The sequence below is a fragment of the Enterobacter sp. 725m/11 genome (assembly GCF_011683705.1).
GTDB lineage: Bacteria > Pseudomonadota > Gammaproteobacteria > Enterobacterales > Enterobacteriaceae > Enterobacter > Enterobacter bugandensis.
Map to the genome: position 1 here is coordinate 1 of NZ_JAAQOK010000002.1, position 57671 is coordinate 57671.

Consider the following 57671-nt stretch of genomic DNA (forward strand, 5'->3'; position numbering starts at 1 on the left):
TCCGTCGTCGGCAGCGTCAGATGTGTATAAGAGACAGATACCCAACGTATACAGAGATCCCTATCATCATTTTGCTTGTATTAAATCATTACAATGTTTTTTAAATGGAATTTCAATTATGTTAAAAAAAACGTTATTAGCTTCAGCTGTAGCTTTGTTTGCAGTAGGTTCTTTTTCAGCAATCGCAGATACGGATCTCGGTTTAATCACCTTTGATGGTGCGGTAACAGACACAACATGTAATATTTCCACCTCTAATGGTGAATCACAAAGCAATATTACTATTACCTTACCCGTCGTTAAAAAATCTGAAGTTGAATCCACAACTATTGATACTGGCGTCGGTTCCAAAAACTTTGAACTGCTGCTCACCAATTGCCCTGAGACATTAAAGAATGCCTCTGCAAGCTTCATGTCAAAAAATATGGGCGCTATTGCGAACGGTACTATTGAACCCGATGCTAACGTACAAGGCTCTGCAACCAACGTTGCACTTGCCCTGTTTAACAATGCCCCAACCGTTTCATCTCGTATTATGGTAGGCCAGCCTGACAATAATACGCAGAAAACAGATCTGAAAGCCGGCTCCGGTAAACTGTTCTACCGTGTTGCTTATGTCCCTGGCTCCAACTGGGTGAAAGATACTAGCCCTGTGCAGTCAGGTAAAGTTAGCGCCAACGCTTACTTCACCATGAGCTACGAATAATTTTATTCGTCCTGTTAATGTGCCCAGCCGGGCACATTTTTTCGTATTATTTGAGAGTAGACATGTACTTACTGAATATTAAGAGCGGATTAAAAGCCCTGCTGCTGGCCTCGGTGAGCGTTTTTGCTCTTAACGCCAGTGCAGATATTGTGATTTCCGGCACCCGTGTCATTTATCCAGAATCGGCAAAAGACGTAACGGTGTCTATGGATAACCGTGGCACCAGACCTTTACTGGTACAAACCTGGCTCGATGACGGAAGAGATACCACCAATCCTCAAGAGCTGAAACTTCCCTTTATTGTCACGCCTCCTGTATCGCGTGTAGAACCGCAAAAAGGGCAAACGGTCAGAATCACCTGGCTTGGTCAGTCATTGCCAAAAGATAAAGAATCCCTGTTCTGGTTTAACGTTCTGGAAGTTCCGCCAAAGGCAAAGGAAAGCGATACGCAAAGCATGCTTCAGCTGGCATTCCGTACCCGCATAAAACTCTTTTTCCGGCCTACAGGTTTGAAAGGAGAACCGACAGATGCGGCTAAAAATCTTAAATGGACTGAAACCCGGCAAGGTCAAAATATCGTTTTAAGTGCGAAGAATGATTCACCTTATTATGTATCACTGGCGGGGGCAACGCTTATTGCTGGTGCTAAAAGCTACGATATTGAAACGCATTATATTGAGCCATTCTCAAGCCAGACTATGAACGTAAAAAATCATAACACCTTGGGGTATAACAAAATCACCTGGCAAGCCATCAATGATTTCGGTGGAATTGATAAGTATGAATCCATACAGAATTGATTATTTATCCGCCTCGTATCATTCGGAATAACTATAATTAGCTTAACTCTGGGACAGAGTACATCATGCGGTTTAAACGTTCACTACTATGTTTATCGATAAGTGCGGTATTGCCGTTTTGTGCATTTGCTGCTGAAAATAATAAAGAAGAAGACGTGCAGTTTAACGATCAGTTTCTTTATAACACCGGTACATCAATTGATGTCAGCCGTTTTTCAAAAGGCAACCCTGTTCTTGCCGGGACGTATAAGGTGAAGGTGGTTATTAACGGAAAACCTTCCATTACCACGGATCTTGTGTTTAAAGAGAATGGTACACCGCGCGCCACGCCCTGCATCACGCGTAAACTGCTCACCCAGACAAATGTAGCAACCGAGCAACTTAAACCAGCAGGGGATGATTCCGAAGATACGTGCATCTCTGTGTCAGACACCTATCCCGGCTCACGTGTGGCTTACGATCCTTCCACACAGGAGTTGGACCTTTCTATTCCTCAGGCTTTCGTCATTCAGCGCCCGGCGGGATTTGTCGATCCTTCACTTTGGGAAGACGGGATCCCGGCGGCGATGCTCTCCTGGGATCTTAACGGCTGGCACGCGGACACGTCTGATTACAGCACCGATACGGCCTACGCAGGGTTGCGCTATGGAGCAAACCTGGGCCCGTGGCGGCTCCGGGCACGAGGTAATCTGAACTGGGATCGGGATTCCGGTACTCATTACGCCAGCCAGGACATTTATCTCCAGCGTGATATCACGCCGCTGAAAGCACAGTTTATCGCGGGAGATTCCTACACCCGTGGAGATGCTTTCGATTCCATTAGTCTGCGCGGGGCGCGTTTATATAACGATGATCGTATGCTTCCTAATGGCATATCGACTTATGCGCCGGTGATTCGGGGTGTGGCAAACAGCAACGCCAAAGTCACGATCGCCCAGAGCGGAAACACGATTTACGAAACCTCCGTCCCGCCGGGGCCCTTTGAAATCTCAGATCTCAGTACGACGGGTTATGGCAGCGATCTTATCGTCACTGTAGAAGAAGCGGATGGCAGCAAACGTTCCTTCTCGGTCGCGTATTCCTCGGTCGCGCAAATGCTGCGCCCGGGCTACTCCCGATGGGATGTCGGCGTGGGTGAACTGCGTGATGATAACCTACGTGACAAGCCAAAGGTAGGTTACGCCACGGGCTATTATGGATTAACCAATACCTTCACAGGTTATGCGGGTCTGGAGTACACCGATAGCGATTTTTACGCCGCATTGGTGGGTTTGGCTATGAACACCCGCATTGGCGCATTCGCCTTTGACGTCACGCATTCTGATGCCCGGATCGACGGCTTACGGCATCTTAAGGGTGAGAGTTATCGTATCTCCTACAGCAAACTCATGGAAGCCACGAATACCTCTTTCAACGTAGCGGCATACTGGTTTTCGACATCTGACTATCTCAGCCTGAGCGATGCAGCTTCCTTGACCAACGAGATCAAATATCGTGACAGGGAGCTTAACCCTGACCGTGATAACAGCGATGTGTACCAGACTTTCCAGCGCATGAAGAACCAGATCCAGGTGAACATCAGCCAGCCGTTGGCCTTTAACGACCTTGATTTGGGATCGCTGTATGTCAACTCCACCTGGCAGGACTACTGGAATGAAAGCAGCTCATCAGCGCAGTACTCGGTTGGCCACAGTCAATCGTTAAGCTGGGGAAGTTACAGCCTCTCCGTGCAGCGCACCTACAACGAGTTCGGGGAAAAGGATGATAGTGTCTATCTGAGCCTCACAATTCCTTTCGACACGCTGATGGGTAACGGCAAGCGTGCAGGCGGGTTCTCATCCCTCACCACGGGCATCGGCAGCGATCTAAAAGGCGGTGGAAGTTTTAACGCCAGCGCCAACGGCAACACCGAAGATAACCGGTTCAGTTACAGCATCACCGAAAGCACCACGCGTAACGACGATACATTAAATCAGCTAAGCGGTTACGGGAGTTATAACGGCCCGCATGGACCGGTGAGTCTTTCCGTCTCCGCATCCGATGACGATAGCCGACAATATTCCGCCAGCTATAGCGGCGGGATGATTCTGCACTCTGGTGGCATAACACTCGCCCCTGGCAGCATTAGCGAAAGCGATACGCTTGCGCTGATTAAAGCTGAGGGAGCAGAAGGTGCCCGAGTCTCCATCGGTAACGGTGAAATTGGCTCTTCAGGCTATGCCCTTATGCCCTATCTGTCTGCCTACCGTGAAAACAACGTCGGTCTTGATATCAGCGATATGCGCTCTGACGTTGAAGTGAAAAATACCCGTTCCACTACTGTCCCTCGTAGCGGTGCCGTTGTGCTGGTTAATTTTGAGACCGATCAAGGGCGTTCAGTGTTAATGGAACTGACGCGTGACGACGGAGGGTTTATTCCGCTTGGTGCCGATGTTCAAACTGAGCAAGGCGTATCCGTAGGTAGCGTAGGCCAGGCCGGGCAAGCCTGGATTCGCGGAATTGAAGATAAAGGGTTGTTAAAAATCGTCTGGGGAAGTGAGTCCGGCACATCCTGTACTGTCCCCTATCAGATTCCGCCCAATGCGAAAAAGATTGGACCAACAACGCTGCTGACAGGCCAGACCTGCCGCATCACAGTATTATAAAAGGAGTTAGAGCATGCTTTTTAAACCTGGGAAAAAAACAGGATTATGGGTATTAAGTTCGAGTCTGATGGCGCTGTCGCTCGGAACATACGCCGATAATCTCGATATTACCTTTACCGCTAATATCCGTGACACCACCTGCGATATGAAAATTGAAGGTGGCAGCGGTGATGGCTCCAGCAACGTTATTCCCATTGGCACCGACGGCAAGGTGCGCCTGGATTACATCATCCTCAAAAATGCCAAAGCAACAACAAATTTTAAACTCAAAATGGTCTCATGCCCTTCGAGTCTGACAAAGCTGAACACGACCATTAGTGGTAGTGCCAGCCCACTGAATACGGCAATTAAAAATTCACTCTCCGGTGAGGGCAGCGCAGAAAATATTGGCGTGGCGATTTCCCGCACCGCCACTCCGGATGCCCCTTTTGTCATTAATTCATTTACTGATACTCAGCGCCTCGTCTGGTCGAGCGGAGAAATAAGTGCTGGCGAAGTTCAACTCCTGGCGACGCTGGTGGAAACTGCAAGCGGGCAAGGCATGACCGGCAACTTTAGCGGTATCGCTACGTTTAATTTCACCTATGAATAACTGGCGCAATACGGAGCGTTAATATGAAAAAGAAAATGACATCACTGATGTTTGCGATGACTGCCATCCTGCCTTCCGTTTGTTTGAGCGCCATTACGGGTACGACGAGCGTTCAGGCCACCTTTACGTCCACCATTGAAGCCGGAACCTGTAATGCCGAGATTCAGGATGCGAGCGGGGCTCCCATTAGCATTTTGCCGTTTGGCGATGTATTTAAGTCCGATCTGGTGAGCCAGAACCGAACAGGGGCATTCAAAATCGCGTTCACTAACTGTGCCGGGGTCAAAAATGCCTCCGTTCAAGCCACGCCGGGTGCTGGCGGGTCCTGTACTGGCAATGCCAAAAATGGGAACTCATATGCAGCCGGGCATAACGTTGGTTTTGAAATCTGGAAAGGTTCTGTCGACTCAGGTTCCCTGCTGAACTGCGCCACGGCCCCAACTTCTATCGTCAACCTGTCTAACGGGGCGGGAAAATTTGAAATGGATGCGCGCATCGTTATTGCTAAAGATAAAACCATTTCTGACGTGACCACTGGTTCGGTCAGCGCCCCTGTGACTTTTATCGTGACCTATCAATAATGTTTATTAAGACTGATAGCTTAAACAGGATGTTCCACTCCCGCTTAAACTTTAGAAGTGCGACGTTATGGCTCGCCTGCTGTCTGGGGTTTCCCGCAGCAGGTTTTGCCTCGAGCCTGGAGATGGATATGACGGCAAACATCATCAACAATACGTGTCAGGTAAGTATTCCGAATGATGGCAAAGTTATTTTACCGATCGTTGGCAAAGGTTGGTTTTATAACTCCGACGGCAGCCCACGGCTACAACCCGGTGACGCAGCTGGGGGAACTCGCTTCGAAATTCAGCTGAAAAGCTGTGCGGAAAGTGAATCTGGACTGGCAAAAACCCTGCATTTTGAGTTTAAACCTCAAAGTGGGATAGTTATCGGAAGCTCTCAACAGGTGTTCGCCAATGAAATTCCCGCCTCCGGGGGAGGAGCAGAGAACGTCGGCGTTGTGATTTTCTCAGAAAAAGACAATACCAATGTGGTCAATGCGTCAGGAACGTCAGATGTTATTTTTGATGTATCTAACCAAACCGAAAGCCAGTATTTAACAAATTATAATTTCTATGCCCGTTATCAAGACACAGGGATTGTCAGCGCGGGGAAAGTTACCACAAGCGTGCTGGTCAGCGTTACTTACAATTAAAATATACCAAGCATCGGATATAAGGAATTTTTGAATGTGTTATATAGCAGGAGCCGGAACAAGTCATTTCTTCATAAAAGGTGCAGGCCTTGCTTTGTCAATTCTTGCAATAAGTTTCTCTGCATCAGCGTATGAATGTAAATTTAATGGATACAGTGTTCAGCCTATTTCGGATGTCAAAGGTGCAAAGCCCAAGATCGTTCCCCTGGAGAGCGTCAGCGCGCCAACAAAAATAAGCGGCCTTATTGATTTGCAGGTAACTCCGGGCCTCTACTCCTGGTGCACAATGGGTAATGATGGCGAGCGCGTCTATCAGAAAACGGACAGTACACTGGTCGTCGGTGGCGTGGACGGTAAAGCACTCTTTAAAACTAACGTAACGGGGATCGCCTATACGCTGGCCATGTACCCGACCAACAACGCTTTTAATGCCTTTTTTCCTTCGACTACAGGAAGTTATGTAGAAACGGCCAATCATGAAAATAATTCAGATCTGGTTAAAGCAGTATGGTGGTATGCCCGTATGGAATTTTATCAATTACCCTCATATGCTGGCGTGCCCGCAAGCGTCACACAGATTGGTCCAGTGGCCGGGAATATTGGCAACATTGTCGTAGGTAACCCCTGGAGCTCAGATGAAAGTGACCATCCACGTCCGTTAATCACGATACCCGATATGGCCTTCAATGTTCCTGTTGAAAAACCGACCTGCACTCTTACGGCTCCTAAAACCGTAGATCTGGGGGAATATGATGTTTCCGATGTCGAGAACGATAACACGCTAAAAGTCTCTGCTACCGTGTCAGGGAATTGCACCAACACACGCAAAATTACGATGAAGTTGACCACCAGCAAGACAACCGGGACTGATGGCTCTTTACTCGCGAACACCGCATCGTCGAATGCGGCAAAAGGCGTGGGCGTGTTGCTGAAGTGGCCGGACAACAGCCTGGCGGTGCCTAATTCAACTAACAACTATGCGACAAAAGGGAACACTATCATCCCGTCATTTAGCGAGTCTCTCACGGCTCAGTTGGTTAAATCTGGTACAGAAAAAGTCACTTCAGGAACGTTCAGCGCCATCGGCACGTTGCAGATCACCTACGAATAGCTTATCCCTGCGGCTGATTGCTGATCAGCCGCGACATCGTCTCCAGCGAATCCGTTCTTAAGATATAGAGTCGTTTCAGTAAGAACGGATTATCCCCCGGCTTCACCTTCCCCTTCACCGTGGTCACGGCCAGATGGAAACCGGCATCATTCGCCGCCTTGATCGCCTTATTGTCATAGCCGCCAAACGGATAAGAAAGGTAGAGCACACGCGGGTTGAACTGTGACAGCGCGCGACGAGAGCGCTCAAAATCAAACAGGATCACGTGATAGCTGCGGCTCAGTAAGATCGGGTGTTTATACCCGTCCACGCGGTGCAGGAAGTGAGTGTGCGACTGAATGTCGAACACATCCTGAATGCCCTTAATTTCCTGAACGCTCATAAACTGCAGCGATTTCGGATCCCACTTCTGCGGATGGCCTTTAATACGTGACGAAATGATAAACGCCGTCGCGTTGAAGCCATACTCTTTCAGCACAGGATACGCGTAGCGGCTCACCGACTTCAGGCCGTCGTCAAAGGTAATCACCACCGCCTTCGCGGGCAGGTTCATCTTGTTGCGCACGTAGCCTTCCAACTGATACATCGTCAGCGTGGTGTACCCCTGGTCGCGAAGCCAGGTCATCTGGTTGCTGAACGCGCGCACGCTGGTGGTGGTGGAGGTATGACGAAAACGGGTGTTCTCCTCATCGCGCAGGATATGGTGATAGGTCAGAACCGGAATGCCGTTATCTTCCTGCGCGTCCAGGCTGCTTATCCACGCCAGGCGGTTGCCGATGCGGATCTGATACCAGGTCTGGTTCAGGCGGTCTTTGAGTTTATTTAGAATGGGATAACGCAAGTTGGCGCTCAGGGTACCAAAGGGCGCGCTTCCGCTGCTGGGCGCGTTATAGACGGGCGTATCTTTCCAGGTGATGAGGTTCTGGTTACTGAGCGGCTTGTTCAGGTCGCCCAGGCTGTCCTCAACGCGTTGCTTACCCTGCACTTTCTCAAGGTGGTCTTTATCAATAAAGCCGGTACCGAACCCGAAGCGAAATTCGTAATAATCCGCCGCCGCGGGAAAGACCGCGATGATCTGCCCTGCGCGAATATTGCCCACATTAACCACGGAGTTACCTACCTGAGCCCAGATGGCAGCATCCTCAGTGGTTTGCATATATTGAGCAGGAAGCCCTTGCTGACTTATCAGGCTGGCAGACGCCCCGCCGGAAACCAGCAGCAAAAGGAGAAAGAACACGCGCATGAACATAGGATATAAATCGACACGGGAAATCAGTCGCCATTGTAGCAAAAGCGACATCAATACCAATGTTTAATGCTTATACAGATCGTGAAGCAGAACGAAAGGCGGGTTTTTCTGCTGCTGGTGCCACAGGCTGCTCACCTCCGGCTGGCCCTCCGCCACGATAGCGTGCCGAAACTCTGCGCTGCTCAATGAGGCGCGAAGCGGATAGAGGGCTTCGAGTAAAGGCAGGCTGATACCGGAGATCACTTCACAGTTATCATGCTTGTGGCTCAGCAAAGCGGCCGCGCGGTAAGGCGCCGCGCCGGATTTATCGGTAAGAAAAATCACCCCATCACCGGTATCCGTTTCATGCAGGGCATCGCACATCATCCGGCTGAGCATGTTGGTGCTCAACCCGCGCCAGTAGTTAACCACCCGGCATTGCGCCAGCGGGCCAAATTTGGCCTCAAGCGTATCCAGCATGTCCTGCGCTCGTTCATCGTGGCAGGTGATAACCCATCCCAGCATAACTCTCTCCTTAGCAGGCAAGTAGTTTAGCGGAGTGAAGGTTTGCTTACGGTGATAACCGTCAAAGAAAGTGCCCGGCAACCAGAGCGTCGCCGGGCAGGGGTTAACTACGCAGACCGCGCCCGCGCTGGATCAGATACCAGCACAGCAGGTAGAAGGCGATGATGAACACCACCAGCACCGCCACAGTGGTAAACAGCGGAACATCGGTAATGCCGAGGAAGCCAAAGCGGAAGCCGCTGATCATGTAGACGATCGGGTTCAGATGCGACAGCGCCTGCCAGAACGGCGGCAGCAGCGTCAGGGAGTAGAACACCCCGCCGAGATAGGTCAGCGGCGTCAGCACAAAGGTCGGGATCAGGCTGATGTCGTCAAACGTTTTAGCGAACACCGCATTCAGCAGACCGGCCAGCGAGAACAGAATTGCCGTCAGCAGCAGAGTCAGCGCCACGAACAGCCACGAGTGTACCTGGAACGGCACGAAGAACAGCGAAATCGCCGTCACCAGGATGCCCACGCACAGCCCGCGCGCCACGCCGCCGCCCACGTAACCGGCTATGATGACGTGCGTTGGCACCGGCGCCACCAGCAACTCTTCAATATTACGCTGGAACTTAGCGCTAAAGAACGACGAGGCCACGTTTGCGTAGGCGTTGGTGATCACCGCCATCATAATCAGGCCCGGCACGATAAACTGCATATAGGTAAAACCGTGCATCTCACCAATGCGGGAACCAATCAGGTTGCCGAATATGATGAAATAGAGCGTCATGGTGATGACCGGCGGTACCAGGGTTTGCACCCAGATACGCATAAAGCGGTTTATCTCTTTCGCCCAGATACTTTTCAGCGCGACCCAATAAAGATGCGTCATGCCTTGTCTCCTTGTTTATCCTGCACCAGAGAGACAAACAGCTCTTCCAGTCGGTTCGCTTTGTTACGCATACTTAAAACCTGAATCCCCTGCGCGCTCAGCTGGGAGAACACGCTGTTGATCCCCTGCTCGCGCAGCACTTCCACTTCCAGCGTTGAGGTATCAACCAGGCGATACTGGTACCCTTCAAGCTTCGGTAGCGGGCTTTTTGCCGCCAGATCGAGAATAAACGTTTCGGATTTCAGCTTGGAGAGCAGATCCTTCATCGAGGTGTTCTCCACCAGCTCGCCGTGCTGAATGATGCCGATGTTGCGGCACAGCATCTCTGCTTCTTCAAGGTAGTGGGTGGTCAAAATGATGGTGGTGCCTTTGTCGTTAAGATCCTTTAGGAAACCCCACATAGAACGACGCAGTTCGATATCCACGCCTGCGGTGGGTTCATCAAGGATCAGCAGCTTCGGCTCGTGCATCAGCGCGCGGGCAATCATCAGGCGGCGCTTCATCCCCCCGGACAACATCCGCGCACGTTCATTACGCTTTTCCCACAGATCGAGCTGTTTCAGGTACTTTTCGCTACGCTCAAGCGCCTCTTTACGCTCAACGCCGTAATAACCCGCCTGGTTAACGACAATCTGCTGCACCGTCTCAAACGGGTTGAAGTTGAACTCCTGCGGTACCAGCCCCAGTTGGCGCTTGGCGTTTACCACATCTTTTTGCAGGTCGTAACCAAAGACGCTCACCCGTCCGGACGTTTTATTCACCAGCGAGCTGATGATCCCGATGGTGGTGGATTTCCCCGCCCCGTTCGGCCCCAGAAGCGCGTAAAAATCCCCGGCCTCTACTTTTAGATCTATCCCGCGTAGCGCCTGAACGCCACCCGGATAGGTTTTTTTAAGCTGCTCAAGCTCCAGTGCAATTGCCATGAATTTAACTTACCTTCAGTTCTTACACACGTTGTGTGGTTTCATTAAAAGTCGGGTTACCCTATAGTAGCGCAACGCAATTACTTGGTTACAGGTCGCTAACCTCCATGAACGACATAGATACACTCATTAGCAACAATGCACTATGGTCAAAAATGCTGGTGGAGGAAGACCCCGGATTTTTTGGAAAACTCGCACAAGCCCAGAACCCGCGCTTTCTCTGGATTGGCTGTTCAGACAGCCGCGTACCTGCCGAGCGCCTGACCGGCCTTGAGCCCGGCGAACTGTTTGTTCACCGCAACGTCGCCAACCTGGTGATTCATACCGATCTCAACTGCCTTTCCGTGGTTCAGTATGCCGTTGACGTCCTGGAAGTCGAGCACATCATTATTTGCGGCCACTACGGCTGCGGCGGCGTGCAGGCGGCGGTTGAAAACCCGGAACTGGGTTTAATTGATAACTGGCTGCTGCACATCCGCGATATCTGGTTCAAACATAGTTCACTGCTCGGCGAAATGCCGCAGGAGCGACGCATGGACACGCTGTGCGAGCTGAACGTGATGGAGCAGGTATATAACCTTGGGCATTCGACCATCATGCAGTCGGCGTGGAAACGCGGGCAGAAGGTATCAATCCACGGCTGGGCGTACGGTATTCACGATGGCCTGCTGCGCAATCTGGAAGTCACCGCCACCAATCGCGAAACGCTGGAGCAGCGTTACCGTTCGGGGATTGCCAACCTCAAGCTTAAGCATGTGAACCATAAATAAAGCCGGGGGTTTTCGCCCTCTCCCCGTGGGAGAGGGTCGGAGTGAGGGCATCAGCCTGCAATTACTCGTCCAGCAATACCACTTTCCCAACATACGGCAGATGACGATAACGCTGCGCGTAATCAATGCCGTAACCCACCACGAACTCGTCCGGGATGGAGAAACCGACAAACTCCACCGGCACCTGCACTTCACGACGCTCCGGTTTATCCAGCAGCGTACAAATCGCCAGCGATTTCGGCTCGCGCAGGCTCAGGATCTCGCGCACCTTTGAAAGGGTGTTGCCGGAGTCGATAATGTCCTCAACGATCAACACATCTTTGCCACGAATATCTTCATCCAGATCTTTCAGGATTTTCACATCACGGGTTGTGGACATGCCGCTGCCGTAGCTGGAAGCGGTCATAAAATCGACCTCGTGCGGTACCTGCACTTCACGGCACAGGTCTGCCATGAACATGAAAGAACCGCGCAGCAGACCAACCAGCACCATTTCGCTGCCGCTGTCCTTGTAATGCTCGGTGATTTGACGACCCAGTTCGGCGATACGCGCTTTGATCTCGGCTTCCGGGATCATCACTTCAACAGTATGTTTCATATTACTAACCAAATGATTTTGATGAAAATCTTTCAATGCGGATGAATCTTGCTCCGGCATCGATACGCAAGCCAGCCATTATATCAGTAAATGGATAAGCCTGGCGTATGAGTTATAAAAAGCAAATATTGTGATTCCGATCACACTTGTTAACACCTATAATTAGTTGCTAGCAAATTATTAACAAAAACTGACGAGTACACTTTCTATGGCTGAAACAAACACTAAACAGCCGCGTCTACTGGTGACACTAACAGCGCTATTCGCCGCCTTCTGCGGCCTGTACCTGTTAATCGGTGGCGTCTGGCTGGTCGCGATCGGCGGCTCCTGGTACTACCCGATTGCGGGCCTGGTTATGCTTGGCGTAACCGTCCTGCTCTGGCGTAGAAAACAATCCGCACTGTGGCTGTATGCCGCCCTCCTTCTTGCCACCATGATCTGGGGCGTCTGGGAAGTCGGTTTCGATTTCTGGGCCCTGACGCCGCGCAGCGACATCCTGGTCTTCTTCGGTATCTGGCTGATCCTGCCGTTTGTCTGGCGCCGCCTGATTGTCCCTTCCAGCGGTGCCGTTGCAGCCCTGCTGGTGGCGCTGTTAATCAGCGGCGGCATTCTCACCTGGGCTGGCTTTAACGACCCGCAGGAGATCAACGGTACGCTGAACACGGAGTCCACGCCTGCGGCAGCTATCTCGCAGGTCGCTGACGGTGACTGGCCTGCTTATGGCCGTAACCAGGAAGGTCAACGTTACTCCCCGCTGAAGCAGATCAACGCGGACAACGTTAAGAACCTGAAGGAAGCCTGGGTATTCCGTACCGGCGACCTGAAAATGCCGAACGATCCGGGTGAACTGACCAATGAAGTGACGCCAATTAAAGTCGGCGATATGCTCTACCTGTGTACGGCGCACCAGCGTCTGTTCGCGCTCGATGCGGCTACCGGTAAAGAGAAATGGCACTTTGATCCACAGCTGAACTCCAACCCGTCCTTCCAGCACGTGACCTGCCGCGGCGTTTCTTACCACGAAGCGCGCGCCGATAATGCCAGCCCGGAAGTCATTGCCGATTGTCCTCGCCGCATTATGCTGCCGGTGAACGATGGCCGTCTGTTTGCCATCAACGCTGAGACCGGCAAGCTGTGCGAAACCTTCGCCAACAAAGGCATTCTGAACCTGCAGACCAACATGCCGGACACCACGCCGGGTCTGTATGAGCCAACCTCCCCGCCAATCATCACCGATAAAACCATCGTGATTGCCGGTTCGGTAACGGATAACTTCTCTACGCGTGAAACCTCCGGCGTTATCCGTGGTTTCGACGTGAACACCGGTAAACTGCTGTGGGCTTTCGACCCGGGCGCGAAAGATCCAAACGCGATCCCGTCTGACGAGCACACCTTTACCTTCAACTCGCCGAACTCCTGGGCACCAGCCGCGTATGACGCGAAGCTGGACCTGGTCTACCTGCCGATGGGCGTATCAACGCCGGATATCTGGGGCGGTAACCGCACGCCGGAGCAGGAACGTTATGCGAGCGCTATCCTGGCGCTGAACGCAACCACCGGTAAGCTGGCGTGGAGCTATCAGACCGTTCACCACGATCTGTGGGATATGGATATGCCGTCCCAGCCGACGCTGGCGGACATTACCGTTAACGGTAAAACCGTGCCGGTCATTTACGCTCCGGCTAAAACCGGCAACATCTTCGTGCTGGATCGCAGCAACGGTAAGCTGGTTGTGCCTGCCCCGGAAAAACCGGTTCCGCAGGGTGCGGCCAAAGGCGATTACGTCAGCAAAACCCAGCCGTTCTCTGACCTGAGCTTCCGTCCGAAGAAAGACCTCAGCGGTGCAGACATGTGGGGTGCCACCATGTTTGACCAGCTGGTGTGCCGCGTGATGTTCCATCAGCTGCGCTATGAAGGCATCTTCACGCCGCCGTCTGAGCAGGGCACGCTGGTCTTCCCGGGCAACCTGGGAATGTTTGAGTGGGGCGGTATTTCCGTCGACCCTAACCGTCAGGTGGCGATTGCCAACCCAATGGCGCTGCCGTTCGTTTCCCGTCTGATCCCACGCGGTCCGGGTAACCCGATGGAGCAGCCGAAAGACGCGAAAGGCAGCGGGACCGAAGCCGGTATCCAGCCGCAGTATGGCGTACCGTTTGGCGTTACCCTGAACCCGTTCCTGTCTCCGTTTGGTCTGCCGTGTAAACAGCCTGCCTGGGGTTACATCTCCGGTCTGGATCTGAAAACCAACCAGATCGTCTGGAAAAAACGTATTGGTACCCCACAGGACAGCATGCCGTTCCCGATGCCGGTTCCGGTGCCGTTCAATATGGGTATGCCAATGCTGGGTGGTCCAATCTCCACCGCTGGTAACGTGCTGTTCATCGCGGCAACCGCAGATAACTACCTGCGCGCGTATAACATGACCAACGGTGAAAAACTGTGGCAAGGCCGTCTGCCGGCCGGTGGACAGGCAACGCCGATGACCTATGAAGTGAATGGCAAGCAGTACGTTGTCATTTCTGCGGGTGGTCACGGTTCGTTTGGTACGAAGATGGGCGACTATATTGTCGCGTATGCATTGCCGGACGAAGGCAAATAAAAGCAAAACGGCAACGAAAGTTGCCGTTTTTAGCAATGCAGGCCGGGTAAGGCGAAGCCGCCACCCGGCTTTTTTTATACGGTAAAACCGAGCATCATCCCCGTATCTTCATGCTCCAGCAGATGACAGTGCGCCATATAGGCAAACTCTTCAGGCGCTTCGTGGTCGAACTTCACCAGCACCTCGCTGACGCCTCCTTCCACTCTCACTGTATCTTTCCAGCCTGCTCGATGCGCTTCCGGCGCTTTACCGTTCTCAGACAGAATACGGAACTGCGTGCCGTGGATATGGAACGGGTGCAGCATCATGTCCCCTTCACCTGAAACCACCCAGCGCTCAAACTGCCCCTTCGTGGCGGCAAACATCGGTGTGTTCATATCGAACGCTTTGCCGTTGATCTTGTTGGCGTTGTGGAAATCGAACCCGTGACCGCCGTGATCCATACCGCCCATTTTGCCGTGGTCCATATTCATATGGCCCATCATCTGGCCGTGGTGCATTCCCGCCATGGCCTGATTGCCATACTTTTTCATCAGCGCCTGCATGCCCATCATGTCGAGCATCGGGTCCATGGAGAGCTGAAGCTTACGCTGCGTGAGCCCATCCAGCGACGGGAGAGCTGGCAGCGTGGCTAAGGTGTCCGGCAGCGTACCGGAGGCCGTGACCTGTAGCGGCTGAATGCGCAACACCGGGTGTGGTTTATCAAACGGCGCGACGGTCATCCCCATCTGGCTGACAGGCAGCGTTACCAGGTCAAACGGCTTGCCGTCGCTGATGTCCACCAGCACTTCGAAGCGTTCGCCCATCAGCATCGGCAGCTCGCTCACTTTTACCGGTTCCGGCAGCAGGCCGCCGTCGCTTGCCACCACGTAAAGCGCGCGCTTATCGCTGGTGGCGAAGTTCAGCGAGCGGGCGTTACAGCCGTTAAGCAAGCGCAGGCGCAGCCAGCCTTTCGGGGCGGCGTGCTGCGGATAGATCGCACCGTTGGCCAGCAGCGTATCGCCAAACCAGCCGACCGCCGCGCTCATCACGTCCAGCTGGTAGTCAATCTGCCCGTCCGCGCTGAATTTTTTGTCCTGCACAATCACCGGCACATCGTCGATACCCCACTGTTTTGGCAGGCGCAGGAGACGGCTTTCGTCATCCTCAATCAACACCAGTCCGGCCAGCCCCATTGCCACCTGATGGCCCGTTTTGCCATGCTGATGCGGGTGGAACCAGCAGGTTGCCGCCCGCTGGTCAGGGGTAAAGGTTACGCTGCGTTTATCCCCAGGCTTGATAACGCCCTGGGGACCACCATCCACTTCGCCCGGGACTTCCAGCCCGTGCCAGTGCAGCGTGGTCTCCTCGGCAAGCGTATTATGGATATCCACCGTCACCGCTTTCCCTTTGCGTAACTGAAGCGCCGGGCCGAGCAGATTGCCGTTGTAGCCCCAGGTTGTGGCGCTGTGCCCACCGAAGGAGGTTTTACCGGCCTGAACAACGAGCTGAATACGGCTACGGGCGTCTGCGGTCAGTAAGTCAGGAATGGGTAAGGCAGGCCTTTCAGCCGCAAAAACCGCGCGGCTCCAGAGTGGTAATGCGCTGGCAACCCCCAGCACAGCGGAATATTTTAAAAAATCACGACGTTGCATGTTCATTTCCTTATTTCCAGCAGGCGATCTTTTGAGCATAAACCCTCCCCTTACCGGAAGGTCAAGTAAAGCGGCAATAATAAAGATCGTCGCACTGGCATCAAGTGTGCTAACGTTAATTTTCCGTGAAGAAGTGGTAGAAGCAATGAAGACGTTTTTCAGGACAATTTTGTTCGGAAGCCTGATGGCAATGTGTGCGAACAGCTATGCGCTCAGTGAAAATGAAGCGGAAGATATGGCCGATTTAACGGCGGTTTTTGTATTCCTGAAAAATGATTGTGGCTACCAGAATTTACCCAACGGGCAAATTCGCCGCGCGCTGGTCTTTTTCGCCCAGCAGAACCAGTGGGATCTCAGCAACTACGACAGCTTTGACATGAAGGCGCTCGGTGAAGACAGCTACCGTGACTTGAGCGGTATTGGCATTCCCACGGCTAAAAAATGCAAAGCGCTGGCCCGCGATTCGCTCAGCCTGCTCGCCTACGTGAAATAACCTTCCCGACGCCCCCTGTTCAACCTATACCCGTGCAACCACGGTTATAGTTAGCTATCATGTTTCGCTCATTTTTTGTGAGCGTTACGGATGTTAACAAAGGAGGAGTCCGCGTATGGCCGACCACACGTTGTGGCATGAAACACTGCATGACCAGTTTGGTCAGTACTTTGCCGTTGATAACGTGCTCTATCATGAGAAAACGGATCACCAGGATCTGATCATCTTCGAAAACGCCGCCTTTGGCCGCGTGATGGCCCTGGATGGCGTAGTGCAAACGACCGAGCGCGACGAGTTTATTTATCATGAGATGATGACCCACGTTCCGCTGCTGGCCCACGGACACGCGAAGCATGTTCTGATTATCGGCGGCGGCGACGGCGCAATGCTGCGCGAGGTTTCACGTCATCGTTCCATTGAAACCATCACCATGGTTGAGATCGATGCGGGCGTGGTCTCTTTCTGCCGCCAGTACCTGCCCAACCATAATGCTGGCAGCTATGACGATCCGCGCTTTAATCTGGTTATCGACGACGGCGTTAACTTTGTTAACCAGACCACGCAGACCTTCGACGTGATTATCTCTGACTGTACCGACCCCATCGGCCCTGGCGCGTCGCTGTTTACCTCCTCGTTCTACGAAGGCTGCAAGCGCTGCCTGAACCCGGGCGGGATCTTCGTCGCACAAAACGGTGTCTGCTTCCTGCAGCAGGACGAAGCGCTCGACAGCCATCGCAAGCTCAGCACCTATTTCGGTGACGTCAGCTTCTATCAGGCGGCAATTCCGACGTACTACGGCGGGATCATGACCTTTGCATGGGCAACGGATAACGACGTGCTGCGTCATCTCTCTACCGAAATTATCCAGGCCCGCTTCCATCAGGCCGGGCTCACGTGCCGCTACTACAATCCGGCTATTCATACCGCAGCGTTTGCTCTGCCGCAGTACCTGCAAGACGCATTATCCACTAAGGGGGTGAGCTAATTGAAAAAGCTTAAACTACATGGCTTTAACAACCTGACTAAAAGCCTGAGTTTTTGTATTTACGATATCTGCTATGCCAAAACAGCGGAAGAACGCGATGGTTACATCGCCTATATCGATGAACTCTACAACGCCAACCGTCTGACCGAGATCCTGTCAGAAACCTGCTCGATCATCGGTGCCAATATTCTGAACATCGCCCGACAGGATTATGAGCCCCAGGGTGCCAGCGTCACCATTCTGGTCAGCGAAGAGCCGGTCGACCCGCAGCTTATCGACAAAACTGAACACCCGGGTCCGCTGCCGGAAGTGGTCGTCGCCCACCTCGACAAAAGCCATATCTGCGTTCACACCTACCCGGAAAGCCACCCGGAAGGCGGGCTGTGCACGTTCCGCGCGGATATTGAAGTGTCGACCTGTGGCGTGATTTCCCCGCTGAACGCGCTGAACTATTTAATCCACCAGCTGGAATCGGACATCGTCACGATTGATTATCGCGTGCGCGGTTTTACCCGTGATATCAACGGCATGAAGCACTTCATCGACCACGAGATCAACTCCATTCAGAACTTTATGTCCGAGGACATGAAATCGCTGTATGACATGATGGACGTGAACGTGTACCAGGAAAACATCTTCCATACCAAGATGATGCTTAAGGAATTCGACCTTAAGCACTACATGTTCCACACGAAGCCGGAAGATTTAAGTGAAGAAGAGCGCAAGGTCATCACCGACCTGCTCTGGAAAGAGATGCGCGAAATCTACTACGGCCGCAATATTCCGGCCGTGTAAGTGTTGCCCGGAGCAAGGATGCTTCGGGGAGTTACTTCTGTTTCATAAACTCACGGTAGGCATTCACTACCTGCAGGAAGTCTTCCACGCCGCACAGCGACAGGCTCTCTTCGTCGTAGTAGCTCATCCCCTCTTCCATCTCATCCCCTGAAAACTCAAGCTGGTTGGCGCGCACCATCACCTCTTCGCCGTCCATCCACAGGGTGTACTCATGCCCGGCGCGTTGCCAGGAGCGTTCACTGCCTTTCACCGTATTTGCCGCCTGTTCGACTTCATCAAGAAGGGCGAGATTTTCTTTCACCTCTTCGTTAAACCAGTGTCCAACGGCTTCGTGCCCCATCGACATGCGCACTTTCACCACACCGGTGATGTCGCGCAAAAATTCGTAATCCATAGCGTTTTCCTCAGCAAAGCCATTAGGGTAATTATCGCAGCAGAGGGAAAGAAAAAAAGCGGGAGAGGTGGGAGGAATGAAAATAAAAAGGTGAGAGCAAGACCCTGCGGCCTGATGCCCTCACCCCGTCCCTCTCCCACGGGAGAGGGTGCAAACACTAAAAACCGTCTCGTAGAGACGGTTTTGCTGTTTATACTGCCGTCTGGAAGATCACCCCGTCAGCCTTCTCGGTGTACTGAGAAAGCTGGTCGAAGTTCAGATAGCGATAGGTATCCACCGCCGTCTTATCCACCTGCGCCACGAAGGTCTGGTACTCCTCCGGCGTTGGCAGTTTGCCAATCAGCGCCGCAACCGCCGCCAGCTCCGCAGAAGCCAGGTAGACGTTCGCACCAGTACCTAAACGGTTCGGGAAGTTACGGGTAGAGGTGGAAACCACCGTCGCACCGTCGGCCACGCGTGCCTGGTTACCCATACACAGGGAGCAGCCAGGGATTTCGATACGCGCCCCGCTCTTACCGAACACGCTGTAGTAACCCTCTTCGGTCAACTGAGCCGCGTCCATACGGGTTGGCGGTGCCACCCACAGGCGGGTCGGCAGCTGGCCTTTGTGGGTATCCAGCAGCTTACCGGCGGCGCGGAAGTGGCCGATGTTGGTCATACAGGAGCCGATGAACACTTCGTCGATCTTATCACCCTGCACGTCAGAGAGCAGACGCGCATCGTCCGGATCGTTCGGCGCACACAGGATTGGCTCTTTAATATCCGCCAGATCGATGTCGATCACCGCCGCGTACTCTGCGTCTGCGTCAGCTTCCAGCAGCTGCGGATCCGCCAGCCATTTCTCCATGCCCTGAATACGACGCTCCAGCGTACGACGATCGCCGTAGCCTTCTGCAATCATCCACTTCAGCAGCACGATGTTGGAGGTCAGATACTCAATGATCGGCTCTTTGTTCAGCTTGATGGTACAGCCAGCCGCAGAACGCTCGGCGGATGCATCGGTCAGCTCGAACGCCTGCTCAACTTTCAGATCCGGCAGACCTTCAATTTCCAGAATGCGGCCAGAGAAGATGTTTTTCTTGCCTTTCTTCTCAACGGTCAGCAGGCCCTGTTTGATGGCATACAGCGGGATCGCGTGAACCAGGTCGCGCAGGGTGATGCCCGGCTGCATTTTGCCCTTGAAGCGCACCAGCACAGATTCAGGCATGTCCAGCGGCATTACGCCGGTCGCTGCAGCAAACGCCACCAGGCCGGAGCCCGCCGGGAAGGAGATACCGATTGGGAAACGGGTATGGGAGTCACCGCCGGTACCCACGGTATCCGGCAGCAGCATACGGTTCAGCCAGGAGTGGATGACGCCGTCACCCGGACGCAGAGAAACACCGCCGCGGTTCATGATGAAGTCTGGCAGCGTGTGGTGCGTGGTCACGTCAACCGGCTTCGGATAGGCCGCCGTGTGGCAGAAGGACTGCATCACCAGGTCAGAAGAGAAGCCCAGGCACGCCAGGTCTTTCAGTTCGTCACGGGTCATTGGGCCAGTGGTGTCCTGAGAGCCCACGGAGGTCATCTTCGGCTCGCAGTATGCGCCAGGGCGAATACCGGCTACGCCGCACGCGCGACCCACCATTTTCTGTGCCAGCGAGAAGCCGCGGTTGCTTTCTGCCACGTCTTTCGCGTGACGGAAAACGTCGGAGTGCGGCAGACCCAGCGCTTCACGCGCTTTGGTGGTCAGGCCGCGCCCGATGATCAGCGGAATACGGCCACCGGCACGCACTTCGTCAATCAGCACGTCGGTTTTCAGTTCGAAGCTTGCCAGCAGCTCGTTGGTTTCATGGTTGCGCACTTCGCCTTTATACGGGTAGACGTCAATCACGTCGCCCATGTTCAGGTTAGAAACATCCACTTCGATCGGCAGCGCGCCCGCATCTTCCATGGTGTTGAAGAAGATTGGCGCAATTTTGCCACCGAGGCACAGGCCGCCGCCGCGCTTGTTCGGTACGTGCGGAATGTCGTCGCCCATGAACCACAGTACGGAGTTGGTGGCGGACTTACGGGAAGAGCCGGTACCCACAACGTCACCGACGTAGGCCAGCGGGAAACCTTTCTTCTGCAGCGCTTCGATCTGTTTGATCGGGCCCACCACGCCCGGCTGATCTGGCTCAATGCCTTCACGGGCGTTTTTCAGCATCGCCAGGGCGTGCAGCGGGATATCTGGACGAGACCACGCGTCCGGTGCCGGAGACAGGTCATCGGTGTTGGTTTCACCGGTCACCTTAAAGACGGTCACGGTAATTTTTTCCGCCAGCGCAGGGCGGTTCAGGAACCATTCGGCATCGGCCCAGGACTGCATCACCTGCTTCGCATAGACGTTGCCCGCTTTGGCTTTTTCTTCTACGTCGTAGAAGTTATCGAACATCAGCAGCGTGGAAGAGAGCGCTTTAGCGGCAATCGGTGCCAGCTTGTCGTTATCCAGCGCGTCAATCAGCGGATGAATGTTGTAACCACCCTGCATGGTGCCGAGCAGTTCAATGGCTTTTTCAGGAGTAACCAGTGGGGAGGTGGCTTCGCCTTTGGCGATAGCAGCAAGGAATCCGGCTTTTACGTAGGCAGCTTCATCTACGCCAGGCGGTACGCGGTTGATCAACAGATCTAACAGGAATTCTTCTTCGCCCTTAGGCGGGTTCTTCAGCAGCTCGACGAGCGCGGCCATTTGGGTTGCATCTAAAGGTTTGGGTACAATTCCCTCGGCGGCACGTTCTGCTACGTGCTTACGGTATTCTTCTAGCACGACGGTTCTCCTCGCTCTCATTGTCATATGCGGCGGGCGTTCTCTTCACGCTCCTGTGAGACAGCAGTTTGTAGGGTAAATGCCCGATACCGCGTCGGGCAGCATAGCAGGATTTCTGCACAGTGTTAATCCGTTTACAAAAAAGCAACATTAAAAAGTTTGCTGAATCGTTAAGCATGGTGTAGCGGGGAGGAGAGGTGAATTTTGGGGACAAAAAAACCGCCTGATAGCGGTTATTTTGTTGCCTTGCGGTGGTAGCACACCGGGTTGGCAGATTTGCGGCAATGCACTCGGCATGAATAATGCTCCTGAGTATGCAGATCCGCAAGCACATGTTTTGTGTTTACGAGCCGCCATCCAGTTTCGAATGTAAAAGGATGAAACTGCATTTCACCTCTTTTCAGTCCATTTCGGCTGTAATACTGTTGCCCCCGGCCTGCTTCGCTGGTGTAGCAACCAGTCACCGGGCCCGGAAGCAGTTCCGTAACCTACGCGGCAATGTACTCATTTGCCTGGTTCTGCCTTTTCCGGTGAAGAAGGAACCCGCGTAGCCTGTACAGGAACGCACGCAATGGAGATGCGAATCACTGCGCTGATCGTTGCGATCGGTTTACTGCTTATCGCACTGCACGGTGGCTGGAACATATCCGACATCACGGTGCTGTTTGTCGTCAACCTCGGCAACTAGCTGCTGGCCGCTCGTAAGAGCGGCCTTCTGAATTCCCGGCGCCTTTTCCCGCATCGCATATAATTGTGTAATAAATACTCACACTCTTTATCCGGACGTACCGGACGCTTCCCAATAAAAGTCAAAACAGTAAAAGACGGGTGAATAATACTCACGCCAACCGTAACGCCTCACGGCACAGCGCCTGTCTCGTTGGAGTCATTTTATGAAGTTGCCCTTTAAGCCACATCTGCTTGTCCTTCTGTGCAGTGCCGGGCTGTTTGCCGCCTCAGGCGTCATGTTTGTCAAAAGTCGTGCAACGGAACCCGTTGCGCCAGCCCCCGTCGCGCAACCACCGTCAGCGCCTACCGCAGCCCAGCCGGCCCCTGTCGTCGCGCCAACCTACACTGCCGCGCAAATCGATCAGTGGGTTGCCCCCATCGCGCTCTACCCGGATGCTCTGCTGTCACAAATCTTGATGGCCTCGACCTACCCGGCCAACGTGATTCAAGCGGCGCAGTGGTCCAAAGACAACCCCAAAATGGAAGGGGACGCCGCGATTCAGGCCGTTGCCAGCCAGCCCTGGGATCCCAGCGTAAAATCCCTGGTCGCGTTTCCTCAGCTTATGTCGCTGATGGGAGAGAATCCGCCGTGGGTACAAAATCTGGGGGATACGTTTCTCGCGCAGCCGAAAGATGTGATGGATTCGGTGCAACGGTTGCGCCTGCTGGCGCAGAAGACCGGCGCCTTGCAATCTACGCCTCAGCAGACGGTCACCACGGTAACGAAACCCGCACCGGCAAAAACCAGCACCACCGAGTCAACGTCAACCACCACGTCCGCACCGGCCCCGACGGTGATCAAAATTGAATCTGCCGACCCGCAGGTGGTTTACGTCCCCACCTATAATCCCAATACGGTTTACGGGACCTGGCCTAATACCGCCTATCCGCCAACCTATCTCCCGCCGTCACCCGGGGAGCAGTTTGGCAACAGCTTCGTCAACGGCTTAGGTTTCAGCCTGGGTGTCGCCACAACTTATGCCATCTTCAGCAATATCGACTGGGATGATGACGATGACTGGGACCATCATCATGACGGTGACTGGGATAATCACGGCGGCTACAACCGCAACGGTGATAACAACATCAATATTAACGTTGAGAACTTCAATAAAATCAGCGGACAACGTCTGACGGACGCCAACCGTACCTGGCAGCACAACCCGGCCTATCGGGAAGGTGTCCCCTACCCGACAAACCAGCTCAACACGCGTTTCCACTCCACCAACACGGCCACGGGGCTTAGTGCAACGCAACAACCGGTTAATCGCGATAGCCAGCGTCAGGCGGCGCTGAGCCAGATGGAGAAATCGACAGGTAAAACCTTCCCACAGACTGCTCGCCCGGGCACGAAAGCGGCGCAGCGACAGGCCTCAAGTGAACAGCTGAAACAGATTTCTCAGCGCAATAACTACCGTGGCTATGACACCAAACCGCAGACGGCGAAGCGGGCCACCACGCAGCAGCGAGAAAACCGCCAGACCACCGCGCAGAGACAAGAGAAACGGGTTCAGCCCTCTCAGCAACGTCCCTTCCAGCAGCGAAACAGTCAGCTCCGGGCCAATGCACTGAGCGGCAACGACAGCCGTTCCGCCAACTGGCAGGCGCAGCAGCAGCGTGGGGCGCAAAGCAGACACCTCGCCGCTCGTCAGCAGCAGCTACGCCCGGCAGCGGCTGGACGTGCTGAACACCGTGAATTCCGTCATCGCTAAGGGAGCCGACATGAAACGTAAATTACTCAGTGGAATGGTGTTGTTCATGGTCTCGGCGACCGTCATGGCGCAGCAATCCTTCAGCTCACCAGAACAGGCTACCAATGCGCTGGAAAGCGCCATCCGCGATCAAAACGAAAGCGCGATGAGCAACCTGCTCGGTGAGAACTGGCGCGACTTCCTGCCCCCTGAAGGCGTTGATCCTGACGCAGTCGATCGCTTTCTGCGCGACTGGAAAGTCCGTCATAACACCATTGTCGAAGGCGATAAAGCGCATCTGGTTGTCGGAGACAGCGGCTGGCAACTTCCCATTCCGGTGATCAAAACCGCCTCCGGCTGGCAGTTTGACATCAAAGAAGGCGCCGAGGAGATCCTGACCCGCGAAATTGGGCGCAACGAACTCGCCGCCATTGAAGCTCTGCATGCCTACGTGGATGCGCAGCAAAGCTATTTTGCGATGAACCAGAAATACGCGGAGAAGATTGTCAGCTCTGAAGGGAAGAAGGACGGTCTGTACTGGCCCGTCTCGCCCGGCGAAGCGCCAAGCCCGCTCGGTCCGGCGTTCAGTCCGAAAGAGCCGGGTGCGGGCTACCATGGCTATCGCTTCCGCATCCTGCCGGATAAAAATAGCTTTGCCATGGTTGCCTGGCCTGTCAGCTATGGTCAGACAGGCGTCATGAGCTTTGTGATAAACCAGGACGACAAGGTGTACCAGTCCGATCTCGGCAGCGATTCGGAGCAGAAGGCCCGGGCGCTGACCTCATACGCACCTGATAACACCTGGCAGCCTGTAGCCCCCTGAACGCCGCGCATAAAAAAAGCGGCCTCAGGCCGCTTTTTTTCATCTGAAGAAACTTATTTCTTCTTCGCTTTCGCGTTTGGCAGGTCAGTAATGCTACCTTCAAACACTTCAGCCGCCAGGCCCACGGACTCGTGCAGCGTCGGGTGCGCGTGGATGGTCAGCGCGATGTCTTCCGCGTCACAGCCCATTTCGATAGCCAGACCGATTTCACCCAGCAGCTCACCGCCGTTGGTACCGACAATCGCACCACCGATTACGCGGTGAGTCTCTTTGTCGAAGATCAGCTTGGTCATACCGTCTGCGCAGTCGGAAGCGATAGCACGGCCAGAAGCAGCCCACGGGAAGGTGGCGGTTTCGTAGCTGATGCCTTTCTCTTTCGCTTCTTTCTCGGTCAGACCGACCCATGCAACTTCTGGCTCGGTGTACGCGATAGATGGGATCACTTTCGGATCGAAGTAGTGCTTCATGCCGGCGATAACTTCAGCGGCAACGTGACCTTCGTGAACGCCTTTGTGCGCCAGCATTGGCTGACCGACGATGTCGCCGATAGCAAAGATGTGCGGCACGTTAGTACGCAGCTGTTTGTCAACGCGGATGAAGCCACGGTCGTCCACTTCCACGCCAGCTTTGCCCGCGTCGAGGTTTTTACCGTTCGGTACACGACCGATAGCCACCAGCACGGCGTCGTAACGCTGTGGTTCGGATGGGGCTTTTTTGCCTTCCATGGAAACGTAAATACCGTCTTCTTTCGCTTCAACGGCAGTCACTTTGGTTTCCAGCATCAGGTTAAACTTCTTGCTGATGCGCTTGGTGAAGACTTTAACGATGTCTTTGTCAGCAGCCGGGATAACCTGGTCGAACATTTCAACCACGTCAATGTCTGAACCCAGCGCATGGTACACGGTACCCATTTCCAGACCGATGATACCGCCGCCCATAACCAGCAGACGCTTAGGAACGGTTTTCAGCTCCAGGGCATCGGTGGAATCCCACACGCGTGGATCTTCATGTGGAATGAATGGCAGTTCGATTGGGCGAGAGCCTGCCGCGATGATCGCATTGTCGAAGTTGATAACGGTTTTGCCGTTTTCGCCTTCCACTTCCAGGGTGTTCGCACCGGTGAATTTACCCAGACCGTTAACCACTTTGACCTTACGGCCTTTCGCCATACCCGCCAGACCGCCGGTCAGCTGAGTGATAACTTTCTCTTTCCAGGTACGAATTTTGTCGATATCGGTTTTTGGCTCGCCGAAGACGATACCGTGTTCAGCCAGCGCTTTGGCTTCTTCGATAACCTTCGCTACGTGCAGCAGCGCTTTAGAAGGGATACAGCCGACGTTCAGACAAACACCGCCGAGGGTGCTGTAACGTTCTACGATGACGGTTTCCAGACCTAAATCCGCTGCACGAAATGCTGCGGAGTAACCTGCCGGGCCTGCCCCAAGTACTACGACCTGAGTTTTGATTTCTGTGCTCATCATGACCTCTTAGTTTATACCCGTCGTCCACCGGGTCGTTCTATCCGCCCGCAGTTTACAAAATTGTTAACAATTTTGAAACAACAAACGGCTCACGAATTGTCGCTTTCACCAATAACCTCATAAACACCATGAGATTATCAGAAAAAAGCCGGCCGACTGGCCGGCTTTTCGATTACATCACCAGGCGGCGAATGTCGCTCAGCATGTTGTTGATGATGGTGATGAAACGCGCACCATCAGCCCCGTCGATCACGCGGTGGTCGAAGGACAGAGAGATTGGCATCATCAGACGCGGCACGAACTCTTTGCCATTCCACACCGGCTCCATCGCGGACTTGGACACACCGAGGATAGCTACTTCCGGCGCGTTCACAATCGGCGCGAAGTGGGTGGTACCCAGGCCGCCGATGCTGGAGATAGTGAAGCAGCCGCCCTGCATTTCGCCGGCAGTCAGCTTACCATCACGCGCTTTCTTGGAGATGGTGGTCAGTTCACGAGACAGCTCGGTAATGCTCTTCTTGTTCACGTCCTTGAAGACCGGAACAACCAGACCATTTGGCGTATCTACCGCAACACCGATGTTGATGTATTTCTTCAGCGTCAGCTTCTGGCCGTCTTCGGACAGGGAGCTGTTGAAGCGTGGCATCTGCTCCAGAGCAGCGGCAACGGCTTTCATGATGAAGACCACTGGGGTGAATTTCACGTCCAGCTTACGCTTCTCGGCTTCGGCGTTCTGCTGTTTACGGAACGCTTCCAGATCGGTGATATCGGTTTTGTCGAAGTGGGTAACGTGCGGGATCATCACCCAGTTACGGCTCAGGTTCGCACCAGAGATTTTCTGGATACGGCCCAGCTCCACTTCTTCGATTTCGCCGAACTTGCTGAAGTCCACTTTCGGCCATGGCAGCATGCCCGGGATACCGCCGCCAGCGGCTGCAGCTGGTGCAGCTTCGGCGCGTTTCACCGCGTCTTTCACGTAGGCCTGAACGTCTTCGCGCAGGATACGACCCTTACGGCCGGTCCCTTTCACTTTCGCCAGGTTCACACCGAATTCGCGCGCCAGGCGACGAATCAGCGGGGTGGCGTGGACGTAAGCGTCGTTTTCAGCGAACTCTGATTTTTCTGCTTTTGCAGCAGGGGCAGCGGCTGGTTTAGCAGCCTGAGCCGGTGCAGCAGCCGGTGCTGGAGCAGCCGCGGCAGCAGGAGCTGCGGCAGGCGCAGCGCCTTCCACTTCGAAGACCATGATCAGGGAGCCGGTAGACACTTTGTCGCCGGTGCTGATTTTGATCTCTTTAACGGTACCGGCGAACGGCGCAGGCACTTCCATGGAAGCCTTGTCGCCTTCAACGGTGATCAGTGACTGTTCAGCGGCAACTTTATCGCCCACTTTTACCATCACTTCGGTGACTTCAACTTCGTCACCGCCGATGTCCGGTACGTTAACGTCTTTCGCGCCGCCAGCAGCGGCTGGTGCTGCGGCCGGAGCCGGAGCAGCGGCCTGTGCAGGCGCGGCAGCAGGTGCAGCACCCGCCACTTCGAAGACCATGATAAGCGACCCGGTAGACACTTTATCGCCGGTGTTGATCTTGATCTCTTTTACGGTACCGGCGAATGGCGCTGGTACTTCCATAGAGGCTTTGTCGCCTTCTACGGTGATCAGTGACTGCTCGGCCGCAACGGTATCGCCCACTTTCACCAGGATTTCAGTGACTTCAACTTCGTCACCGCCGATGTCAGGCACGTTCACTTCTTTCGCTGCCGCGGCAGCTGCTGGAGCAGCGGCGGCCGGAGCGGCTTCTTTCTTCTCTTCCTGCGCAGGTGCAGCAGCTGCTGCACCGTCGGCGGAATCGAAAATCATGATCAGTTTGCCAGTCTCGGTTTTATCGCCAACGGAGACTTTGATCTCTTTAACGATGCCAGCCTGAGGAGACGGGACTTCCATAGAGGCTTTGTCGCCTTCTACGGTGATCAGCGACTGTTCAGCTTCAACTTTGTCGCCCACTTTGACCAGGATCTCGGTGATTTCAACTTCATCAGCCCCGATGTCCGGTACATTGATTTCGATAGCCATTATTCTTTTACCTCTTACGCCAGACGCGGGTTAACTTTTTCTGCATCGATGTTGAATTTGGTAATTGCGTCCGCAACCACTTTCTTATCGATTTCGCCACGTTTAGCCAGTTCGCCCAGTGCTGCTACAACCACGTAAGAAGCATCTACTTCGAAGTGGTGACGCAGGTTTTCGCGGCTGTCAGAACGACCGAAGCCGTCAGTACCCAGAACGCGATAATCATCAGCTGGAACGTATGTACGAACCTGCTCAGCGAACAGTTTCATATAGTCAGTGGACGCCACCGCTGGCGCGTCGTTCATCACCTGAGCGATGTACGGAACGCGTGGGGTTTCCATTGGGTGCAGCATGTTCCAGCGCTCACAATCCTGGCCATCACGCGCCAGTTCGGTGAAGGAAGTCACAGAGTACACGTCGGAACCCACGCCGTAGTCTTTCGCCAGGATCTGCGCTGCTTCACGAACGTGACGCAGGATAGAACCGGAGCCCAGCAGCTGAACTTTACCTTTGCTACCTTCAATGGTTTCGAGTTTGTAGATACCTTTACGGATACCTTCCTCGGCACCTGCTGGCATTGCCGGCATGTGGTAGTTTTCGTTCAGGGTGGTGATGTAGTAGTAAATGTTCTCCTGCGCTTCACCGTACATGCGCTGCAGACCGTCATGCATGATGACAGCAACTTCGTACGCGTAAGACGGGTCGTAAGAGATACAGTTAGGAATAGTCAGAGACTGAATGTGGCTGTGGCCATCTTCGTGCTGCAGACCTTCACCGTTCAGAGTCGTACGTCCAGAAGTACCACCGATCAGGAAGCCGCGAGCCTGCTGGTCGCCTGCCTGCCAGCACAGGTCACCAATACGCTGGAACCCGAACATGGAGTAGTAAATGTAGAACGGAATCATCGGCAGGTTGTTGGTGCTGTATGAAGTCGCAGCAGCCAGCCAGGATGCGCCTGCGCCCAGCTCGTTGATACCTTCCTGCAGAATCTGACCTTTCTCGTCTTCTTTGTAGTATGCAACCTGCTCACGGTCCTGCGGGGTGTACTGCTGGCCGTTAGGGCTGTAGATACCGATCTGACGGAACAGACCTTCCATACCGAAAGTACGCGCTTCGTCGGCGATGATTGGCACCAGACGATCTTTGATCGACTTGTTCTTCAGCATCACGTTCAGGGCACGAACGAAAGCGATAGTGGTAGAGATCTCTTTGTTCTGCTCTTCCAGCAGCTGAGAGAAGTCTTCCAGCGCTGGCAGTTCCAGCTTCTCGGTGAAGTTAGGCTGACGAGCTGGCAGGTAGCCTTTCAGCGCCTGACGACGTTCGTGCAGGTACTTGTGCTCTTCAGAGCCTTCCGGGAAGGTGATGTAAGACAGGTTTTCTACCTGCTCATCGGTCACTGGAACGTTGAAACGGTCGCGGATATAGCGCACGCCGTCCATGTTCATTTTCTTAACCTGGTGAGCGATGTTTTTACCTTCTGCGGTATCACCCATGCCGTAACCTTTGATGGTGTGGGCCAGGATTACAGTCGCTTTACCTTTGGTTTCACGCGCTTTTTTCAGTGCAGCGTAAATTTTCTTCGGATCGTGACCACCTCGGTTCAGGGCCCAGATCTGCTCATCAGTCCAGTCGGCAACCAGCGCTGCAGTTTCTGGATATTTGCCGAAGAAGTGCTCACGCACGTAGGCACCGTCTTTGGATTTGAAGGTCTGATAATCGCCGTCAACGGTTTCGTTCATCAGCTGGATCAGTTTACCGCTGGTGTCTTTACGCAGCAGTTCGTCCCAACGGGAACCCCACATGACTTTGATCACGTTCCAGCCAGCACCTGCGAAGATGCCTTCCAGTTCGTTGATGATCTTGCCGTTACCGGTTACCGGACCATCCAGACGCTGCAGGTTACAGTTGATGATGAAGCACAGGTTGTCCAGCTTCTCACGGGTTGCGATGGTGATCGCACCTTTAGATTCTGGCTCATCCATTTCGCCGTCGCCCAGGAAGGCGTAAACGGTCTGCTCAGAGGTGTCTTTCAGACCACGGTGTTCCAGATACTTCAGGAATTTAGCCTGGTAGATCGCACCGATTGGGCCCAGACCCATAGATACGGTCGGGAACTGCCAGAATTCAGGCATCAGTTTAGGGTGCGGATAAGAAGACAGACCTTTACCGTGAACTTCCTGACGGAAGTTGTTCATCTGCTCTTCAGTCAGACGACCTTCCAGGAATGCACGTGCATAGATGCCCGGAGAGATGTGGCCCTGGAAGTACACCAGATCGCCGCCGTCTTTCTCGTTCGCTGCACGGAAGAAGTGGTTGAAGCACACTTCGTAAACGGTCGCAGAAGACTGGAAGGACGCCATGTGGCCACCCAGTTCCAGGTCTTTCTTGGACGCGCGCAGAACGGTCATGATGGCGTTCCAGCGGATTGCAGAACGGATACGACGTTCCAGATCCAGATTGCCCGGGTATTCCGGTTCGTCTTCAACGGCAATCGTGTTTACGTAGTTGCTAGCCCCTGCACCTGAAGCAACCTTCACGCCGCCTTTGCGAGCTTCAGAAAGCAGCTGATCAATCAGATACTGAGCGCGCTCAACACCTTCTTCACGGATGACCGATTCGATCGCCTGTAGCCAGTCGCGAGTTTCGATCGGATCCACGTCATTTTGGAGACGTTCTGACATGGGGGTATTCCTTATCTATCTAATACGTTGATTTGTCTGGAACCTGTCCCATTGTGCTCTTGGGCAAGAACACAATAAGACAGGTTCTGCGTTTAGTTGCCGCGCTCTAAAAGTACCTGGCGCTTAATCCTTTCGTTGCTGTATGCGGCGTAATGAACGTTCGCGACGCGATTGTTCACGGCTGCGGTCCAGCAAGATTTCCTCAATGAAAGCCAGGTGACGGTGCGACGCTTCGCGCGCCTGCTCCGGCTCCCCGGCCATTATCGCCTCGAATACTCGGGTGCGATGGTTGCTTACCAGCGGGAGCATCTCCCGACGGGCATACAACAATTCAAAATTCTGACGAACGTTCTGGGCCAGCATCGGCTCCATGCAGCGTAGCAGATGGAGGAGCACCACGTTGTGTGCCGCTTCGGTGACGGCGATTTGATACTGGACAACGGCGCTGGACTCGGCGTCTAAATCGCCGGACTGCTGTGCCCGTTCAATGGCCTGATGCAGTTCGCGGATACGCACGCGATCTTCATCAGTGCTGCGAAGGGCGGCATAATAGGCCGCAATACCTTCAAGCGCGTGACGGGTCTCAAGCAGGTCAAACTGGGATTCTGGGTGGTCAGAGAGAAGTTCTACCAGCGGATCGCTGAAGCTCTGCCACAGGCTGTTTTGCACAAAGGTTCCGCCGCCCTGGCGACGAAGCAGCAAGCCCTTTGCTTCGAGGCGTTGAATCGCCTCACGCAGAGAGGGACGTGAAACGTCGAACTGTTTTGCCAGCTCGCGTTCTGGCGGAAGTTTCTCACCCGGGCGCAGAGTCCCTTCGAGGATTAAAAACTCCAGCTGCTGCTCAATCACATCAGATAGTTTTGGTTGGCGAATTTTGCTGTAGGCCATATTCCCTGTCTTACGCCTTTTTGCCCGGAGTCAATTGGTCTTACCAATTTCTAGTTCGTATCGCTAAAGTAACAAAGTATTCACCTTCTGTCCATATTGGTTTTGATTGAAATCAGTAAACCCTGCACATTTTAACAACCTTACAGAAATAACGTTTCAGAAATGTAACTTTGCACAAATGAGTTGATTACTCCCAAAGAGGGAGTTTTAACCATAATGAAACGAGGGTTTTTGCAATCTGAAGCGATTCAACATGGCAAATAATGAAAATTCGCCCACTTAAGAAGCATTTCTATTCTATAGGTTGGGTTAGGAAGAATAAGCGGGCCGATTTACAAATGCTTTCTTTTTATTCAAGTCGTCAGCATCCCTTCATAAAGCAGGTGCATTCGCAGGCGCTTACCACTATTCTGGCGCTTACGGAAGTCATCTCCGCTTTTTTCGGTTTGTTTAACCGTAAAGAAATAAATACAGAATATGGACTTTCATAATTACACACGCACAGCGTGAACATAACAACCACACACGAGGTTTCAAATGGAAGCTCAACAGCACGGCGATCAGCTAAAGCGCGGACTTAAAAACCGCCATATACAGCTCATCGCACTGGGCGGTGCGATTGGTACCGGCCTGTTTCTGGGCAGCGCATCCGTTATCCAGTCAGCCGGTCCGGGTATTATTTTGGGTTATGCGATTGCGGGTTTCATTGCTTTTCTGATCATGCGCCAGCTTGGCGAAATGGTCGTTGAAGAGCCGGTCGCAGGCTCGTTCAGCCACTTTGCCTATAAATACTGGGGCAGCTTTGCGGGCTTCGCCTCCGGCTGGAACTACTGGGTGCTGTACGTTCTGGTTGCTATGGCCGAGCTGACCGCCGTCGGGAAGTACATTCAGTTCTGGTATCCGGAGATCCCCACCTGGGCGTCTGCTGCAGCCTTCTTCGTGATTATCAACGCCATTAACCTGACCAACGTAAAAGTATTCGGCGAGATGGAGTTCTGGTTTGCCATTATCAAAGTCATTGCCGTTGTGGCGATGATCATCTTCGGTGGCTGGCTGCTGTTCAGCGGCAACGGCGGCCCGCAGGCTACCGTGCGTAACCTCTGGGAACAGGGCGGCTTCCTGCCTCACGGCATGACCGGTCTGGTGATGATGATGGCGATCATCATGTTCTCCTTCGGCGGCCTGGAGCTGGTGGGTATTACCGCCGCCGAAGCCGATAACCCGGAGCAAAGCATTCCGAAAGCCACAAATCAGGTTATCTACCGTATTCTGATCTTCTATGTGGGCTCACTGGCCGTGCTGCTCTCCCTGTTGCCGTGGACGCGCGTGACCGCTGACACCAGCCCGTTTGTTCTCATCTTCCACGAGCTGGGCGATACCTTTGTCGCCAACGCCCTGAACATCGTGGTGCTGACCGCAGCGCTCTCCGTTTACAACAGCTGCGTATACTGCAACAGCCGTATGCTGTTCGGCCTGGCCCAGCAGGGCAACGCGCCGAAGATGCTGCTCAACGTGGATAAACGCGGCGTGCCGGTGAATACCATCATTGTTTCAGCCATCGTGACCGCGCTGTGCGTGCTGATTAACTACATGGCACCGGAATCGGCGTTTGGCCTGCTGATGGCGCTGGTAGTCTCCGCTCTGGTTATCAACTGGGCGATGATCAGCCTGGCGCACATGAAGTTCCGCCGCGCGAAACAGCAGCAGGGCGTCACCACGCGCTTCCCTGCCCTGCTCTATCCGCTGGGTAACTGGATTTGCCTGCTGTTTATGGCGGCCGTGCTGGTGATCATGCTGATCACGCCGGGCATGGCGATTTCCGTCTACCTGATCCCGGTCTGGATTGCGATCCTTGGCGTTGGCTATCTCTTCAGCCAGAAAAGCCGTAATGCCATGAAGGCGCACTAAACCTCTCGCCGCGGCACCTGTTTTTGAGGGTGCCGCGCGTTGTTACCTCCTTCACACTTTCACGCCAACAGCACATTTATCCATATCACCGCCCTGATACTGCAACGCATATATTCCTTTGCCAGCGAATAATTCTCCCCATACCGTAAACCGGAGAGCTGTCGATGGATAACAACAAACTGTCAGTAAAAGAAAAGATCGGCTATGGGATGGGCGACGCGGGATGCAACATCATCTTCGGCGCCATCATGCTGTTTGTTAACTATTTCTATACGGATATTTTTGGCCTGGCGCCTGCGCTGGTCGGCGTGCTGCTGCTGTCCGTCCGCGTGATTGACGCCGTAACGGACCCGATTATGGGGGCGATTGCCGACCGTACCCGCAGTAAATATGGCCGGTTTCGTCCATGGCTGCTGTGGATTGCGTTCCCCTACGCGCTGTTCAGCATTCTGATGTTCACCACCCCGGAGTGGAGCTATAACAGCAAAGTTATCTATGCGTTTGTCACCTACTTCCTGCTCTCGTTAACCTATACGGCCATCAACATCCCTTACTGCTCGTTAGGTGGAGTGATCACCAACGATCCAAAAGAGCGCGTGGCCTGCCAGTCATATCGCTTCGTGCTGGTCGGCATCGCCACGCTGCTGCTCTCCTTAACGCTGCTACCGATGGCCGACTGGTTTGGCGGGGATAACAAAGCCAAAGGCTACCAGATGGCGATGACCGTCCTGGCGCTGATTGGTACCTGTATGTTCCTGTTCTGCTTCGCCACCGTGCGCGAGCGCGTGCGTCCGGCAGTGCAGACCAACGACGAGCTGAAAAACGACCTGAAAGACGTGTGGAAAAACGACCAGTGGGTGCGCATTTTGCTGCTCACGCTGTGCAACGTCTGCCCGGGCTTTATCCGCATGGCTGCGACCATGTATTACGTCACCTGGGTGATGGGCCAGAGCACCCACTTCGCCACGCTGTTTATCAGCCTGGGCGTTGTCGGCATGATGCTTGGCAGCGTGCTGGCGAAAGTGCTGACCGACCGCTGGTGTAAGCTGAAGGTCTTCTTCTGGACCAATATCGTGCTGGCGGCATTCTCCTGCGCCTTCTATTTCTTCGACCCGAAAGCCACCGTTACCATCGTTGTGCTCTATTTCCTGCTTAACATCCTGCACCAGATCCCGTCTCCGCTGCACTGGTCGCTGATGGCCGACGTGGACGACTACGGCGAGTGGAAAACCGGGAAACGCATCACCGGGATCAGTTTCTCGGGTAACATCTTCTTCCTGAAACTGGGCCTGGCGATTGCCGGTGCGATGGTCGGCTTCCTGCTCTCCTGGTACGGTTATGACGCGGGCGCAAAAGCGCAAAGCGCGGATGCCATTAACGGGATCGTGCTGCTCTTTACCGTCATTCCGGGCATTGGATACTTAATTACCGCTGGGGTGGTACGTCTGCTGAAAGTGGACCGTGAGACCATGAAGCAGATCCAGTCCGATCTGGAAAAACGCCGCAACAATTACCGCGAGCTGAATGACTATCAGGAACTCAAAGCCGCTGAGACTAAATAAGGAAAGCCGCATGCATAACTGGCCAAACCCGTTTATCGAACAACGCGCCGACCCGTACATTTTACGCCATGAGGGACAGTACTATTTTATTGCCTCCGTGCCGCAGTACGACAGGCTGGCGATCCGCCGCGCAGACTCGCTGGAAGGACTACGCGACGCTGAAGAGGTGGTGGTCTGGCGCAAACCCGAGACCGGCCCGATGAGCCAGCTAATCTGGGCGCCAGAACTGCACCACGTTGACGGCAAGTGGTACATCTATTTTGCCGCGACGCACACCCAGGCGCTCGACGCGCTCGGGATGTTCCAGCACCGCATGTTTGCGATTGAGTGTGTGGACCGCGATCCGCTCAGCGGTACCTGGATCGAGAAAGGGCAAATCAACACCCCGTTCGACACCTTCGCCCTGGACGCCACCACCTTTGTTCATCAGGGCAAACGCTGGTACCTGTGGGCGCAAAAAGCCCCGGATATTTCCGGTAACTCTAACCTCTATCTGTGCGAAATGGAGAACCCGTGGACGCTGAAAGGCGAGCCGGTGATGCTCAGCAAGCCAGAATACGACTGGGAATGCCGTGGTTTCTGGGTCAACGAAGGTCCGGCGGTGCTGGTTCACGGCGATAAGCTGTTTATCAGCTACTCCGCCAGCGCCACCGATGAGAACTACTGCATGGGATTACTGTGGATAGACCTGAACGCAGATCCGCAAAACCCGGCAAACTGGCACAAATCCCCTCGCCCGGTTTTCGTCACCAGCTACGAGAACCGCCAGTACGGGCCAGGCCACAACAGCTTTACGCAAACGCCGGAAGGGGAAGATGTATTGGTATACCACGCAAGAATTTACACCGAAATTGAAGGCGATCCGCTTTACGATCCGAACCGTCATACCCGCCTGAAGCTTGTCCGCTGGGACGAAAACGGGATGCCTGATTTCGGCATCCCGCCTGCGGATACGTTATAGCCTCTGCGGCGCGCTGGGTTACACCAGCGTGCCGTAAATCGTCAGCAGCGCCACAATCACCACCACCACAAACGAGGTTTTCTTCGCCATGGAGACGGCGGCTTTTGGCGTTTCGATCTTGTCGGTATGCGGTTCGCGCGCCAGCGAGAACTGCGCCAGGCGCGTCAACACCTGGTACTGGGACGTATGGCGGTCCCCAAGAGAAGCGAACCATGCGGGCAGCGCTTTTTCACCGTGCCCAATTAAGGCGTACACCACGCCCACCAGACGCACCGGGAGCCAGTCGAGCACGTGCAGGATGGCATCAATGCCGGACAGCAAACGCTCATGCGGCGTCAGATAACGGGCAAGCCAGGTCTGCCAGGCGCGCAGGAACGAATAGCCCATCAGCAGTACCGGCCCCCACGGGCCGCCCACCACAAACCAGAACAGCGGAGCAAGGTAGTAGCGGAAGTTAATCCACAGCAGCGCGTTTTGCAGCTCGAGCATGAACTCGCGCTCGTCGCAGTCCGGCGGCACGCCGTGGATCATCGTCAGCTCGCTCGCCATCGCGCCGCGCGCGTGGGCATCGTCACGGGAGGCGGCTTTCAGGTAGGCGTGATAGTGCAAACGCACCTTGCCCGCACCAATGCACAGCACGCCGAGCAGGATCCACACCACCAGCAGCGGCACGTTGAAAAAGAGTCCGTACAGCGAGCGCAGCAGCAGGAAGGTAATAAGCATGACGCCCGCCATCATCAGCAGCGTGCGCAGCATGGAAAAGTGCTTGATGCGGCGGAATAACACCTCCAGCCGGTGATCCAGTTGCCAGTGCTCGCCGAGCTTGAACAGGCGTTCAGCGATGATAACCAGCAGCATGGTAAACAACGTCATGGTATCTCCTTATTCTGACGACGCGGCAAGCATGGCGCGAAACCGCGGCCAGTCAAATGCCGGGCCGGGATCGGTTTTTCTCGCCGGAGCGATATCGCTGTGCCCGGTAATATTGTCGGCGATTGCCGGGTAGAGTCCGATAAGCGTGTGGGTAATAGCAACCAGCTGCTGATACTGGGCATCGGTGTAGGGGGTAGTATCCGTGCCTTCCAGCTCAATCCCAATCGAGAAATCGTTGCACCGTTCGCGCCCGTGATACATCGATACCCCGGCATGCCAGGCGCGCTTATCAAAAGGAACATACTGAACCACCTCACCATCACGCCGAATCAGGCAGTGAGCCGACACGCGCAGATGCGCAATCTCAGCGAAGAAGGGATGAGCATTGGGATCTATCGTTCCCGTGAATAACGCATCGATCCACGGGCCGCCAAACTCACCCGGCGGGAGGCTAATATTATGAACCACCAGCAGTGTGGGCTTTTCATCCTCCGGGCGGCAGTCGTGGTGCGGCGAGGGCACATGCCGCGCATCCACCAGCCATCCGTTTTCTAACAACATGCTGGAACTCCTTCTGTATGGTGCAATGACTCGGTTCAGAGTAGCATGTTTCAATATTATGATTCGTTACCAATTTGGAGTTTTATCATGCCGCCTCGCCGCTACAACCCCGACCACCGACGTGAAGCGCTTCTGGAACGTATTAATATGGATATTCCGGCAAGCGTCGCCCATGCGTTGAAAGAAGACCTGGGGGGTGACGTTAACGCCGATAAAGATATTACCGCACAATTGTTGCCAAAAGAGACACGCTCGCACGCGGTCATTATCACCCGTGAGGAGGGCGTTTTCTGCGGCAAGCGTTGGGTTGAAGAGGTCTTTACTCAGCTGGCGGGTGACGATGTACAGGTGACATGGCACGTTGATGATGGTGATGCAGTGACCGCCAATCAGCCGCTGTTCGAGCTGGACGGTCCTTCCCGCGTATTACTGACCGGCGAGCGTACCGCGCTCAATTTTGTCCAAACGCTCTCTGGCGTCGCCAGTGAAGTGCGCCGCTACGTTGACCTGCTGGCCGGCACCCGTACCCAGCTGCTTGATACCCGCAAAACGCTGCCGGGCCTGCGCACTGCGCTGAAGTACGCGGTGCTCTGCGGCGGCGGCGCAAACCATCGTCTGGGCTTATCCGATGCTTTCCTGATTAAAGAGAACCACATTATCGCTTCTGGCTCCGTGCGTCAGGCGGTGGAAAAGGCCTTCTGGCTGCATCCGGATGTGCCGGTTGAGGTGGAAGTTGAAAGCCTGGAAGAGCTGGAGCAGGCGATCAAGGCCGGGGCCGATATCATCATGCTCGATAACTTCGAGACGGAGCAGATGCGCGAGGCGGTGAAACTGACCAACGGCCGGGCCCAGCTTGAAGTGTCCGGAAACGTCACTTTCGAGACGATCCGTGAGTTCGCCGAAACCGGCGTGGATTACATCTCCGTTGGCGCGCTGACCAAGCACGTTCGCGCCCTCGATCTCTCAATGCGCTTCAAATAACGCACGCTCCCCTCTCTGTCCGGAGAGGGGAATTTCAGCCTCGCTCGCAAATCCATTGTCCTTCTCTGCAACACGGAATGAATTCTCTGAAGCTCCTTTCTCGTTCTCTTTTTTGCCCCTCGTTTCTGCCCTGTCCCGCTGACAAAGTAGAGCCACTTTGCATAAGGAGCAGATATGGACAGACAACAAGGATTCACACTCATTGAGCTGATGGTGGTCATTGGCATCATTGCGATTCTGAGCGCCATCGGCGTTCCCGCCTATCAGAACTACCTGCGTAAAGCAGCCCTCACCGATATGCTGCAAACTTTCGTTCCCTATCGCACTGCCATTGAGCTTTGCGCGCTCGATCGCGGCGGCGTGGAAAGCTGCGATGCCGGCAGTAACGGTATTCCCTCTCCTGCCACGACGCGTTACGTTTCAGGAATGAGCGTGGCGAAAGGGATCGTGACCTTAACAGGCCAGGAGAGCCTGAACGGGCTGACGGTAACCATGACGCCGCAGTGGAGCAACGGCAATGGCATGACGGGCTGGACGCGTGACTGCAATATCAGTGCTGACAGCGCGCTTAAGCAGGCCTGCGAAGACGTCTTCCGCTTCGACACTAACTAAGGAGCGGATAATGAACACCGATCAACTCGTGGCGCTTTGTCTTCGCCACCATGCCCTGCTGCTCACCAGCGACAGCGACATGATTAGCATCGCCGTCGTGGGAACCCCCGCGCCTGAACTGATGGAGGCCCTGCGCTTCGCGACCCAGAAGCGGATTGATATCGAATGCTGGAGCGCTGAACGCATGGAAAAGCACCGGCAGTTAACCGCGCAATCGCATCTGCCCGTCGTTTCGCAACCCCACTCCGCGGTGGACATCCTCAACCATACGCTGCAGCAGGCAGTAAACCAGCGCGCGTCTGACATCCATATCGAACCAATGGAGCACGCGTGCCAGATCCGCTTACGTATCGACGGGGTACTTTATCCGCAGCCTCCCCTTTCCGCCGCGCTGGCGACGATGCTCAGCGCCCGGTTAAAAGTGCTGGGTAATCTGGATATTGCGGAACGACGCTTGCCGCAGGACGGTCAGTTTACGATTGAGCTGACAAACGAGCCGGTCTCGTTTCGTATCGCCACGCTTCCCTGCAACGGCGGTGAGAAAATTGTGCTGCGTTTGCTACATCAGGTTCAGCAGGCGCTGGAGCCGAACGCGCTTGGCATGAGCGCTAAACAGCTGGCCTGTTTTAATGAGGTACTCCACCAGCCTCAGGGGCTAATTCTGGTCACCGGCCCGACGGGCAGCGGCAAAACCGTAACGCTCTACAGCGCGCTGCAGGCGCGTAACACCCCTGACGTCAACATCTGCAGCGTGGAGGATCCCATCGAGATCCCGCTTGCGGGGTTAAATCAGACGCAGGTTAACCCCCGCGCGGGCTTAACATTCCAGAGCGTACTGAGAGCGCTGCTCCGTCAGGATCCGGACATCATTATGGTCGGGGAAATTCGCGATGGTGAAACGGCAGAAATTGCCATTAAAGCCGCGCAGACCGGGCATCTCGTTTTGTCGACGCTGCACACCAACTCGACGACGGAAACCCTCATTCGTCTGGAGCAGATGGGCGTGGCGCGCTGGATGATCTCTTCCGCGCTTTCGATGGTGATTGCCCAGCGGCTGGTTCGGCGCCTTTGCCCGCACTGCCGACAGAAAACAGGGGAGCATACGGACCTGCCGCGCTCGGTTTGGCCGCGGCAACTTCCTCGCTGGCAGCCTGCAGGCTGCGATCGTTGTTATCACGGTTTTTACGGGCGCGTGGCCATTTTTGAAGTACTTGAGATCGATAATCCCCTGCGCCAGGCTATTGCCAGCGGGGCAGGCACCGAGGTGATTGAAGCCAGCGCCCGACAGGCTGGCCTCATCTCGCTGTTTGAACACGGCTGCATGGCCGTTGAACAAGGGATGACCACGCTTGAAGAGTTAGTGCGTGTTCTGGGTATGCCCGATGGCTGCTAATCAACTCTGGCGCTGGCGAGCAATCTCCGCTGAAGGAGAACCCCGAAACGGGGTTCTCTGGGCCACCGACCGCAACGCAGCCTTCACCAGGCTGATGCGTAACGACCTCCATCCTCTGGCCCTGACCCGATGCGCTCAAAGGCACCGCTGGCGTCCACATCACTGCTACGAGATGTTTCGTCAGCTCGCAACGCTCCTGCAGGCCGGGCTGACGCTCGCGCATAGTCTGCAAATGCTGGCAGACCAACATCCAGTAGAACCGTGGCGGGGGCTACTGCAAAACGTTGCCGATGAACTCAGTGAAGGCTGTCCTTTTTCTGAGGCGCTCAAAAGGTGGCCAGCGGTCTTTAGCCCACTGCATATCTCAATGGTGAAAACCGGAGAGCTTACGGGGAAGCTTGAAGCGTGCTGCCGAGAGCTTGCAGAGCAGCAAAAAGCGCAGCACCAGCTCAGCGCGAAGGTGAAAAAAGCGCTGCGCTACCCGGCGATCGTCCTGACGCTGGCCGTGCTCGTCGTGCTGGCAATGGTCACCCTGGTTTTGCCCGAATTTGCCGCGATCTACAAAACCTTTAATACCCCGCTTCCGGCGCTGACGCGAATTGTTATGGGGATAGCCGCGTTTATGCAGTCATATGCCCTTGCGCTGTTCGCGATGCTGCTTGTTCCCGTAACCGCAGCCTGGCCTCTGCGACGCCATCCTCGCTGGCAGCGTATTCTGCTAAGTTTTCCCGTAATGGGCGCGCTGGCGAGAGGGCAAAAGCTGGGGCAGATTTTCACCGTGCTGTCGCTCACGCAGCAGGCGGGCATTGCATTCTTACAGGGGCTTGAAAGTGCAGAAGAGACTGTTGAAAGCCGGTACTGGCAGGGAATACTCCGCAGCATACGCGAGAACATTGAAAAAGGTCTCCCCGTCTGGTCGTCCTTTCAGAAGGCGGCAATGTTTACCCCGCTCTGTATTCAGCTTTTACGAACCGGTGAGATGTCAGGTTCGCTGGACGTCATGCTGGCAAACCTTGCTCGCCATCACACGGAACAGACCTTTCAACGGGCAGACAACCTGGCGGCGCTTCTGGAGCCACTGCTCCTGGTTGTTACGGGGGTTATCATCGGCACGCTGGTGGTGGCAATGTATCTGCCGATTTTCCATCTGGGTGATGCGATGAGCGCGGGGTAGTGCAGCAGCGCTGGCGCACAAGCATGCGCCAGCGAAAGCCATTACAGGCTATTGAAAACGCGGTTTTCCTGCTCCTGAACGCGAATAAACGTCGTGCGTTTCGTCAGCTCTTTCAGGCGGGATGCACCCACGTAGGTACAGGCTGAGCGCAGGCCGCCCAGGATGTCGCGCGCGGTGTTTTCAACCGGGCCGCGCAGAGGCAGCTTCACGGTTTTGCCTTCTGCCGCACGGTATTTTGCCACGCCACCGACGTGGCGGGTCATCGCGGATTCAGAGCTCATACCGTAGAACAGCATGAACTTCTCGCCGTTCTCTTCCACCACGGTGCCGCCGCTCTCTTCGTGGCCTGCCAGCATACCGCCGAGCATCACGAAGTCCGCGCCGCCGCCAAAGGCCTTTGCGACATCGCCCGGCATGGTGCAACCGCCGTCGCTGATGATCTGGCCGCCCAGGCCGTGCGCCGCGTCGGCACATTCAATGACCGCGGAAAGCTGCGGATAACCAACTCCGGTCTTCACGCGCGTGGTGCATACAGAGCCCGGGCCAATGCCCACTTTCACGATGTCGGCACCGGAGAGGATCAGCTCTTCACACATTTCACCGGTCACCACGTTGCCCGCAATGATGGTTTTGGTCGGCCACGCTTCGCGCGCCTTGCTGACGAACTGGACGAAATGCTCGGAGTAACCGTTCGCCACATCAATACAAACGAAGCTAAGCGCCGGGTTGGCATTCAGGATCTGTTTGGTTTTCTCGAAATCGGCATCGGAAGTACCGGTGGAAACCATCACGTGCTTCACCACGTCAGCAGAGGCTGACGCAACAAACGCATTCCACTCTTCAGGAGTGTAGTGCTTGTGGACTGCAGTAAGAATATCGAACTGAGCCAGCGCCGTTGCCATCTCAAAGGTACCGACTGTATCCATGTTGGCAGCAATGATTGGCACGCCAGACCATGTCTGACCGGAATGCTTAAAGGTGAATTGACGTTCGAGTTCAACGTCTGAGCGACTTTTCAGTGTAGAGCGTTTAGGGCGGATAAGAACGTCTTTGAAACCTAACTTCAGATCTTCTTCGATACGCATGTGCGGATTCCTGGGGTTAGAGGCAAATATGTTAAAAGCACAACTCCAGTGACGCTATCATACGCACTAATACCTGCTCCGCAAGACTGCGAAATTCTCTTTTTTTACGCTACAATCCTATAAATTTACCTGGTAAAAAGCCGGTAAAGAGAATCAAACAATTACTGTCGCACGTTTGTTTTTTAAGCAACTGATTTCCATAATGAATAATTCCCAGGATTTGATTTAATGGGGTATATCGTCGCAGTAACCGGCGGCATCGGTAGTGGCAAAAGTACCGTTGCGGACGCGTTTTCTCGTCTCGGCATCGCGATTATTGATGCTGATATTATTGCCCGTCAGGTGGTAGAGCCCAATACACCCGCGCTAAAGGCCATCGCCGACCATTTCGGTCAGGCAATCATCAATGCCGATGGCACACTGAACCGCCGTCAGCTTCGCGAATATATTTTTTCCGATTCTGCGGAAAAAGCCTGGCTTAATGCCCTGCTCCACCCCATTATCCACCAGGAAACTCAGCGTCAGATAGCCGCAGCCCGCTCGCCCTATGTCCTGTGGGTGGTTCCGCTCCTGGTAGAAAATCAGCTGCATAAGAAAGCCAATCGGGTATTGGTGATTGATGTCACACCCGAGACGCAAATCCAGCGAACCATGACGCGCGACCACGTCTCGCGTGAACATGCTGAACAAATTCTTGCCGCTCAGGCCACTCGCGCTCAGCGCCTTGCCGTTGCGGATGATGTTATTGATAATAACGGCGCACCAGATGCCATTGCATCGGATGTTGCCCGCCTGCACGAGCAGTATCTAACCTTCGCCGCGCAGGCCGTTGCACAGGAAAAACCATAATGTCGACTCACATCCTTTTTGAGCACCCGCTCAATGAAAAAATGCGTACCTGGCTGCGCATTGAATTTCTCATCCAACAGCTTTCACAACATCTGCCTGTTAACGATCATGCCACGGCGTTGCACTTCTTTCGCAACGTAGGCGATCTGCTGGATGTGATTGAACGTGGCGATGTCCGCACGGAGCTGTTGAAAGAGCTGGAGCGCCAGCAGCGTAAATTACAGGCCTGGGCCGAAGTACCGGGCGTGGATCAAAGTCGAATTGACGCCTTACGCCAGCAGTTGAAAAACAGCAGCACGACGCTGATGGCCGCGCCGCGCGTTGGGCAATATTTACGAGAAGACCGTTTGATAGCGCTGGTGCGCCAGCGCCTGAGCATACCGGGCGGTTGCTGTAGCTTTGATCTGCCAACGCTGCATATGTGGCTGCATATGCCGCAGGAACAGCGCGATCGCCAGGTAAACAGCTGGCTGGGTAGCCTGGAGCCGATGAATCAGACGCTATCGCTGATCCTCGATCTTGTGCGTAACTCTGCCCCGTTCCGCAAGCAAACCAGTCTCAACGGTTTTTATCAGGACAACGGCGATGACGCCGATCTTCTGCGTCTAAATTTGTCTCTTGGCGAGCAGCTTTATCCACAAATTTCCGGGCATAAAAGCCGTTTCGCGATCCGCTTTATGCCGCTGGACAGTGAAAATGGCACCGTGCCGGAACGCCTCGATTTTGAACTGGCCTGTTGTTAAGGAGTGCCAATGTCTGACGTCACCACCGTAAACTGCCCAACCTGTGGGAAAACTGTCGTCTGGGGAGAAGTGAGTCCGTTTCGCCCGTTCTGCTGCAAGCGCTGTCAGCTCATTGATCTGGGCGAATGGGCGGCGGAAGAGAAACGAATTCCGAGCGAAGGCGACCTCTCGGATAGCGATGACTGGAGCGAAAGCCAGCAGTAACGTTCAAAGCCTGCTGGCGATTCGTTCGGCAGGCCTACATGTTTGTCGCTAAGCGGCGGATCACAGGCTCATTGGCTGGCGGGAATTTGTCGGCATCACTGACCTGAAGTTCCACCCAGTTACCCGGCTGTCCCTCTTTTCCCCAGGGTTCACCTTCCCAGCTTTCCACCAGCCAGAACCACAGCGTGATGTGCCTGTCGGGAAACTGATACTCCAGCTTATCGAACAGCGTGGCGCCAAGCGGGGTAATCCCCACCTCTTCCTGCAGCTCACGCACCAGCGCCTCTTCCGGCGTTTCTCCTGATTCGATTTTCCCGCCCGGAAACTCCCACTTGTTCGCCATATGGGCGTCAGCAGCGCGCTGGGTGATGAAGATTTGGTTTTGCGGGTTGCGAATAATCCCGACGGCAATTTGCAGTATTTTCATAGCGTCACTTCCATAAAAAAGGCGCAGATATCTGCGCCTTTTCAGTTAGTTATGTTCTTAGCTCAGGCGGCCGTGGCACGCCTTGTATTTTTTACCGGAACCACACGGGCACGGATCGTTACGACCGACTTTACGATCGCCGGTCTGCGCGGCGATCGCTGCTGCGGCTTCGCTTTCGTCAGTCTGGTGGCTCAGCTGCTGCATCTGCGCCAGACGCTCAGCTTCTTCACGACGCTGCTGCTCCATCGCTTCCACTTCTTCCGGCATGCGCACCTGAACCTTGCTCAGGGTGCTGATCACTTCGTACTTCAGTGACTCCAGCATAGAGGCAAACATGGAGAAGGATTCACGCTTGTACTCCTGCTTCGGATCTTTCTGCGCATAGCCGCGCAGGTGGATACCCTGACGCAGGTAGTCCATCGCCGCCAGGTGCTCTTTCCACAGGGAGTCCAGCGTCTGCAGCATCACGCCTTTTTCGAAGTGACGCATCATCTCAGCGCCAACCACTTCTTCCTTACGCTTATAAACCTCCAGCGCGGTTTCAAAGATACGTTCGCGCAGGGTCTCTTCATGCAGCTCAGGCTCTTTATCCAGCCACTCTTTGATTGGCAGATCGAGATCGAAGTCGTTTTTCAGACGTTCCTGCAGGCCTTCAACGTCCCACATCTCTTCCAGAGACTGCGGTGGAATATGCGCGTCGATGGTGGCTTTGAACACATCTTCGCGGATGCTGTTGATGGTTTCGCTCACGTCGGACACGTCCAGCAGTTCGTTACGCTGGGTGTAGATCGCGCGACGCTGATCGTTGGCCACGTCATCATATTCCAGCAGCTGCTTACGAATATCGAAGTTGCGGCTTTCCACTTTACGCTGGGCGTTAGCGATCGCTTTAGTCACCCATGGGTGCTCAATGGCTTCACCAGGCTTCATGCCCAGCTTACGCATCATGCCGGACACGCGGTCGGAGGCGAAAATACGCATCAGCGCATCTTCCATAGACAGGTAGAAGCGGGAAGAACCGGCATCACCTTGACGGCCCGCACGGCCACGCAGCTGGTTGTCGATACGACGAGATTCGTGACGCTCGGTACCGATGATGTGCAGACCACCGGATGCCAGCACCGCGTCGTGACGCACCTGCCAGTCGGCTTTGATCTGCTCGATCTGCTCTGGCGTTGGGTTTTCCAGCTCTGCGACTTCAGCCTGCCAGCTACCGCCGAGCATAATATCGGTACCACGACCCGCCATGTTGGTGGCGATGGTCACCGCTCCCGGATAGCCCGCCTGAGCAACAATGTCCGCTTCTTTAGCGTGGAACTTGGCGTTCAGAACGTTGTGCTTGATGCCTGCTTTGGTCAGCTCATTGGAAACCACCTCGGATTTCTCGATGGAGATGGTCCCCACCAGAACCGGCTGACCATTGGCAGTACGGTCGCGAATATCTTCGATGATCGCCTGAATTTTTTCCGCTTCGGTCATGTACACCAGGTCCGGCATATCCTTACGGATCATTGGACGGTTGGTTGGCACAACCACGGTATCCAGCTTGTAGATGGAGCTGAATTCAAACGCTTCGGTATCTGCGGTACCGGTCATCCCCGCCAGCTTCTCATACAGACGGAAGTAGTTCTGGAAGGTGATGGATGCCAGCGTCTGGTTTTCGTTCTGGATATCCACGCCTTCTTTCGCTTCAACGGCCTGATGCAGACCATCAGACCAGCGACGACCCTGCATGGTACGGCCGGTGTGTTCATCGACAATGATGACTTCGCCGTCTTTCACGATGTAGTCAACGTCGCGGGTGAACAGCGCGTGGGCGCGCAGCGCGGCGGTCACGTGGTGCATCAGCATGATGTTGCTCGGAGAGTACAGAGACTCACCTTCTTCCATAATGCCTTCAGCCACCAGCAGCTCTTCGATTTTCACCAGACCGCGTTCGGTCAGGTTCACCTGGCGCGCTTTTTCATCTACGGAGAAGTGGCCTTCACCCTGGAAGGTATCGGAGTCTTCTTTCTCCTGACGCAGCAGGTGTGGAATGATTTTGTCGACTTTACGGTACATGTCAGAGCTGTCTTCGGCCGGGCCGGAGATGATCAGCGGGGTACGCGCTTCATCGATCAGAATGGAGTCAACCTCATCCACCAGCGCATAGTGCAGCTTACGCTGGACGCGCTCTTCCGGGCTGAACGCCATGTTGTCGCGCAGGTAGTCGAAGCCGTATTCGTTGTTGGTGCCGTAGGTGATGTCTGCGTTGTAGGCTTCGCGCTTGGCGGGTGCCGGCAGTCCGGACATGTTGATGCCGACGGTCATGCCGAGGAATTCGAACAGCGGACGGTTGTTTTCGGCATCACGCTGGGCCAGATAGTCGTTGACGGTAACGACGTGAACGCCTTTACCGGTCAGTGCATTCAGGTAAGCCGGCAGCGTTGCGGTCAGGGTTTTACCTTCACCGGTACGCATTTCCGCGATGCAGCGTTCGTTAAGCACCATACCGCCCAGCAATTGAACGTCGAAGTGACGCATGCCGAACACACGTTTACTCGCTTCACGCACAACGGCGAAAGCTTCCGGGATCAGGCTTTCTAAGGTTTCACCTTTTTCCAGACGCGCACGGAATTCCGCCGTTTTCGCTTTCAGCTCATCATCAGAGAGCTTCTCCATCGCCGGTTCCATACCGTTGATGACGGCAACAGCTTTGCGCATACGGCGCAGGGTACGATCGTTACGACTACCAAAAACTTTGGTTAATAATTTGATTAGCATAATAAATTCTCAAACGCCCCAGACGGGCAGATAAATTAAGGTATTGAAAAAGGTTAATTTAGCTGAGGCGTTGAGGCCCGGCACGGATGCCGTGAACCTGGCTAATCCATGTCGAAACGGAGAATGATACAGGAGGAACAAACCAGGTTTGCGCCGTCTGACTCACGGTCACGGGCGGCTGGTTATCCTGCGTCAGAAGCGCATTAAGCGTATCGAGCAGGGCAAGATGCTGAGCCTGAACCGGCAGCGACTCTTCAGCAACAGGCATCGTCTGCGGCGCCATCGCGAACGACAGATGACGAATAACCGTGCGGATGGCGTGCTGCTGCCAGTAATCAACGGAGAAATTAGGACGACGGCTGGCTTCAAGCCACGCGAGATTAGTAAAGTTAACCCGCGTCGAGAGATCGTGTTTAGTTGTCGTGGAACGTGCTGGCGTCGCCGCTTCCGCACTGTTACTGAGCGCAGGCAAGCCGAAACTCGCCGCGACCATCCCTAATAAGAGATGCGGCCAGAAGTAACGTCTGCCAAATTGTCGCCAGCGCGTCAGTATTCCGCTCACTTGCTCCACCACATTCGCCCGCCAGTGCAGGCTGAGTTCAGTTATTCTTTTTTAGCGCCCAGATATTACCACTAAAGCCAATACGCAGCAGCAGGAATGACACCTTGCAGCAGGTAAAAACGGTCAATAATGCAGCGAACACACCGTTATTCGGCACCCGACAATGGCCAGGGAGTAGAGGGGCAAATCAAAGAAGGGCAGAAATAAAAACGACTGGCTTCCCTGGTCGGAGAGAGTACCAGGTGAACCAGTCGCTTTTCTTACGAAACGGCGTTAACCGTTACGCCAGGACCATAGTCGGTGCTTTGAACGCCAGCGGCAGTTCCGCTTCGTCTTCAAAGGTCACATATTCCCAGGCTTCCTGTTTTGCCAGGACGGCCTGCAACAATTTGTTGTTCAGTGCATGACCGGATTTGAACGCGGTAAATGCACCAATGATGTTGTGACCACACATGAACAGGTCGCCGATCGCATCCAGCATTTTGTGACGAACGAATTCATCTTCAAAACGCAGGCCGTCTTCGTTCAGTACGCGATAATCGTCAACAACGATGGCACAATCGAAGCTGCCGCCCAGGCACAGGCCGCGGGACTGCAGATATTCGATATCACGCATGAAGCCAAACGTACGTGCGCGGCTGATCTGGCGCATAAACGCATCAGCAGAGAAGTTCATCGCGTAGCGCTGAGTGCTGGAGTCAATCGCCGGATGGTTAAAGTCGATGGTAAAGTCCAACGAGAAACCATTGTACGGTTTGAATTCAGCCCACTTGTCGCCATCTTCGACGCGAACGGTCTCTTTGATGCGAACAAATTTCTTCGCACAGTTCAGTTCTTCGATGCCGGCATCCAGCAACAGATAAACGAACGGCGCAGCACTACCATCCATAATCGGGATTTCTGGCGCATCGACTTCAACAATAATGTTGTCGATACCCAGACCCGCCAGGGCGGCGTTCAGGTGCTCTACGGTAGAAATCCGCACGTCATGCTCGTTCACCAGACAAGTACAGAGCATTGTATCACGCACAGATTTGGCATCGGCCGGAAAATCTACCGGTGGATTCAAGTCGGTGCGACGATAGATGACCCCGGTATTGGCCGGCGCAGGGCGTAACGTCAGTGTGACTTTCTTGCCGGTATGTAAACCGACACCCGTCGCCTGAACGATACGTTTAAGTGTCCTTTGTTTGATCATCGTATAATCTCGCCAAATTAACTATCCAACCGAGAGTGTATATCACTAACGGTGGGCCAGTTTAGCACAAAGAGCGCAAATCCCCAAATTCCAGCCAATTCTTAGTCAGCTTGCTTACGCAGGAACGCCGGGATGTCCAGATAATCTGGCTCTTTTGCCGTTTGCGGCGTTGGGTCGTTCACCACTTTCGCGGCCGGTTTTTGCTCCTGAGTCAGAGGAGACATACCGTGCTGCTGGTAACGATCCATTACCGGTTGCTGAGTCTGCTTGTTGGTCACGAGGGTGATCTCAGGACGCTTGTCCATACCGATACCGGTCGCAACAACGGTAACACGCAGCTCGTCGTTCATTTCCGGGTCAAGGGAAGTACCGATTACCACGGTCGCGTTGTCAGAAGCGAACGCGCGGATGGTATTACCCACGGTTTCGAACTCATCCAGACGCAGGTCAAAGCCAGCGGTAATGTTGACCAGCACGCCGCGCGCACCGGACAGATCGATATCTTCCAGCAGTGGAGAAGAGATAGCCATTTCAGCCGCTTCTTCCGCACGGTCTTCGCCGCTCGCCACGCCAGAGCCCATCATCGCGTAGCCCATTTCGGACATCACGGTGCGAACGTCTGCAAAGTCAACGTTCATCAGGCCAGGACGGGTAATCAGTTCTGCGATACCCTGGACCGCGCCTTTCAGCACGTCGTTTGCTGCGCCGAAGGCGTCAAGCAGGGAGATACCACGACCCAGAACTTTCAGCAGCTTGTCGTTCGGGATGGTGATCAGCGAGTCCACATGCTTGGACAGCTCGGTGATACCCTGCTCCGCGAAGGCCATACGCTTTTTGCCTTCGAAGTTGAAAGGCTTGGTCACGACAGCAACGGTCAGGATACCTAAATCTTTAGCTACTTCAGCGACAACAGGTGCTGCACCGGTACCGGTACCGCCGCCCATGCCTGCTGCGATGAAGACCATGTCCGCACCTTCCAGTGCAGCACGCAGGGCTTCACGATCTTCTTCAGCCGCGTTGCGACCGACTTCCGGGTTAGCCCCAGCGCCCAGCCCTTTGGTGATGCCACCGCCGATCTGGATAGTCTGGCCAACTGCCGTTTTACGCAGTGCCTGCGCATCGGTGTTAACTGCGAAGAATTCAACACCTTCAATGCGTTCACGCACCATATGCTCTACGGCGTTACCGCCGCCGCCACCGACGCCGATGACTTTAATCACCGCGTCGTTGGTCAGTTCCATAGGTTCAAACATAATTTCTCTCTCCGTTGTGCCTGTCGCCCGAGACCGCTAATTCTCTCCGGTCTCTTTAAAAAATTAAAACTCTTTTCGCAGCCAGTTGTTCAGTCGTTTGACCCACGACCCCACTGAGACGCGTTTTTCCACTTCCGCTTCACCACTGAGATGAGATTCCTTCCCGTAGTGAAGCAGGCCCACAGCCGTTGAATAGTACGGCTCCTGAGCATAATCCGTTAAACCGGTAATATTCAGCGGCGCACCAATACGCACCTGCGTATGGAACACGCGCTGAGCGCAGGCCGCAAGACCTTCAATTTGCGCTGCACCGCCGGTTAATACAATCCCCGCCGCAAGATGATGCTTAACACCCTGCTGACGAAGCTGTTCCTGAAGCTGTAAAATCTCTTCGTTGACCAGGTTGAGCAGCTCGGTATAGCGCGGCTCAATTACCTCTGCCAACGTCTGGCGCTGCAGGCTACGCGGCGGACGGCCGCCCACGCTCGGCACCTCAACGCTCTCATCTTTACCAACGATAGACCCCAGCGCACAGCCGTGGCGTACTTTAATCGCTTCTGCATCGCTCGGTGGCGTACCAAAAGCGTAAGCAATATCGCTGGTCACAACGTTCCCTGCGTAAGGGATCACTTTGGTGTGGCGCAGCGCACCGCCGGTATACACGGCCATGTCCATTGTACCACCACCGATATCGACCACACAGACACCCAGTTCACGTTCGTCTTCGGTCAGCACGGAATAACTTGCCGCCAGACCGGCGAAAATAAGTTGGTCAACTTTCAGGCCACAACGTTCAACGGCTTTTACGATGTTCTTCGCCATATCGTTGTGACATGTGATCAGGTGCACTTTTGCCTGCATACGCACGCCAGACAGACCAACCGGGTTCTTGATCCCTTCCTGGTAGTCAATCGCATATTCCTGCGGGATCACGTGCAGCACGCGATGCTCGTCGCGAACGCGCACGGACTTCGCCGTATGCACAACGTTTTCAACGTCTTCCTGCGTCACTTCTTCTTCAGAAATCGGCACCATACCGATTTCGTTCTGGCAGCTAATGTGCTTGCCAGAAAGGGCCAGATAGACAGAAGAAATCTGGCAATCTGCCATTAATTCAGCCTGGTCGATGGCGCGCTGTACGCATTTCACCACCGACTCAAGGTCGTTTACCCCACCTTTATCCATACCACGGGACGGGCAACTGCCCACGCCAATGATATTGACCATACCGTCGGGCAGAACTTCCCCTACTAAAGCGGCAACCTTCGCGGTGCCAATCTCCAGTCCAACTACCAGTTTTCTGTCCGTCGCCTTGATCATTGTTGTTCTGCCTGTACCTGTGCCTGATTCTGTTGCTGATTAGGTTCCTCGACCGGAGCCGGCTCCCAACCGACTGCTGCGCCTGAGTCATAGCGCAAATCAACGTAGCTTATCCGTTTGCCGTCCGCCTGCGCCTGCTGTTGTAAAACCGGGTAAAGTTCTACAAAACGCGCAAGACGTTTCATTGTGTCGCCGCGTCCCAGGTTGAGCTTAATGCCGTTCGTCAACGTCAGCTGCCAGGAGCGGCGCGCCGTCATCGCAGCATCTTTTAACGTAAACCTGTCCTTCGCCAGCACCTGCCCCATTTCACGAAAACCCTGCAATACTTCGTTTTCGCTGCCTTCAGGGCCATACAACATCGGTAAATTTTGCTTGTTGACACGATCGCTCGGGACGCTGAAGGAATTTCCATCTACGTCAACCATGTGCTGATCATTCCAACGCGCAATGGGCACATATTCAACCAGATGAATCTTCAATTCATCAGGCCATTGTTTTCTGACACTCGCCTGTTTTATCCAGGGCAGACGTTCAATCTGGCTCTGGATAATATTGACGTCCTGCGTCATAAAGGTGCCGGGCGATCCCAGCGCCAGAATAGACTGGCGAATATCATCGTTACGCGTGTAGTGACGCTCGCCGGTCACCACCAGCTTTGACAGCGGCAACCGCTGTGCGTCTTCCATCCAGCCCAGCACCATCCAGCCGCTGATAAACACGGTGCACAGCACCCCGAGCAGGAAAATGATGCCTGCAAGACGCGTTCCATTACTCCGGCGTGAAGAAGTGTATTCTTCTTCGTCATCGCGGTTGCGCGTGTTCAATGCAGCCTGAGACATATCAGCCCGCCTGGTCCAGAATACGTACGACTAACTGCGAGAAGCTCATTCCCGCCTGACGCGCCGCCATCGGCACAAGGCTGTGGCTGGTCATTCCCGGTGACGTATTGGCTTCCAGCAGATAAAACTGCCCGTCATTGTCCTGCATCACATCAATGCGTCCCCAGCCGCTGCAGCCCAAAACATTCCAGGCTTTAAGCACCAGGGACTGTAATTCGGCTTCGCGCTCTGCTTCAAGACCACAAGGGCAGAAATATTGCGTCTCATCAGACAGATACTTCGCCTCATAATCATAGAAGACTCCGGCGGGTTGGATGCGAATTGACGGTAAAATTTCTTCGCCAAGCATCGCGACGGTAAATTCCGGCCCGCTGAGCCATTTTTCAATCAGAACTTCTTCATCGTGTTGAAATGCCAGCGCTAAAGCAGATGTTAAATCTTCAGCTTTATCGACCTTTGACATCCCGACGCTCGACCCTTCCCTGCTCGGCTTTACAATAACCGGTAAGCCCAGTGCCGCAATGCGTGTATTAACGCTGTCCGACAGGCCCAATTCAAATTCGCCGCGCGTCAGCGCCACCCACGGCGCAACGGGTAAACCCGCTCCCTGCCAGAGTAACTTACTGCGCAGTTTATCCATAGATATGGCGGATGCCATCACGCCGCTTCCGGTGTAAGGCAGGCCGATCAGCTCCAGAAGCCCTTGCAGGGTTCCGTCTTCACCGCCACGACCATGTAACGCGATAAAGACCTTATCGAAGCCCATCGCTTTTAATTGCGTCACGTCGACCTCTTTTGGATCGACAATATGTGCGTTTACGCCGCCTTCACGCAGGCCCGCCAGCACGGCAGCGCCGGAATTCAGAGAAACCTCGCGCTCGGCGGAGTTGCCGCCAGAGAGGACTGCAATCTTATCAGCCATGATGCTCATCCTCCTGGGTTTGCGGCTTCAGTTTGATTTCAGCTAAGGTACGGGCGATCTTGCCGATATTTCCCGCACCCTGAATCAGGATGAGATCGTTACCGGTCAGGACCGGTGCCAGAATTTCCGCCACTTGTGCCGGGTCAGAAACCAGAATAGGGTCAACTTTACCGCGCCCGCGGATGGTACGACACAGGGAACGGCTGTCTGCGCCTGGAATTGGCGTTTCGCCAGCGGCGTAAACATCCAGCATCAGCAGGGTATCTACCTGTGACAGCACACTGGCGAAATCGTCATACAGATCGCGGGTACGCGTGAAGCGGTGCGGCTGGAAGATCATCACCAGATTCTTCTCCGGCCAGCCCGCGCGTGCGGCTTTGATGGTCGCGTCCACTTCCGTCGGATGGTGACCGTAGTCGTCCACCAGCATCGCGGTACCTGGCTTACCATTCACCGCTTCCAGCGGGAACTCGCCGAGGAAGTCGAAGCGACGCCCCGTCCCCTGGAAGCTTTCCAGCGCGCGCAGGATCGCCTCATCATCAATCCCTTCTTCCGTCGCAACAGCCACTGCCGCTGCGGCGTTGAGCGCGTTATGGCGCCCTGGCGCATTCAGCGTGACGTGCAGCAGCTCTTTGTCCTGACGCGCCAGAGTGAAATGCCCCTGCGCACCAATCTGTTTGTACTCTTCCACGCGGACGTCAGCGTCTTCGCTGAAGCCGTAGGTGGTGATTTGACGACCGACGCGCGGCAGCAGCTCGCGGATCACCGGGTCGTCCACGCACATCACCGCGCGGCCATAAAACGGCAGGTTGTGCAGGAAGTTGATGAAGGTCTGCTTTAAGTTTTCGAAGTCGCCCTGGTAGGTATCCATATGGTCAGCTTCGATATTGGTGACAATCGCCACCATCGGCTGCAGGTGCAGGAACGACGCGTCGCTCTCATCCGCTTCCGCAATCAGATAACGGCTGTGGCCCAGACGCGCATGGACGCCTGCGGCTTTCACCAGACCGCCGTTGACAAACGTCGGATCGAGACCCGCTTCCGCATAAATGCTGGAAACCATCGCCGTGGTCGTGGTTTTACCGTGGGTACCGGCAATCGCAATGCCGTGACGGAACCGCATCAGTTCCGCCAGCATTTCTGCGCGGCGGATCACCGGAATGCGCGCTTCGTGCGCGGCAACGATTTCCGGATTGTCAGAGGAGATGGCGCTCGATACCACCACCACGCTTGCATCGCGCACGTTTTCCGGGCGATGGTTGAAATAGATAGTCGCCCCAAGCGACGCCAGCTGCTGCGTGACAGGGTTTGGCGCCAGGTCAGACCCGCTGATCTGATAGCCTTCGTTAGCTAACACTTCGGCAATACCGCCCATGCCGGCACCACCGATGCCAACAAAGTGAATGTGCCGGACGCGACGCATCTCGGGCACGATTGAACGCAGTTTTGCCAGTTGTTGTGTATTCATTCTCTAAACGCCATCGACTACTTAAAATTCGTGCAGCGCAACACGCGCTGCGAGGGTTAAGCCTGGGCTGCCAGGCTCACTTCTTTTGCCACCCGTTCTGTCGCATCCGGGATAGCGGCAGCGCGCGCGCGCTGCGCCATCTCCAGCAGCGCGTCTCTGTTCCAGCCCGCCAGGGTGGTGGCGACCGCATCGGCGGTAAAGTGTGGCTGCTCAAAAATTTTCGCCGCGCCGGCTTTCTCAAGCGGCAGCGCGTTCCAGTACTGCTGTCGGTCTTTGTGCTGGAACGGCACGAACAGCGCTGGCAAGCCGGCGGCGGCGATTTCGCTCACCGTCAGCGCGCCAGAGCGGCAGACCACGACATCGGCCCAGGCATAGGCTGCGGCCATATCGTCAATAAATTCCGTCACTTTATGCTGCGGCTGGCCTTCATCAGCGTACGCCTGCTCAACGGTCTGCTGAGCGCCTTTACCGCTTTGGTGCCAGATAGTCACGGCATCACCCAGCTTTGCCGCCACCTGCGGCATTGTCTGATTCAGAATGCGCGCACCCTGAGAACCACCAACGACCAAAACACGAACCGGGCCTTCACGTCCCGCCAGGCGGGCATCCGGTAGAGGCAGCGCCAGCACGTCGACGCGCACCGGGTTACCCACCACGTCCGCTTTCGGAAACGCGCCGGGAAACGCCTGCATCACTTTGGTGGCGATTTTCGCCAGCCACTTGTTGGTCAGACCCGCAATACCGTTCTGCTCGTGCAGAACAACGGGAATGCCTAACGACCACGCGGCCAGCCCGCCGGGACCAGAAACATAGCCGCCCATACCCAGCACCACATCGGGCTTAAAGCGCTTCATGATGGTGCGCGCCTGACGCCAGGCATTAAAAATACGCACCGGCGCCAGCAGCATGGCCTTGAGGCCTTTGCCTCGCAGGCCGGAAATACGAATGAAGTCGATCTCAATACCATGCTTCGGTACCAGGTCGGCTTCCATGCGGTCTGCGGTTCCCAGCCAGCGTACCTGCCAGCCCTGCTCCATTAAATGGTGCGCAACCGCCAGCCCCGGGAACACGTGTCCACCGGTACCGCCTGCCATCACCATTAACCGCTTCGGTTGATTCATCGTGAACCTCGTGTAAACGCCTGGGCTTTCTCCAGACGCGTCTCATAATCTATGCGTAACAAAAACATAATGGCCGTCGACATGATCAACAGGCTCGAACCACCATAGCTGATCAGCGGCAACGTCAGACCTTTGGTCGGCAGCATACCCGCTGCGGCCCCGACGTTAACCAGCGCCTGGAAGCTAAACCAGATACCAATTGAGCAGGCTAAGAAGCCTGAGAAGCGGTGATCGATCTCCAGCGCTTTTCGGCCAATCGACATGGCGCGGAAAGCGACGAAGAATACCATTAAAAGCGCTAATACCACACCGATATAACCCAGTTCTTCCCCAATAATGGAGAAGATGAAGTCGGTGTGCGCCTCCGGTAAATACTCCAGTTTCTGTACCGAGTTGCCCAGACCTTGCCCCCAGACTTCACCGCGGCCAAACGCCATCAGCGACTGCGTCAGCTGGTAACCGCTACCGAACGGATCTTCCCACGGGTTCCAGAACGAGGTCACGCGGCGGATACGGTAAGGCTCGGCGAGGATCAGCAGCACCACCGCTGAAATCCCCATCCCGATGATGGCGATGAACTGCCACAGCTTGGCCCCTGCCAGGAACAGCATCGCCAGCGTGGTGACAAACAGTACGACAACGGTCCCGAGGTCAGGCTGCGCCAGCAGCAGGATCGCCAGCACCAGAATGACGCCCATCGGCTTTAAGAAGCCGCGAAGGTTGTTTCGCACCTCATCGACTTTTCGCACCAGGTAGTTTGCCAGGTAGCAGAATAACGAAAGCTTGGTGAACTCCGCAGGCTGAATACGCAGCGGGCCGAAGGCGATCCAGCGTGATGCCCCGTTAACGGAGCTCCCG

General features: G+C 54.7%; 51 protein-coding genes (1 of these 51 running past the window's edge). 25 read left to right on the forward strand and 26 right to left on the reverse strand.

Annotated elements, in window-relative coordinates:
• The 7 genes from HBA26_RS00875 to HBA26_RS00905 all read left to right on the forward strand — a co-directional run.
• Window positions 1-706, forward strand: a 706-nt coding sequence (locus tag HBA26_RS00875) for a fimbrial protein (RefSeq protein ID WP_243854818.1), incomplete at its 5' end; no start/stop codon positions are given.
• 62 nt (window positions 707-768) lie between these two features.
• Complete coding sequence (locus HBA26_RS00880) at window positions 769-1506, forward strand: fimbrial chaperone (RefSeq protein ID WP_047367347.1); 738 nt, start codon at window positions 769-771, stop codon at window positions 1504-1506.
• Between the two features lie 65 nt (window positions 1507-1571).
• Window positions 1572-4151, forward strand: a complete 2580-nt coding sequence (locus HBA26_RS00885; protein ID WP_166720734.1) for an outer membrane usher protein — start codon at window positions 1572-1574, stop codon at window positions 4149-4151.
• A gap of 13 nt (window positions 4152-4164) precedes the next feature.
• On the forward strand, window positions 4165-4743 hold the full coding sequence (locus HBA26_RS00890) for a fimbrial protein (RefSeq protein WP_126345455.1): 579 nt from the start codon (window positions 4165-4167) through the stop codon (window positions 4741-4743).
• A 23-nt stretch (window positions 4744-4766) separates the two neighbouring features.
• Entirely contained in the window at window positions 4767-5324 is a 558-nt protein-coding gene (locus HBA26_RS00895; RefSeq protein WP_166720736.1) for a fimbrial protein, read from the forward strand.
• Window positions 5325-5353: 29 nt separating this feature from the next.
• Window positions 5354-5956, forward strand: coding sequence for a fimbrial-like protein (locus HBA26_RS00900; protein ID WP_126345473.1), 603 nt, complete (start codon window positions 5354-5356; stop codon window positions 5954-5956).
• Window positions 5957-5990: 34 nt separating this feature from the next.
• Window positions 5991-7067, forward strand: coding sequence for a fimbrial protein StkG (locus tag HBA26_RS00905; protein ID WP_126345454.1), 1077 nt, complete (start codon window positions 5991-5993; stop codon window positions 7065-7067).
• A 1-nt stretch (window position 7068) separates the two neighbouring features.
• On the opposite strand, the gene HBA26_RS00910 is transcribed toward HBA26_RS00905, so the two are convergent.
• The 4 genes from HBA26_RS00910 to HBA26_RS00925 form a co-directional block, all read right to left on the reverse strand.
• Window positions 7069-8316, reverse strand: coding sequence for a polysaccharide deacetylase family protein (locus HBA26_RS00910; protein WP_047367341.1), 1248 nt, complete (start codon window positions 8314-8316; stop codon window positions 7069-7071).
• Window positions 8317-8379: 63 nt separating this feature from the next.
• Entirely contained in the window at window positions 8380-8820 is a 441-nt protein-coding gene (locus HBA26_RS00915; RefSeq protein WP_028015541.1) for a PTS sugar transporter subunit IIA, read from the reverse strand.
• Window positions 8821-8923: 103 nt separating this feature from the next.
• Window positions 8924-9694: an ABC transporter permease gene (locus HBA26_RS00920; protein ID WP_023334536.1), complete on the reverse strand. Its 771-nt coding sequence runs from the start codon at window positions 9692-9694 to the stop codon at window positions 8924-8926.
• Window positions 9691-10617 carry an ABC transporter ATP-binding protein gene (locus HBA26_RS00925; RefSeq protein WP_028015540.1) on the reverse strand — a complete coding sequence of 309 codons (927 nt, stop codon included), beginning with the start codon at window positions 10615-10617 and terminating at the stop codon, window positions 9691-9693. The genes HBA26_RS00920 and HBA26_RS00925 overlap by 4 nt, the downstream gene beginning before the upstream one ends.
• 107 nt (window positions 10618-10724) lie before the next feature.
• Between HBA26_RS00925 and can the strand changes: the two genes are divergently transcribed.
• The gene (can, locus tag HBA26_RS00930; protein ID WP_014882586.1) at window positions 10725-11387 is read left to right on the forward strand and encodes a carbonate dehydratase; all 663 of its coding nucleotides are present in this window, start codon (window positions 10725-10727) and stop codon (window positions 11385-11387) included.
• 61 nt (window positions 11388-11448) lie between these two features.
• On the opposite strand, the gene hpt is transcribed toward can, so the two are convergent.
• Window positions 11449-11985: a hypoxanthine phosphoribosyltransferase gene (gene hpt, locus HBA26_RS00935; protein ID WP_032644976.1), complete on the reverse strand. Its 537-nt coding sequence runs from the start codon at window positions 11983-11985 to the stop codon at window positions 11449-11451.
• Between the two features lie 208 nt (window positions 11986-12193).
• Here hpt and HBA26_RS00940 point away from each other — a divergent pair, with 208 nt between their 5' ends.
• Window positions 12194-14584, forward strand: a complete 2391-nt coding sequence (locus HBA26_RS00940) for a glucose/quinate/shikimate family membrane-bound PQQ-dependent dehydrogenase (protein ID WP_126345453.1) — start codon at window positions 12194-12196, stop codon at window positions 14582-14584.
• Between the two features lie 74 nt (window positions 14585-14658).
• On the opposite strand, the gene cueO is transcribed toward HBA26_RS00940, so the two are convergent.
• A complete protein-coding gene (cueO, locus tag HBA26_RS00945) occupies window positions 14659-16218 on the reverse strand; it encodes a multicopper oxidase CueO (RefSeq protein ID WP_126345452.1) in 1560 nt (519 codons plus the stop codon).
• 145 nt (window positions 16219-16363) lie between these two features.
• Between cueO and HBA26_RS00950 the strand changes: the two genes are divergently transcribed.
• The 3 genes from HBA26_RS00950 to speD all read left to right on the forward strand — a co-directional run bounded on the left by HBA26_RS00950 (window position 16364) and on the right by speD (window position 18491).
• On the forward strand, window positions 16364-16711 hold the full coding sequence (locus tag HBA26_RS00950; protein ID WP_014882582.1) for a YacC family pilotin-like protein: 348 nt from the start codon (window positions 16364-16366) through the stop codon (window positions 16709-16711).
• A gap of 115 nt (window positions 16712-16826) precedes the next feature.
• On the forward strand, window positions 16827-17696 hold the full coding sequence (speE, locus tag HBA26_RS00955; RefSeq protein WP_028015536.1) for a polyamine aminopropyltransferase: 870 nt from the start codon (window positions 16827-16829) through the stop codon (window positions 17694-17696).
• Window positions 17697-18491 carry an adenosylmethionine decarboxylase gene (speD, locus tag HBA26_RS00960; protein WP_028015535.1) on the forward strand — a complete coding sequence of 265 codons (795 nt, stop codon included), beginning with the start codon at window positions 17697-17699 and terminating at the stop codon, window positions 18489-18491. It abuts the gene before it with no gap.
• Window positions 18492-18522: 31 nt separating this feature from the next.
• On the opposite strand, the gene yacL is transcribed toward speD, so the two are convergent.
• Complete coding sequence (yacL, locus tag HBA26_RS00965) at window positions 18523-18885, reverse strand: protein YacL (protein ID WP_041911228.1); 363 nt, start codon at window positions 18883-18885, stop codon at window positions 18523-18525.
• Window positions 18886-19075: 190 nt separating this feature from the next.
• Entirely contained in the window at window positions 19076-21673 is a 2598-nt protein-coding gene (acnB, locus tag HBA26_RS00970) for a bifunctional aconitate hydratase 2/2-methylisocitrate dehydratase (RefSeq protein WP_045631164.1), read from the reverse strand.
• A gap of 893 nt (window positions 21674-22566) precedes the next feature.
• Between acnB and HBA26_RS00975 the strand changes: the two genes are divergently transcribed.
• Together HBA26_RS00975 and HBA26_RS00980 are read left to right on the forward strand one after the other, a co-directional pair.
• Window positions 22567-24114 carry a DUF3300 domain-containing protein gene (locus HBA26_RS00975; protein WP_126345451.1) on the forward strand — a complete coding sequence of 516 codons (1548 nt, stop codon included), beginning with the start codon at window positions 22567-22569 and terminating at the stop codon, window positions 24112-24114.
• A gap of 10 nt (window positions 24115-24124) precedes the next feature.
• On the forward strand, window positions 24125-24916 hold the full coding sequence (locus HBA26_RS00980; protein WP_166720738.1) for a DUF2950 family protein: 792 nt from the start codon (window positions 24125-24127) through the stop codon (window positions 24914-24916).
• Between the two features lie 53 nt (window positions 24917-24969).
• Here the strand turns inward: HBA26_RS00980 and lpdA are convergent, their stop codons facing one another.
• From lpdA to pdhR, 4 genes are all read right to left on the reverse strand, one after another.
• Complete coding sequence (lpdA, locus tag HBA26_RS00985) at window positions 24970-26394, reverse strand: dihydrolipoyl dehydrogenase (RefSeq protein ID WP_023332094.1); 1425 nt, start codon at window positions 26392-26394, stop codon at window positions 24970-24972.
• Window positions 26395-26569: 175 nt separating this feature from the next.
• A complete protein-coding gene (gene aceF / locus HBA26_RS00990) occupies window positions 26570-28468 on the reverse strand; it encodes a pyruvate dehydrogenase complex dihydrolipoyllysine-residue acetyltransferase (RefSeq protein WP_063438133.1) in 1899 nt (632 codons plus the stop codon).
• Between the two features lie 14 nt (window positions 28469-28482).
• A complete protein-coding gene (gene aceE, locus HBA26_RS00995; protein ID WP_028015529.1) occupies window positions 28483-31146 on the reverse strand; it encodes a pyruvate dehydrogenase (acetyl-transferring), homodimeric type in 2664 nt (887 codons plus the stop codon).
• 123 nt (window positions 31147-31269) lie between these two features.
• On the reverse strand, window positions 31270-32034 hold the full coding sequence (gene pdhR, locus HBA26_RS01000) for a pyruvate dehydrogenase complex transcriptional repressor PdhR (RefSeq protein ID WP_006173806.1): 765 nt from the start codon (window positions 32032-32034) through the stop codon (window positions 31270-31272).
• Window positions 32035-32297: 263 nt separating this feature from the next.
• Here pdhR and HBA26_RS01005 point away from each other — a divergent pair, with 263 nt between their 5' ends.
• The 4 genes from HBA26_RS01005 (at window position 32298) to HBA26_RS01020 (ending at window position 36465) form a co-directional block, all read left to right on the forward strand.
• On the forward strand, window positions 32298-32525 hold the full coding sequence (locus tag HBA26_RS01005; protein WP_082827687.1) for a hypothetical protein: 228 nt from the start codon (window positions 32298-32300) through the stop codon (window positions 32523-32525).
• A gap of 46 nt (window positions 32526-32571) precedes the next feature.
• A complete protein-coding gene (gene aroP, locus HBA26_RS01010) occupies window positions 32572-33942 on the forward strand; it encodes an aromatic amino acid transporter AroP (RefSeq protein WP_028015528.1) in 1371 nt (456 codons plus the stop codon).
• Window positions 33943-34106: 164 nt separating this feature from the next.
• Complete coding sequence (locus HBA26_RS01015) at window positions 34107-35504, forward strand: MFS transporter (RefSeq protein ID WP_049000515.1); 1398 nt, start codon at window positions 34107-34109, stop codon at window positions 35502-35504.
• A gap of 10 nt (window positions 35505-35514) precedes the next feature.
• Window positions 35515-36465 (forward strand): family 43 glycosylhydrolase, encoded by a 951-nt coding sequence (locus tag HBA26_RS01020; RefSeq protein ID WP_126345450.1) that lies wholly within the window; start codon window positions 35515-35517, stop codon window positions 36463-36465.
• Between the two features lie 18 nt (window positions 36466-36483).
• Here HBA26_RS01020 and ampE read toward each other — a convergent pair whose 3' ends face one another.
• Window positions 36484-37338 (reverse strand): beta-lactamase regulator AmpE, encoded by an 855-nt coding sequence (ampE, locus tag HBA26_RS01025; RefSeq protein ID WP_166720740.1) that lies wholly within the window; start codon window positions 37336-37338, stop codon window positions 36484-36486.
• Between the two features lie 9 nt (window positions 37339-37347).
• Window positions 37348-37899, reverse strand: a complete 552-nt coding sequence (ampD, locus tag HBA26_RS01030; protein ID WP_028015524.1) for a 1,6-anhydro-N-acetylmuramyl-L-alanine amidase AmpD — start codon at window positions 37897-37899, stop codon at window positions 37348-37350.
• Between the two features lie 87 nt (window positions 37900-37986).
• Between ampD and nadC the strand changes: the two genes are divergently transcribed.
• The 4 genes from nadC (at window position 37987) to hofC (ending at window position 42059) form a co-directional block, all read left to right on the forward strand.
• On the forward strand, window positions 37987-38880 hold the full coding sequence (gene nadC, locus HBA26_RS01035) for a carboxylating nicotinate-nucleotide diphosphorylase (protein ID WP_045259465.1): 894 nt from the start codon (window positions 37987-37989) through the stop codon (window positions 38878-38880).
• A gap of 174 nt (window positions 38881-39054) precedes the next feature.
• A complete protein-coding gene (gene ppdD / locus HBA26_RS01040) occupies window positions 39055-39492 on the forward strand; it encodes a prepilin peptidase-dependent pilin (protein ID WP_045259464.1) in 438 nt (145 codons plus the stop codon).
• 10 nt (window positions 39493-39502) lie between these two features.
• Complete coding sequence (gene gspE, locus HBA26_RS01045) at window positions 39503-40885, forward strand: type II secretion system protein GspE (protein WP_126345448.1); 1383 nt, start codon at window positions 39503-39505, stop codon at window positions 40883-40885.
• Window positions 40875-42059 (forward strand): protein transport protein HofC, encoded by a 1185-nt coding sequence (gene hofC / locus HBA26_RS01050; RefSeq protein WP_126345447.1) that lies wholly within the window; start codon window positions 40875-40877, stop codon window positions 42057-42059. Before gspE ends, hofC begins: the two co-directional genes overlap by 11 nt.
• A 41-nt stretch (window positions 42060-42100) precedes the next feature.
• Here hofC and HBA26_RS01055 read toward each other — a convergent pair whose 3' ends face one another.
• Window positions 42101-43144, reverse strand: coding sequence for a GMP reductase (locus tag HBA26_RS01055; protein ID WP_028015519.1), 1044 nt, complete (start codon window positions 43142-43144; stop codon window positions 42101-42103).
• 228 nt (window positions 43145-43372) lie between these two features.
• Between HBA26_RS01055 and coaE the strand changes: the two genes are divergently transcribed.
• The 3 genes from coaE to yacG are packed head-to-tail and all read left to right on the forward strand — an operon-like array spanning window position 43373 to window position 44940.
• Window positions 43373-43993 (forward strand): dephospho-CoA kinase, encoded by a 621-nt coding sequence (gene coaE / locus HBA26_RS01060; protein ID WP_028015518.1) that lies wholly within the window; start codon window positions 43373-43375, stop codon window positions 43991-43993.
• Window positions 43993-44736, forward strand: a complete 744-nt coding sequence (gene zapD, locus HBA26_RS01065; RefSeq protein ID WP_028015517.1) for a cell division protein ZapD — start codon at window positions 43993-43995, stop codon at window positions 44734-44736. The genes coaE and zapD overlap by 1 nt, the downstream gene beginning before the upstream one ends.
• A 9-nt stretch (window positions 44737-44745) precedes the next feature.
• Window positions 44746-44940 (forward strand): DNA gyrase inhibitor YacG, encoded by a 195-nt coding sequence (gene yacG / locus HBA26_RS01070; protein WP_028015516.1) that lies wholly within the window; start codon window positions 44746-44748, stop codon window positions 44938-44940.
• A 34-nt stretch (window positions 44941-44974) separates the two neighbouring features.
• Here yacG and mutT read toward each other — a convergent pair whose 3' ends face one another.
• The 11 genes from mutT to ftsW form a co-directional block, all read right to left on the reverse strand.
• Entirely contained in the window at window positions 44975-45367 is a 393-nt protein-coding gene (gene mutT / locus HBA26_RS01075; RefSeq protein ID WP_028015515.1) for an 8-oxo-dGTP diphosphatase MutT, read from the reverse strand.
• A 57-nt stretch (window positions 45368-45424) separates the two neighbouring features.
• Window positions 45425-48130 (reverse strand): preprotein translocase subunit SecA, encoded by a 2706-nt coding sequence (secA, locus tag HBA26_RS01080; protein WP_047367326.1) that lies wholly within the window; start codon window positions 48128-48130, stop codon window positions 45425-45427.
• Between the two features lie 58 nt (window positions 48131-48188).
• On the reverse strand, window positions 48189-48692 hold the full coding sequence (gene secM, locus HBA26_RS01085; RefSeq protein WP_028015513.1) for a secA translation cis-regulator SecM: 504 nt from the start codon (window positions 48690-48692) through the stop codon (window positions 48189-48191).
• A gap of 280 nt (window positions 48693-48972) precedes the next feature.
• Window positions 48973-49890: a UDP-3-O-acyl-N-acetylglucosamine deacetylase gene (gene lpxC, locus HBA26_RS01090; RefSeq protein ID WP_006810110.1), complete on the reverse strand. Its 918-nt coding sequence runs from the start codon at window positions 49888-49890 to the stop codon at window positions 48973-48975.
• A 101-nt stretch (window positions 49891-49991) separates the two neighbouring features.
• Window positions 49992-51143 carry a cell division protein FtsZ gene (ftsZ, locus tag HBA26_RS01095; RefSeq protein ID WP_008501978.1) on the reverse strand — a complete coding sequence of 384 codons (1152 nt, stop codon included), beginning with the start codon at window positions 51141-51143 and terminating at the stop codon, window positions 49992-49994.
• Between the two features lie 63 nt (window positions 51144-51206).
• Window positions 51207-52463, reverse strand: coding sequence for a cell division protein FtsA (ftsA, locus tag HBA26_RS01100; protein WP_006173845.1), 1257 nt, complete (start codon window positions 52461-52463; stop codon window positions 51207-51209).
• The gene (gene ftsQ, locus HBA26_RS01105; protein WP_045259458.1) at window positions 52460-53302 is read right to left on the reverse strand and encodes a cell division protein FtsQ; all 843 of its coding nucleotides are present in this window, start codon (window positions 53300-53302) and stop codon (window positions 52460-52462) included. The genes ftsA and ftsQ overlap by 4 nt, the downstream gene beginning before the upstream one ends.
• A 1-nt stretch (window position 53303) precedes the next feature.
• On the reverse strand, window positions 53304-54224 hold the full coding sequence (locus HBA26_RS01110) for a D-alanine--D-alanine ligase (RefSeq protein ID WP_041911244.1): 921 nt from the start codon (window positions 54222-54224) through the stop codon (window positions 53304-53306).
• Entirely contained in the window at window positions 54217-55692 is a 1476-nt protein-coding gene (murC, locus tag HBA26_RS01115) for a UDP-N-acetylmuramate--L-alanine ligase (protein WP_047363459.1), read from the reverse strand. Before murC ends, HBA26_RS01110 begins: the two co-directional genes overlap by 8 nt.
• A 56-nt stretch (window positions 55693-55748) precedes the next feature.
• Window positions 55749-56813, reverse strand: a complete 1065-nt coding sequence (gene murG, locus HBA26_RS01120) for an undecaprenyldiphospho-muramoylpentapeptide beta-N-acetylglucosaminyltransferase (RefSeq protein WP_028015509.1) — start codon at window positions 56811-56813, stop codon at window positions 55749-55751.
• On the reverse strand, window positions 56810-57671 hold the 3' portion of the coding sequence (ftsW, locus tag HBA26_RS01125) for a cell division protein FtsW (RefSeq protein ID WP_126345446.1). 383 nt of this gene lie beyond the right edge of the window; only the last 862 of its 1245 coding nucleotides appear in the window; its start codon lies beyond the right edge, outside the window; its stop codon occupies window positions 56810-56812. The genes murG and ftsW overlap by 4 nt, the downstream gene beginning before the upstream one ends.

Bases quoted from the DNA above. Each gene is read 5' to 3' on its own strand.
- HBA26_RS00880 (WP_047367347.1), top strand. From the start codon at position 769: ATGTACTTACTGAATATTAAGAGCGGATTAAAAGCCCTGCTGCTGGCC.
- HBA26_RS00885 (WP_166720734.1), top strand. From the start codon at position 1,572: ATGCGGTTTAAACGTTCACTACTATGTTTATCGATAAGTGCGGTATTG.
- HBA26_RS00890 (WP_126345455.1), top strand. From the start codon at position 4,165: ATGCTTTTTAAACCTGGGAAAAAAACAGGATTATGGGTATTAAGTTCG.
- HBA26_RS00895 (WP_166720736.1), top strand. From the start codon at position 4,767: ATGAAAAAGAAAATGACATCACTGATGTTTGCGATGACTGCCATCCTG.
- HBA26_RS00900 (WP_126345473.1), top strand. From the start codon at position 5,354: ATGTTCCACTCCCGCTTAAACTTTAGAAGTGCGACGTTATGGCTCGCC.
- HBA26_RS00905 (WP_126345454.1), top strand. From the start codon at position 5,991: ATGTGTTATATAGCAGGAGCCGGAACAAGTCATTTCTTCATAAAAGGT.
- HBA26_RS00910 (WP_047367341.1), bottom strand. From the start codon at position 8,316: ATGTTCATGCGCGTGTTCTTTCTCCTTTTGCTGCTGGTTTCCGGCGGG.
- HBA26_RS00915 (WP_028015541.1), bottom strand. From the start codon at position 8,820: ATGCTGGGATGGGTTATCACCTGCCACGATGAACGAGCGCAGGACATG.
- HBA26_RS00920 (WP_023334536.1), bottom strand. From the start codon at position 9,694: ATGACGCATCTTTATTGGGTCGCGCTGAAAAGTATCTGGGCGAAAGAG.
- HBA26_RS00925 (WP_028015540.1), bottom strand. From the start codon at position 10,617: ATGGCAATTGCACTGGAGCTTGAGCAGCTTAAAAAAACCTATCCGGGT.
- can (WP_014882586.1), top strand. From the start codon at position 10,725: ATGAACGACATAGATACACTCATTAGCAACAATGCACTATGGTCAAAA.
- hpt (WP_032644976.1), bottom strand. From the start codon at position 11,985: ATGAAACATACTGTTGAAGTGATGATCCCGGAAGCCGAGATCAAAGCG.
- HBA26_RS00940 (WP_126345453.1), top strand. From the start codon at position 12,194: ATGGCTGAAACAAACACTAAACAGCCGCGTCTACTGGTGACACTAACA.
- cueO (WP_126345452.1), bottom strand. From the start codon at position 16,218: ATGCAACGTCGTGATTTTTTAAAATATTCCGCTGTGCTGGGGGTTGCC.
- HBA26_RS00950 (WP_014882582.1), top strand. From the start codon at position 16,364: ATGAAGACGTTTTTCAGGACAATTTTGTTCGGAAGCCTGATGGCAATG.
- speE (WP_028015536.1), top strand. From the start codon at position 16,827: ATGGCCGACCACACGTTGTGGCATGAAACACTGCATGACCAGTTTGGT.
- yacL (WP_041911228.1), bottom strand. From the start codon at position 18,885: ATGGATTACGAATTTTTGCGCGACATCACCGGTGTGGTGAAAGTGCGC.
- HBA26_RS00975 (WP_126345451.1), top strand. From the start codon at position 22,567: ATGAAGTTGCCCTTTAAGCCACATCTGCTTGTCCTTCTGTGCAGTGCC.
- HBA26_RS00980 (WP_166720738.1), top strand. From the start codon at position 24,125: ATGAAACGTAAATTACTCAGTGGAATGGTGTTGTTCATGGTCTCGGCG.
- lpdA (WP_023332094.1), bottom strand. From the start codon at position 26,394: ATGAGCACAGAAATCAAAACTCAGGTCGTAGTACTTGGGGCAGGCCCG.
- aceF (WP_063438133.1), bottom strand. From the start codon at position 28,468: ATGGCTATCGAAATCAATGTACCGGACATCGGGGCTGATGAAGTTGAA.
- aceE (WP_028015529.1), bottom strand. From the start codon at position 31,146: ATGTCAGAACGTCTCCAAAATGACGTGGATCCGATCGAAACTCGCGAC.
- pdhR (WP_006173806.1), bottom strand. From the start codon at position 32,034: ATGGCCTACAGCAAAATTCGCCAACCAAAACTATCTGATGTGATTGAG.
- HBA26_RS01005 (WP_082827687.1), top strand. From the start codon at position 32,298: ATGAAAATTCGCCCACTTAAGAAGCATTTCTATTCTATAGGTTGGGTT.
- aroP (WP_028015528.1), top strand. From the start codon at position 32,572: ATGGAAGCTCAACAGCACGGCGATCAGCTAAAGCGCGGACTTAAAAAC.
- HBA26_RS01015 (WP_049000515.1), top strand. From the start codon at position 34,107: ATGGATAACAACAAACTGTCAGTAAAAGAAAAGATCGGCTATGGGATG.
- HBA26_RS01020 (WP_126345450.1), top strand. From the start codon at position 35,515: ATGCATAACTGGCCAAACCCGTTTATCGAACAACGCGCCGACCCGTAC.
- ampE (WP_166720740.1), bottom strand. From the start codon at position 37,338: ATGACGTTGTTTACCATGCTGCTGGTTATCATCGCTGAACGCCTGTTC.
- ampD (WP_028015524.1), bottom strand. From the start codon at position 37,899: ATGTTGTTAGAAAACGGATGGCTGGTGGATGCGCGGCATGTGCCCTCG.
- nadC (WP_045259465.1), top strand. From the start codon at position 37,987: ATGCCGCCTCGCCGCTACAACCCCGACCACCGACGTGAAGCGCTTCTG.
- ppdD (WP_045259464.1), top strand. From the start codon at position 39,055: ATGGACAGACAACAAGGATTCACACTCATTGAGCTGATGGTGGTCATT.
- gspE (WP_126345448.1), top strand. From the start codon at position 39,503: ATGAACACCGATCAACTCGTGGCGCTTTGTCTTCGCCACCATGCCCTG.
- hofC (WP_126345447.1), top strand. From the start codon at position 40,875: ATGGCTGCTAATCAACTCTGGCGCTGGCGAGCAATCTCCGCTGAAGGA.
- HBA26_RS01055 (WP_028015519.1), bottom strand. From the start codon at position 43,144: ATGCGTATCGAAGAAGATCTGAAGTTAGGTTTCAAAGACGTTCTTATC.
- coaE (WP_028015518.1), top strand. From the start codon at position 43,373: ATGGGGTATATCGTCGCAGTAACCGGCGGCATCGGTAGTGGCAAAAGT.
- zapD (WP_028015517.1), top strand. From the start codon at position 43,993: ATGTCGACTCACATCCTTTTTGAGCACCCGCTCAATGAAAAAATGCGT.
- yacG (WP_028015516.1), top strand. From the start codon at position 44,746: ATGTCTGACGTCACCACCGTAAACTGCCCAACCTGTGGGAAAACTGTC.
- mutT (WP_028015515.1), bottom strand. From the start codon at position 45,367: ATGAAAATACTGCAAATTGCCGTCGGGATTATTCGCAACCCGCAAAAC.
- secA (WP_047367326.1), bottom strand. From the start codon at position 48,130: ATGCTAATCAAATTATTAACCAAAGTTTTTGGTAGTCGTAACGATCGT.
- lpxC (WP_006810110.1), bottom strand. From the start codon at position 49,890: ATGATCAAACAAAGGACACTTAAACGTATCGTTCAGGCGACGGGTGTC.
- ftsZ (WP_008501978.1), bottom strand. From the start codon at position 51,143: ATGTTTGAACCTATGGAACTGACCAACGACGCGGTGATTAAAGTCATC.
- ftsA (WP_006173845.1), bottom strand. From the start codon at position 52,463: ATGATCAAGGCGACGGACAGAAAACTGGTAGTTGGACTGGAGATTGGC.
- ftsQ (WP_045259458.1), bottom strand. From the start codon at position 53,302: ATGTCTCAGGCTGCATTGAACACGCGCAACCGCGATGACGAAGAAGAA.
- HBA26_RS01110 (WP_041911244.1), bottom strand. From the start codon at position 54,224: ATGGCTGATAAGATTGCAGTCCTCTCTGGCGGCAACTCCGCCGAGCGC.
- murC (WP_047363459.1), bottom strand. From the start codon at position 55,692: ATGAATACACAACAACTGGCAAAACTGCGTTCAATCGTGCCCGAGATG.
- murG (WP_028015509.1), bottom strand. From the start codon at position 56,813: ATGAATCAACCGAAGCGGTTAATGGTGATGGCAGGCGGTACCGGTGGA.